Genomic DNA, 57,460 nt, shown 5'->3' with positions numbered 1-57,460 from the left:
TTTCTTGGTAACTGGTCCTGTTCGGATGCGGATCGGGGATCGGGGATCGGGGATCGGGGATCGGGGATCGGGGATCGGGGATCGGGGATCGGGGATCGATCGATCATCAGCGGGAAAGATCCGTGCCCCCGGTCGACTGTGACCGGATCGCGTCGTGCGCTCGGCGGCTTCCGTCAGTTTTCGGCCAACCCTCGGCCATCCGCGGGAGAGCAGACAACCCGATACACCCTCGGCGGCCTCTCACAGGGAGGACACAGCTTCGCCACAGAACACAGTAGGGCGGGTGCTGCTCGTCCACCGTTCCATCACGCACTCGGAAGCCGGAAGTACGAGGAATGATGACCAGTTCTCAGCAGAGCAGCACGAAACGCCTCACCCGTCCCGCCATCGCAGTCTCCGCCGCCATCGCCGTGACCGCGGGCATCGTGGCCGCCGCGCCCGACGCCGCCAAGGCCGCGCCGGGGCCGAAGCTCAGTCTGATCGCCGCCTCCGCCTCGGTGACCCTCGACTCGTGGAAGGAGGAGCCGGGCGTCTACCTGGACCTCGGCACCTACCTCACCTCCGAGAGCGGAGCCTTCGAGCTCAAGGTGACCCGGAAGTCCTACAAGGACCCCGTCGTCGTCTCCCAGGTCGTCCGGGACGGGAAGAAGACCACGACCAAGGCGCTTCCCGCCAACCTGGTGAAGGACTTCTCCGGGCTGCCGGGCTTCGCGCAGATCAAGGTCACCGACAGCGCGGGCAAGACCGTGCTGACGCGGGCGGAGGCGTTCTGCCCGAACAACGCCTCCGGGCGCGTCCGACCGGACGCCCCGGCCAACTCGAAGTATCCGCAGAGCTGCCCGATCAACCCGTTCACCCTCGGCTCCGTATGGGGCGTCGAGAACGGTTGGGCGTCCAACACCTACGCCGGGTACTACTCCAAGCCCGTCCAGCTGGCAGCCGGAAGCTACACCGCCACGATCGGCGTGGCGAAGAAGTACCGCGACCTGTTCGGCATCGCCGACAAGCCGCAGAAGGTCAAGCTGACCGTGCGCGAGCGCAGTTACGAGGAGGGCGGCAACGGCGCGGTCGAGTCCCGCAGCGCCGCCCCAGCCCCTGCCCCCGCCCCCGGTAGCCGGGCCAAGAGCGCGCACGCCGAGCACCGGATGGCCGGCGGTTCCGGGCACCAGATGCCTGCCGGTTCCGGGCACGCCGGGCACACCATGAGCGGAGCCTCCGGGCAGGACGCCCCAGCGTCTTCCGGTCCTGCCGGAACTACCGGGCCTTCCGCGCACGCCGGGCACGGCGTCGCCCGCCAGCTCGCGCCCGCCGCCGCCACGAGCGGTGCGACGCCCACGTTCAACGTCGGCCACGGCCCCTACGCCCCCGCGCCGCCCGCCCTTCCGTGGGCCCTGAAGAAGGACTCCCTCAAGCGTCAGGCCTTCGGCGCCGCCCAGATGGGCGACAAGGCCGGCCAGACCGACGGGTCACGACAGGCGACCGCCGCCCGGCCCAACGCGAAGCGGCCCTCCGGCAAGGCCGTCGTGCCCGATGTGCCCAAGCCCGACCTGCGCTCGCTGCCCGCGTACGGCATCACCGTCAGCGACGGCTACGAGGACGTGCCCGGCAAGGACTACCTCGCCTTCAGCGCCAACGTGTGGAACGCGGGCCCGGCCAAGCTCGTCGTGGACGGCTTCCGCTCCCCGGGCAAGGAGCTGATGGACGCCTACCAGTACTTCTACGACGCCCAGGGCAAGCAGATCGGCTACACCCCGACCGGCACCATGGAGTGGGACCCGCGGCCGGGCCACGAGCACTGGCACTTCACGGACTTCGCCAGCTACCGGCTGCTGAAGGCCGACAAGAAGGAGACCGTGCGCAGCGGCAAGGAGGCCTTCTGCCTGGCCAACACCGACGCCGTCGACTACACCGTCAAGAACGCCAACTGGCACCCGCAGAACACCGACCTGTCCACCGCGTGCGGCCAGGAGAACTCGATCTCCGTCCGCGAGGTCCTCGACGTCGGCTCCGGTGACACCTACACCCAGGATCTGCCCGGCCAGTCCTTCGACATCACCGGCCTGCCCAACGGCACCTACTACATCCAGGTCCTGGCCAACCCGGAGAACCGGCTCAAGGAGACCAACCTCAAGAACAACAGCGCGCTCCGCAAGGTCGTCCTGGGCGGCAAGAAGGGCGCCCGCACCGTGCAGGTCCCGGCGCACGAGCTGGTGAACGCGAACTGACTCCCCGCGTGAGCCCCGCCTCCGCGCCGTAGAAGTACGGAGTGCCGAGTGCGGAGTACGGAGGATGGGGAGGACAGGCGAGGAAGACAGGAAATCCGCCGGCCCCGGGGGCGCTCCCGGGGCCGGTCTTTCCTCGGGGCAAGTCTTCGCCGAGGCCGGTCTTCCCCGGGGCCGGCGGTTCTCGCCCCGCCCGCAGAGCCCGCAGACCCGCAGCGCACGCAGACCCGCAGCGCACGCAGACCTCGCCGAGCCCGCAGCGCACGCGGAGCCCGCAGGGCCCGCAGCGCCCTATCCGATCGGGTCGCGGCCCGTGACCCGGGCCGTCGCGTCCGCCTCCAGATGCGCCGTTCCCTCCTTGCCCGTCACCGAGACCTTGATCTTCGGCGCCCCGTTCCCGGCCGGCGTCACCTCGATGCGCCAGCTCCGGGGGTTGCGGACCCCCAGGCCCGTCTGCGCCTCGCGAATCAGCCCCGGGAACAGCTCGTACGGCAGCATCTGCACATGAAACGTCTCCGCGGGAGAGCGGCCCGTGTCTCCCCGGATCGCCATGCGGTGCGCCTCGATGGTGAGTTCGGAGACGTTGGAGGCTTCCGCCCGCTCGGCCAGCTTGGCCGCCGTCTCCCGCATCCGGCCGAGGACGAGCATCGACGTCGAAGGGCCGGAGACCGTGGTCGACGTCGAGAACGTCCGGGTGGTCGAGGAGGACGAGGACGTCGAGCCCTGCTGCGGCGGAGTGCCGTCGTCCGTCTCCGCGAACAGCGGGCCGCGGAACAGGAACACCACCGCCGCCGCTCCCGCCAGCAGGAAGACCAGGCTCACCACGCAGAATCCGCCGAGGCGCTCCGGGTCGCTGACCCGGCTGCTGTCGGGAGCGGAGTCGATCTTCCCCATGGCCGCCCGGCGCCTCCACTCCTCGCTCGGCCGGACGACGACCGCCACCTCCCACGGCTCGTCGGGGCGGTACCGCACCACCACGATTCCCTGCGGCCGGTAGTCCGGCAGGTCGACGAGGTTGATCTGCTGGCTCGTCCTCACCCGGTACGCCGGGCGGTCGTCCGGTGCGACCGTCAGGTCGAACGAGACGGGCACGTCCGCCAACTCGCCGTTCGTCGCACGCAGATCCTCGATCCGCGCCAGAGCGGTACGCGTGACCGGCGGGGTCCGGCGGGACGACCGCAGCCGGTCCTCCGCGATGATCGCCAGGATGACGAAGAGGACGACCGCGCCCGTCGTCCCGAGGATGTAGAAGTCCTCCAGGATCACCGCGACCACGAAGCCGGCGATCACCGCGCCGGTCAGCCCGCCCAACACCATGCCGCGGAGGGCCGCGGCCGTCCGGCTCACCCTGCGCCGCGCTGTCCCCTGCCCCGCGTCCATCGTCGCCATGAGCATGATTGTGCCGGGCGGAGGGGTGCCGGGGCAGGGTGTTCACGGCGTCGAATCGGCGACGGTCGGGCCGCCGGGGTCAGTCCTCGCCCTCCAGGTCGCCTTCCGTCTCCAGGTAGACCTGGCGCAGCGCGTCCAGCACCGCCGGGTCCGGCTTGGCCCACATGCCCCGCGACTCGGCCTCCAGCAGCCGTTCCGCGATGCCGTGCAGCGCCCAGGGGTTGGCCTCCTGGAGGAAGCGGCGGTTCTCCGGGTCCAGTACGTACGTCTCGGTGAGCTTGTCGTACATCCAGTCCGCGACGACGCCCGTCGTCGCGTCGTAGCCGAAGAGGTAGTCCACCGTGGCCGCCAGCTCGAACGCGCCCTTGTAACCGTGGCGGCGCATCGCCTCGATCCACTTCGGGTTGACGACGCGGGCGCGGAAGACGCGGGACGTCTCCTCGACGAGCGTACGGGTGCGGACCGTCTCGGGGCGGGTGGAGTCCCCGATGTACGCCTCCGGGGCCGTGCCCTTCAGCGCGCGCACCGCGGCCACCATGCCGCCGTGGTACTGGAAGTAGTCGTCGGAGTCCGCGATGTCGTGCTCGCGGGTGTCGGTGTTCTTCGCGGCGACCTCGATGCGCCGGTACGCGGTCTCCATCTCCTCGCGGGCCGGGCGGCCGTCCAGCTCGCGGCCGTAGGCGTAACCGCCCCACACCGTGTACACCTCGGCGAGGTCGGCGTCGGTGCGCCAGTCGCGGGAGTCGATGAGCTGGAGGAGGCCCGCGCCGTAGGTGCCGGGGCGGGAACCGAAGATGCGGGTGGTGGCGCGGCGCTCGTCGCCGTGCTCGGCCAGATCGGCCTGGGTGTGCGCCCGTACGTGGTTCTGCTCGGCGGGCTCGTCGAGCGAGGCGGCCAGCCGTACGGCGTCGTCCAGCAGCCCGACCGTGTGCGGGAACGCGTCGCGGAAGAAGCCCGAGATGCGGAGCGTCACGTCGATCCTGGGCCGGCCCAGCTCGGCGTACGGGATCGGCTCCAGGCCCGTCACGCGGCGCGAGGCGTCGTCCCAGACGGGGCGGATGCCGAGCAGCGCGAACGCCTCCGCGATGTCGTCGCCCGCCGTGCGCATCGCGCTGGTGCCCCACAGGGAGAGGCCGACGGAGGTGGGCCAGTCGCCGTTGTCGGCGCGGTAGCGGGTCAGGAGCGAGTCGGCCAGCGCCTGGCCGGTCTCCCAGGCGAGCTTGGAGGGCACGGCCTTCGGGTCGACGGAGTAGAAGTTGCGGCCGGTCGGCAGCACGTTGACCAGGCCGCGCAGCGGCGATCCGGAGGGGCCCGCCGGGACGAACCCGCCGTTCAACGCGTGCACGGCGTGCGTGAGTTCGTCGGTCGTGGCGGCCATGCGCGGGACGACCTCGGTGGCCGCGAAGGTCAGGATGTCGGCCACCGCCTCCGGGTGCCCGGCGGCCACGGACGCGACGGCCGACGGGTCCCAGCCGGCGTCGTCCATCGCCTGGACCAGGGCGCGGGCCTGCTCCTCGATCTCGTCGGCGGCGGTGCGGGTGGCGGCGGACTCGTCCAGGCCCAGCGCCTCGCGCAGGCCCGGCAGCGACGCCGTACCGCCCCAGATCTGCCGGGCGCGCAGCACCGCCAGCACCAGGTTGACCCGGTCGTTCCCGGCCGGCGGGTTGCCGAGGACGTGCAGTCCGTCGCGGATCTGGACGTCCTTGATCTCGCAGAGCCAGCCGTCGAGATGCATGATGAAGTCGTCGAAGCCCTCGTCCTCCGGGCGGTCCGCCACCCCGAGGTCGTGGTCGAGCTTGGCGGCCTGGATCAGCGTCCAGATCTGCGCCCGGATCGCGGGCAGCTTCGCCGGGTCCATCGCGGCGATCTGCGCGTGTTCGTCGAGGAGTTGCTCCAGGCGCGCGATGTCGCCGTAGCTGTCCGCGCGGGCCATCGGCGGCACCAGGTGGTCGATCAGCGTGGCGTGGACGCGGCGCTTGGCCTGCGTCCCCTCGCCCGGGTCGTTCACCAGGAACGGGTAGACCAGCGGGAGATCGCCGAGGGCCGCGTCGGGGCCGCAGGCGGCGGACAGGCCCGCGTTCTTGCCGGGCAGCCACTCCAGGTTGCCGTGCTTGCCCAGGTGGATCATCGCGTCCGCGCCGAAGCCGCGGTCCTCGGCGGAGGCGGCGATCCAGCGGTAGGCGGCCAGGTAGTGGTGCGAGGGCGGCAGATCGGGGTCGTGGTAGATCGCGATCGGGTTCTCGCCGAAACCGCGCGGCGGCTGGATGAGGATGAGGAGGTTGCCGCGCCGCAGGGCCGCGAGGACGATGTCGCCCTCCGGGTTGGCCGAGCGGTCGACGAACATCTCGCCGGGGGCCGGGCCCCAGTGCCGCTCCACCGCGTCGCGCAGCTCCTCGGGGAGCGTGGCGAACCAGCGGCGGTAGTCGGCGGCCGGGATGCGCACCGGGTTGCGGGCCAGCTGCTCCTCGGTCAGCCACTCCCGGTCGTGGCCGCCCGCTTCGATCAGCGCGCGGATCAGCTCGTCGCCGTCGCCGGAGACCAGGCCCGGGATGTCCTCCTCGGGCCCGAAGTCGTACCCCTCGGAGCGCAGTCGGCGCAGCAGGGCGACGGCGCTGGCCGGGGTGTCCAGGCCCACCGCGTTGCCGATCCGGGAGTGCTTGGTCGGGTAGGCGGAGAGCACCAGGGCTATCCGCTTCTCCGCGTTCGGGATCGTGCGCAGCCGCGCGTGGCGTACGGCGATCCCGGCGACCCGGGCGGCGCGCTCGGCGTCGGCGACGTACGCGGGCAGGCCGTCCTCGTCGATCTCCTTGAACGAGAACGGGACCGTGATCAGCCGGCCGTCGAACTCGGGCACCGCGATCTGGGTGGCCGCGTCCAGCGGGGAGACGCCCTCGTCGTTCTCCTCCCACGCCGTACGCGGGCTGGTCAGGCACAGCGCCTGGAGGATCGGCACGTCGAGGGCGGTCAGCGCGCCCGCGTCCCACGACTCGTCGTCGCCGCCGGCCGACGCCTCGGCGGGCCGGGTGCCGCCGGCCGCGAGGACCGTGGTCACGATGGCGTCGGCGGCGCGGAGTCCGTCGATCAGCTCCGGCTCGGGCGTGCGCAGCGACGCCACGTAGAGCGGGAGCGGGCGGGCTCCGGCGTCCTCCACGGCGGTGCACAGCGCGTCGACGAACGCCGTGTTCCCGCTCATGTGGTGGGCGCGGTAGTAGAGGACGGCGACGGTCGGCGCGCCCTCGGGCACGGGACCGGCGGCGCGCTCCAGCGGGCCCCACGCCGGGGCCGGGGCGGGCGGCTCGAAGCCGTGGCCGGTCAGCAGCACGGTGTCGGACAGGAACCGGGCCAACTGCTCCAGGTTGGCGGGCCCGCCGTGCGCGAGGTAGGCGTGCGCCTCGGCGGCGATGCCGATCGGCACGGTGGAGGCGGCCATCAACTGGGCGTCGGGGGCCTGCTCACCGGTCAGGACGACGACCGGCCGGCCGGTGGCCAGCACCTGGTCGAGCCCTTCCTGCCACGCCCGTACGCCGCCGAGGAGGCGTACGACGACGAGCTCGGCTCCGTCCAGCAGCTCGGGAAGGCCGTCGAGGGCGACGCGGGAGGGGTTGGCGTACCGGTAGGTGACCGGTCCCTCGGAGGCACGGGCGCTCAGCAGGTCGGTGTCGGACGTCGACAGGAGCAGAATCATGCTGCGTCAGGCCTTCCTCGGGGTGTCCACGCCCCGGGCGGTGTCGGAGGTCTCCCCTGCTCGATCGGGCGGAGCCGAGCGCTCGGGGAAGGGAGTTCCTGACTCACCCGGCCGGTGGTGGCGGCCGGGCTCACAGTGGCGGGACCGCGCCGGAATCGCACCGGGCTTCCTCCCCTGTCGCCGTCTGGCGACGGCGGCCTGAACGGACCGCCGTAGGCATCCTAAGCGGCGGGGGCGGGGCCCGGACATGGGGCGTGGGTGCGGTGGCGATCACTCCGCCGCGGGGCGTCACGGGCGGGCGGCAACCACTCCGCCGCAGGACGACGCGGGCGGGCGGCGACCACTCCGCCGCAGGACGACGCGGGCGGTGGCGCCCACTCCGCCGAGAGGCCGCGCGGCCCGCCTCGGCCCGTCGCGGTCCGCTGTCCCGCAGGTCACAGCGGCGAGCCCGGCGGACGGATCGGAGCTGATCGGATCAGAGCGGTCGGTATGCTCGCCGCCATGCCCGAATCCGCCCCCTCGCCCCGTTCCACGGGCGGCGCACCGACCCGCAGCGGCGGCGACGCCTGCCCCGGGACGCTGCGGCTGCACCGGGCCGACGACGGTGCGCTGGCGCGCGTACGGGTGCCCGGCGGAGTGCTGAGGGCGGATCAGGCGGACGCCCTGCTGGCGGTGGCCGAGCGGTTCGGGGACGGTGAGCTGCATCTCACCTCGCGGGGCAACGTCCAGGTGCGCGGCCTCGGCGCGGACTGCGGCAGCGGGCCGGCCGAGCTGCTCACGGCAGCCGGGCTGCTGCCCTCCGCCGCCCACGAACGGGCCCGCAACATCGTGGCCTCGCCGCTGGCCGGGCTCGACGGACGGCCCGCGCTGGGGACCTGGCTGACCGCGCTGGACCGGCTGGTGTGCGGGTCGGCCACCGCCGCCGGGCTCTCCGGCCGCTTCCTCTTCGCCCTCGACGACGGCCGGGGAGACGTGGACGCCCTCGGCGCGGACGTGACCCTGATCGCGGAGGGCGACGGGGGGCTCCTCCGGGTCGGCGCGGGCGACGCGGTGTTCCCGGTCTCCGCCGCCGAGGGGCCGCGGGCCGCGCTCCTGGCCGCCGAGGCGTTCCTCCGCGCCGCCCGCGACAGCGGGGCCTGGCGCGTGAAGGACCTGCCCGACGCCGCACGCGCCGCACTGGTCGCGGAGGTCGCGGAAGTCACTCGGGTCGTCGGGGCGGTGACCCGTCCGGGTACCGTCCTCCGCCCCCGCCCGCACACGGCGACGGCCCCACGGCCCGGTCCCGTGTCGGGCCCGCACGCCACCGCGATCAGCGTCGGCGTACCCCTGGGGCGGCTCGCCCCCCGGCAGTGGCGGCTGCTCACCGGGACGGCCCGGCGGTACGGGGGCGAACTGCGGCTCACCCCCTGGCGCGGGGTCGTCGTCCCCGGGCCCTTCGGGCAGAACGGCGAGGCCGCCGCGGCGGAGGTTCTGCGCGCGACGGCGGCGGCCGGGCTGATCACCGGACCCGACTCCCCGTGGACCGGCGTGGGAGCCTGCGTCGGCCGTCCGGGCTGCGCGAAGTCGCTGGCCGACGTACGGGCCGAAGCCGGGGCCGCCGTCGGGCCGGTCGGGCGGCTGCCTGTCTACTGGTCCGGGTGCGAACGCCGCTGCGGCCACCCGCACGGGGAGTGGATCGACGTGGTCGCCACCCCCGACGGGCACCGGATCTCGCACGTACGGGGAGAACGGCCCGAGCCCCGGGCGACGGTCCGCGACGACCCGTCCGCGCTCGCGGCGGCGGTGGCCGAGGCCCGCGCCTGAGCAACCCCGGACCTTTCGGCATTGCGACACATCAGCACATCACTACATCGGCAGAAGAAGCAGAGAAAGCGACAGCACTGTGCACCAGTACGAGAAGGACGGACCGGCGATCTACCGCCAGTCCTTCGCCACCATCCGCGCGGAGGCGGATCTGGCCGGGCTGCCCGCCGACGTGAGCCAGGTCGCCGTCCGGATGATCCACGCCTGCGGCATGGTCGACCTCGTACGCGATCTCGCCTTCTCTCCGCGCGTGGTGGCCGACGCCCGCGCCGCGCTGCGCTCCGGCGCTCCGATCCTCTGCGACGTGGCGATGGTCGCGAGCGGCGTCACCCGCAAGCGGCTGCCCGCCGGCAACGACGTGGTGTGCACGCTGTCCGACCCGTCCGTGCCGGAGCTGGCCGCGCGGATGGGCACCACGCGCAGCGCGGCGGCCCTGGAGCTGTGGCGGGACCGGCTGGAGGGGGCCGTCGTCGCGGTCGGCAACGCGCCGACCGCGCTGTTCCGGCTGCTGGAGATGATCGAGGAGGGCGCGCCGCGCCCGGCCGCCGTCATCGGCGTCCCGGTCGGCTTCATCGGCGCGGCCGAGTCCAAGGACGCCCTGGCCGAGCACCCGTCGGGCCTGGAGCACCTGATCGTGCGGGGCCGTCGCGGCGGCAGCGCGATAGCCGCCGCCGCGCTCAACGCCCTGGCCAGTGAGGACGAGCTGTGACCGCGAACAAGGCCGCCGGGACGGGCAGGCTCTACGGCGTCGGGCTCGGCCCCGGCGACCCGGACCTGATGACCGTACGGGCCGTCCAGGTCATCGGCGAGGCCGACGTCATCGCGTACCACAGCGCCCGGCACGGCCGCTCGATCGCCCGCTCCATAGCCGCCGCGCACCTGCGCCCCGACCACGTCGAGGAGGCGCTGGTCTACCCCGTCACGACGGAGACGACCGACCACCCGGGCGGTTACCGGGGCGCGCTGGAAGAGTTCTACGAGAAGGCCGCCGCCCGGCTCGCGGCACACCTGGACGCCGGTCGGACCGTCGCGGTCCTCGCCGAGGGCGACCCGATGTTCTACGGCTCGTACATGCACATGCACAAGCGCCTGGCCGACCGGTACGCCACCGAGGTCATCCCGGGCGTCACCTCGGTCAGCGCGGCGGCGGCCCGGCTCGGCACCCCGCTCGTGGAGGGCGAGGAGATCCTGACGATCCTGCCCGGCACGCTGCCCGAGGAGGAGCTGACGGCCCGTCTCGCCGCGACGGACACGGCGGTGGTGATGAAGCTGGGGCGGACGTTCCCGGCGGTGCGCGGCGCGTTCGAGGCGTCGGGCCGGCTGGCCGAGGCCCGGTACGTGGAGCGGGCGACGATGGCCCAGGAGCGTACGGGCGACCTGGGCGACGTCGACCCCGCGTCCGTCCCGTACTTCGCGGTCGCGGTCCTGCCGAGCCGCGTCGACGCGCCGGGCAGGAGCGACCGGCCGAGCCTCGTAGAGACGTCGGGCCGTGTCGACGCGCCGGACCGTGTCGACGCGCCGCGCCCTTCCGGACAGGTCGGCCCGGGTGAGGTCGTGGTCGTCGGCACCGGCCCGGCCGGTCCGCTGTGGCTGACGCCGGAGTCGCGCGGGGCGCTGGCGGCGGCCGACGACCTGGTCGGCTACACCACCTACCTGGACCGGGTGCCGGTCCGCCCCGGCCAGGCGCGGCACGGCTCCGACAACAAGGTGGAGTCCGAACGCGCCGCGTTCGCCCTGGACCTGGCCCGGCGCGGACGCCGCGTCGCGGTGGTCTCGGGCGGCGACCCCGGGGTCTTCGCGATGGCGACGGCGGTGCTGGAGGCGGCATCGGAGGACGCGTACGCGGACGTCCCCGTACGGGTCCTGCCCGGCGTCACCGCCGCCAACGCGGCGGCGGCCCGCGCCGGAGCGCCGCTCGGCCACGACTACGCCACGATCTCCCTCTCCGACCGGCTCAAGCCGTGGGACGTCATCGCGGGACGCCTGCGCGCGGCGGCCTCGGCGGACCTGGTGCTGGCGCTGTACAACCCGGGCTCCAGGAGCCGTACGTGGCAGGTCGGCAAGGCCCGTGACCTGCTGCTGGAGCACCGCTCCGCGGACACCCCGGTGGTCGTGGGACGCGATGTGGGCGGGCCGGCGGAGAGCGTGCGCACGGTGCGGCTGGCGGACCTCGACCCGGCCGAGGTCGACATGCGGACGATCCTCATCGTCGGCTCCTCGCAGACGCGCTGGGTGCGCCGGGGCGAGGACGGCCGGGGCATCGTCTGGACGCCGCGCCGCTATCCGGAGGCGGCGGAGCCGTCCGCGTAGAGCGCGCGCAGCCACCGCACGGCCTCGTCGGGCGTACCGGCCACCGGCACCCCGTCCGGGACCGGTGGCCGCCGCACGACGACGACCGGGATCCCGGCCTCGCGGGCGGCGGCCAGCTTCGGGGCGGTCGCCGCCCCGCCGCTGTCCTTCGTGACCAGGACGTCGAGGCGGTGGCGGCGGATCAGCTCCCGCTCCCCCTCCAGCGTGAACGGCCCCCGGTCCAGCAGGACCTCCATGCGGGCCGGGCAGGGCGGCTCGGGGGCGTCGACGGACCGCACCAGGAACCACAGCCCGTCCAGGTCCGCGAAGGCCGCGAGCCCCATCCGCCCGGTGGTGAGGAAGACCCGCTCGCCCTGTGCGGGCAGCAACTCGGCGGCCTCCGCCAGCGATTCGGCAAAGTGCCAGCGGTCGCCGTCCTGGGCGGCCCAGCCGGGGCGGCGGAGAGCGAGCAGGGGAACATGGACCCGCGCGGCGGCCTCGGCCGCGTTCCGGCTCATGGTCGCGGCGAAGGGGTGGGTGGCGTCTACGAGCGCGTCCACGCGGTGCTCGCGGATCCAGGCGGCGAGCCCGTCCGGCCCGCCGAAGCCGCCGATCCGGACGTCGCCCGGGGGCAGCCGGGGGGCGGCGACACGGCCGGCGAGCGAGGTGGTCACGCTGACCCGCCGGTCGTCGGCGGCCAGGCGCTCGGCGAGGAGCCGCGCCTCGGTCGTCCCCCCGAGGACAAGGACACGCGGCACAGGACCATGCATAGGAACGGACTCTCTCCATGAGCGGTGAGGCGCGGGGCGCGGACGCCGACGCCCGGGACGGTGGCGGTGGCGGTGACGCCCGGGACGGTGGCGCCGAGGCCCGGGACCGTGGCGGTGACGATGAGGCGCGGGCGCGGGGCGGTCGCCGTGCCCAACTCAAGCACACCGGTCTGCGGCCCGGCTGGACGACCGGGGCCTGCGCGACGGCGGCGACGACGGCCGCGTACACGGCGCTGCTGACCGGCGACTTCCCCGACCCGGTGAGCATCACCCTGCCGAGGGGCCAGACGCCCGCGTTCGCGCTGGCGGTGGAGGAGCTGGCGGCGGGGCGCGGCACGGCGACGGCCGGGGTGGTCAAGGACGCGGGCGACGACCCGGACGTGACGCACGGGGCGCTGGTACGGGCGACGGTGCGCGGGCTGCCGCCGGGCTCGGGCGTCGTGTTCCGGGCCGGCCCCGGCGTCGGTACGGTGACGCTGCCCGGCCTGCCGCTGGAGGTCGGGGAGCCCGCGGTGAACCCGGTGCCCCGGCAGCTGATGCGCGAGCACGTGGCACGGGTGGCGGCGGAGCACGGCGGGACGGGGGACGTCGAGGTCACGGTCTCCGTGGACCACGGCGAGGAGATCGCCCGCTCCACGTGGAACGGCCGGCTCGGCATCCTGGGCGGGCTGTCGATCCTCGGCACGACGGGGGTGGTGGTGCCGTACTCCTGCTCGGCCTGGATCGACTCCATCCGCCGGGGCGTGGACGTGGCGCGGGCGGCCGGGCTGAGGCATGTGGCGGCCTGCACGGGCTCGACGTCGGAGAGGACGGTGGTCGCGGAGTACGGGCTGCCGGACATCGCGCTGCTGGACATGGGGGACTTCGCGGGGGCGGTGCTGAAGTACGTACGCCGGCACCCGGTGGACCGCCTGACGGTCTGCGGCGGCTTCGCGAAGCTCTCCAAACTCGCGGCGGGCCACCTGGACCTGCACTCGGCGCGCTCGCAGGTCGACAAGGGCTTCCTCGCGGACCTGGCCCGCCGGGGCGGCGCGGACCGGGCGTCCGCTTCCCGGATCGCCGCCGCCAACACGGGCCTGGAGGCGCTCCGCCTGTGCGAGGCGGCGGGCGTCCCGCTGGGCGACCTGGTGGCGTCGCGCGCCCGCGACGAGGCGCTGGCGGTGCTGCGGGGGGCGCCGGTCGCGGTGGACGTGATCTGCGTCGACCGGGCGGGAGTGGTGGTGGGCCGGGGGTAACTCACCGCCCCACCACCCCTCGCCCCGCCCCACTGCCTCTCCGCCTCGCCCGCGCGAGCGGCGGCGCACGAGCCGGGAGACCGAGCCAACGAGCCGGGACGTCAGAGGTTCCCGCAGTCCGGTGGCCGGCTCTCCCGAACGTCAGCAGGCGTGCCCGGCCCGTCCGTCAGCAGGCGTGCCGGTCCCGCTCCGGCGAGTACAGGTGGCTGTCCCGGAACTGCTCCGCGCCCAGGGTCCGCCCCACCATGATCACCGCCGTCCGGATCACCCCCGCCGCCTTCACCTGCTCCGCGATCGAGTCCAGTGAGCCGCGCAGGATGATCTCGTCCGGCCGGGACGCCATCGCCACCACCGCCGCCGGGCAGTCCGCCCCGTAGTGCGGCAGCAGTTCCTCCACCACCCGGTCCACGTACCGCGCCGCCAGGTGCAGCACGATCAGCGCACCGCTGCGGCCCAGCGTCGCCAGGTCCTCGCCCTCCGGCATCGCCGTCGCCCGCTGCGCGATCCGGGTGAGGATCACGGTCTGACCGACCGTCGGCACGGTCAGCTCCCGCTTCAGCGCCGCTGCCGCCGCCGCGAACGCCGGGACGCCGGGCACCACCTCGTACGGCACGCCCGCCTCGTCCAGCCGCTTCATCTGCTCGTTCACCGCGCTGAAGACCGACGGGTCGCCGGAGTGCAGCCGCGCCACGTCGTGGCCGCCCGCGTGGGCCCGTACGAGTTCCGCCGTGATCCGGTCGATGTCCAGGTCCGCCGTGTCGACCAGCCGCGCCCCCTCCGGGCATTCGGCCAGCAGCTCTACCGGGACCAGGCTGCCCGCGTACAGGCAGACCGGGCTGGCGGCGAGCAGCCGGGCGCCGCGCACCGTGATCAGGTCGGCCGCGCCGGGACCGGCGCCGATGAAGTACACGGTCATGAAAGGTCTCCAGAGCCTGAGAGGGGTGAGGGTTTGCGTACGGACCACTGCGTCACGGGCATGGCCTGACGCCAGCCGGTGAAGCCGCCGACCGGGACCGCGTGGGCGACCGCCAGCCGCACCAGCTCGCCGCCGTGCGCCCGGTGCCGCTCACCCAGCAGCGCCTCCGACTCCAGCGTCACCGTGTTCGCGACCAGTCGGCCGCCGGGCCGCAGCGCGTCCCAGCACGCGTCGAGCAGACCCGGCGCGGTCGACCCGCCGCCGATGAAGACCGCGTCCGGAGTCGGAAGCCCGGCCAGCGCCTCCGGGGCCGGGCCGGTGACGACCTCCAGGCCCGGGACGCCGAGGCGTTCCGCGTTCCGGGCGATGCGCTCGGCCCGTACCGGGTCGCGCTCCACGCTCACCGCCCGGCAGGACGGGTGGGCCCGCATCCACTCGACGGCGATGGAACCGGACCCTCCGCCCACGTCCCAGAGCAGTTCCCCGGGCGCGGGCGCCAGCGCCCCGAGCGTCGCGGCCCGTACGTGGCGCTTGGTGAGCTGGCCGTCGTGCTCGTACGCCTCGTCCGGCAGACCCGGTACGGTCCCGAGCCGCAGGCCGTCCGCCGCCGCCCGACACTCCACCGCGATGACGTTCAGCCGGTCCCCCGGCGGGTGCTCCCAGCTCTCCGCGATGCCTTCGACCTGTCCCTCGCGCTCGCCGCCCAACTGTTCCAGGACCCGCATCCGGCTGGGACCGAAACCGTGGGAGGCGAGGAGGGCGGCGACCGTGGCGGGGGTGCCCGCGTCCGCGCTCAGGACCAGCAGGCGGCGGCCGTCGTGCAGCGCGGCGGCGAGCCGTGCCGCCGGCCGGCCCACGAGCGTGACGACCTCGGTGTCCTCCAGCGGCCAGCCGAGCCGGGCGCAGGCGTACGACACGGAGGACGGGTGGGGCACCACGCGCAGGCGCTCGGTCCCCGGCCCCTCGGTCCCCGGCTGCTCCATCCCCGGCCTCTCGGTCCCCGGCTCCTCGGTGCCCAGCTCCTCGGCGAGCGCCCGCCCGATCCCGTAGAACATCGGGTCGCCGCTGGCCAGCACCGCGATCCGCCGCTGCCGGTGCTCGGCGAGCAGCCGGGGCACGGCGGGCCGCAGCGGCGACGGCCAGCTCACCCGCGTACCGGCGCACTCGGCCGGCAGCAGGTCCAGCTGGCGCGCCCCGCCGATCAGCACCTCGGCGTCCCGCAGCACGGCCCGCGCCGCATCGGACAGTCCGGCCCACCCGTCGGCGCCGATCCCCACGACGGAGACGGGGCGGACGGGCGGAGCGGGCGTCGGCGCGGGAGACACGGTCGGGACCTCGGTGTTCGAAGGGAAGGGGCGGTCGGGAAGGGGCGGTCGGGAGGAGCGGGACGGCAGGTGAAAGCGGTGGAGCCGGACGCACCGGAACTCTACTGAACGCCCCCTCCCGGACCCGGACCGCTCCCACGCCCGCTCCAGGATCCGGTCCTGCGCACGGTCCGGATTCACCCGCGAGCGAGTGAATCCGGAAAAACTCCGCGCGTGGTGTCGAGAACGCCGCCCCCGCTCCGACGTCCCCTGTGTCAGGAACACCGAAGCCGACGGAGGCGAACGTCATGAAGTACCTGGTGATGGTCCAGGCCACACAGATCGACTACGACGCGATGGGCGGCAAGGGAAACCCCGACAGCCCGGCCTGGAACGAGAAGGAGATGCAGGCCATGTACGCCTACATGGGCGAGGTCAACAACGACCTGGCCGAGTCCGGTGAGCTGGTGGACGGCGCGGGGCTGGTGGAGCCCCGGCAGACGCGCTTCGTGAGCGTCGACGCCGAGGGCCGCCCGGTGATCACGGACGGCCCGTACAGCGAGACCAAGGAACTGCTCGCCGGGTACTGGGTGCTCGACTGCGACAGTCTGGAGAGGGTGACCGAGATCGCCGCCCGCGTGGCGCGGTGCCCGCAGCCGGCCGGGGCTCCCGATCACCCGGTGGCCATCCGCCCCATCGAGGGCTCGATCAACGACTGACCGGGCGAACGGAGGACGGAGGGCGGACGGTGGCCCCTCACGACGAGGGCGCCCCTCACAGCGAGAGTGCCCCTCCTCGCGACGAGAGTGCTCCTCGCGAGGAGGGTGACGGAATCGAGGACCTGCTGCGCCTGCACGCGCCGCAGGTCCTCGGCGCGCTCGTCCGCCGCTACGGGCACTTCGACCAGGCCGAGGACGCCGCGCAGGAGGCCCTGATCGCCGCAGCCGAACAGTGGCCGGCGCGCGGTGTGCCGGACAACCCGCGCGGCTGGCTCATCAAGGTCGCCTCCCGCCGCCTGTCCGACCGGCTGCGCAGCGATACGGCGCGCAGGAGACGGGAGGAGGCGGCGGCGGCCCTCACGCCGACGGACGCGTTCACCGCGCCGCCGCCCGGGGAGGGCGGGGCCGGGGGCCGGGCCCCTTCCGAGGACGACACGCTCACGCTGCTGTTCCTGTGCTGCCACCCCGCGCTGTCGCCCGCCGCGCAGATCGCGCTGACCCTGCGCGCGGTCGGCGGCCTGACCACGGCCGAGATCGCCCGCGCCCATCTGGTACCCGAGGCGACGATGGCCCAGCGGATCAGCCGGGCCAAGCGGACCGTGCGCGGTACGCGCTTCCGCCCCCCGGAGCCGCAGGACCGCGACGGGCGGCTGGCGGCCGTGCTCCAAGTCCTCTACCTGATCTTCAACGAGGGCTACACCGCCACGTCCGGCCCCACCCTGCACCGTACGGACCTGGCGCGCGAGGCGATCCGGCTGACCCGCTCGGTGCGCCGGCTGCTGCCCCGGGAGGGCCGGGTGACCGGGCTGCTGGCCCTGATACTGCTCACCGAGGCCCGCGCCCCCTCCCGTACGGGCGCGCACGGCGAGCTGATCCCGCTGGACGAACAGGACCGCACGCGCTGGGAGCGAGCGGCGATCGAGGAGGGCACCGCACTCGCGGCGAAGGCCCTCACGCAGGGGCCGGCCGGTGACTACCAGCTCCAGGCGGCCATCGCGGCACTGCACGACGAGGCGGCCCGCGCCGAGGACACCGACTGGCCGCAGATCCTCGCCCTGTACGACCTTCTCGTGCGCCGCACGCCCGAGCCGGCCGCCGCACTGGGCCGGGCCGTCGCGGTCGCCATGGTGCGCGGCCCGGAAGCCGGACTGGCGGAGGTGGACGCGCTGCGGGAGAGGTTGGCGGGCCACTTCCGCCTCGACGCCGTCCGGGCCCACCTCCTGGAGCGCGCCGGGCGGCGGGAGGCCGCGTGCGCCGCCTACCGCGCGGCTGCCGCGCACACGCTCAGCACGCCGGAGGCCCGGTATCTGCGGATGCGAGCAGCGCGGCTGAGCGGCTGAGCGGCTGAGCGGCTGAGCGGCTGACCCGATGCGGGTGATCGGATGCGGATGATCGGATGACCGGCGGGGCGGCCTGCCCGCCTGCCCGCCTGCCCGCCTGCCGGCCGGCCGGGCTCCGGCCCCCGAGGACCTGCTGCTCCTGGACGAACCCGCCAAGCACCTGGCTCCCGCCCGTCCGCCTCCCGCGTACGTCCTTCGGCCGCAGCGGGAGGGCCATCGGAACGCCTGGAGTCGCCGACGGCCGCCGCCCTCGGGATGATCGGCAGTATGAGCAAGAGCGACGGCGGTAAGGACATCACCCTGCGGATCGCCCAGCAGCCGGAGGCGGACGAACTCCTCGGCAGGAGTCCGCTCGCCGCCCTGGTCGGCATGCTGCTCGACCAGCAGGTGCCGATGGAGTGGGCGTTCACGGGGCCGTACACCCTGGCGCAGCGCATGGGCTCGGACGATCTGGACGCCGGGCGGATCGCCGCGTACGACCCGGACGCCTTCAACGAACTCTTCACCACGAAACCGGCTCTGCACCGCTACCCCGGTTCGATGGCCCAGCGGGTGCAGCAGCTGTGTCAGTACCTGGTGGCGGAGTACGACGGCGACGCGAGCGCGGTGTGGCGGGACGCCGGCAGCGGCCGGGAGCTGCTGGAACGCCTGAACGCGCTGCCGGGCTTCGGCACCCAGAAGGCCAGTATCTTCCTCGCGCTGCTCGGCAAGCAGCTCGGCGTACGGCCCACGGGGTGGCGGGAGGCGGCGGGGCCGTACGGGGAGGACGGGGCGCGCCGTTCGGTCGCCGACATCACCGGGCCCACGTCGCTCTCCGAGGTCCGAGCGTACAAACAGGAGGCCAAGGCGGCGGCCAAGGCGGCGAAGACGAAGAAGACGGCGAGGACGGCGAGGACGGCGGAATCCACGGCGGCGACGACCTCCCGGACCACGCGGACCACGCCGACCGCCAGGACCACTCCGAGTGCCCGGAGCACCCGAAGCACCCGCGATCCCCAGCCGCCCGGCTGACACCCCGACCGCCGACCGACTGCCGCCGCCGTTCATTGGACCGGAAGGACTCCCGTGCACGCAACACGTCGCAGGGCCGTGGCCGTCGTGGCGGCCACCGCACTGGCCGCTCCGCTCCTGCTGGCCGCGTCGCCGCACCGGGACCGGCCGTCGGGGGCCGACCCCGGGCGGGAGGCGGCCTCGCTCTCCCGCCACCTGGTGGAGGCCGCGTCCGCGCTGGGCGCCCACCGCCACCTCCAGCGGTTCCAGGCGATCGCCGATTCCGCCGAGGGCCACCGGGCCGCAGGGTCGGCGGGTCACGAGACGTCGGCGGAGTACGTTCACGGGTTGCTCCGGAAGGCCGGGTACGCCGTCTCGTACCAGAGCTTCCCCTTCCTCTACACGCAGACGCTGGCCGAGAAGCTCGCCGTGGTCGCGCCGAACCCCCGCGAGGTGGCGGTGAAGGCGATGACGTACACCCCGTCGACCGGGGACGGCGGATTGACGGCTCGACTCGTCGAGATCCCCGCCGACGGGACGACCGGCTGCGAAGCCGGCGACTACGCCTCCGTGAACGTCACCGACAGGATCGCCCTGATCAAGCGAGGTGGCTGCTCCTTCGCGGAGAAGCAGTCGGCGGCGGCCACGGCCGGCGCGGCCGGAGCGGTCATCTACAACAACACCCCCGGCGCCCTGTCCGGCACGCTCGGCGACGCGGCCTCGGGCAGGATCCCGACCGGCGGCCTCTCCCAGGCCGACGGCGAGAAGCTTCTCGGCGACCTGGCCGAACGCACAACAGAGGCCAAGGCCAAAGGAAAGGGCAAAGGAAAGGACAAGGGCAGGACCAAGGGCAGGGCCAAGGCCGAGAGCGAGGCCGAGGTGACGGTCTCCCTCGACATCCGTCAGCTCCGGGAGGAGCGCACCACCCGCAACGTCGTCGCGGAGACGCCCGACGGCGACCCGGCCCGCACCGTGATGCTCGGCGCCCACCTCGACTCCGTCACGGACGGCGCGGGCATCAACGACAACGGCTCCGGCTCCGCCGGACTGCTCGAAGTGGCACTCAGTCTGGCCGAGTCGAAAACCAGGCCCGCCAACAAGGTGCGGTTCGCGTGGTGGTCGGCCGAGGAGAACGGCCTGTTCGGCTCCAAGGCGTACGTCGCCGGGCTCTCCGCGAGCGACAGGGAGCAGCTCGCGCTCTACCTCAACTTCGACATGATCGCCTCACCGAAGGGCGCCCAGTTCGTCCTGGACGGCGACGACTCCGACCGTACCGGCGCGGGACCCGGCCCCGAGGGCTCCGACCGGCTGGAGAGCGACATCGCCGCCTTCCTCGACCGCGCGGGCGTACCGCACGAGGGCGCGGACTTCACCGGACGCTCCGACTACGGCCCGTTCGTGGAGGCCGGCGTCCCGGCTGGCGGCACGGACACGGGCGCCGAGGGCGTCAAGTCGGCCGCCCAGGCGGAGCGGTACGGCGGGGAGGCGGGGATCGCCTACGACCCGTGCTACCACGCGGCCTGCGACGACCTGGACAACATCGACACGCGGCGCTTCGAGACGAACATCGACGTGATCGCCCACGCCGTCGGCACGTACGCCCAGGACCTCGGCTCCCTGCCCCGCCCAGCCGCCTCCGCGTCGGGCGCGACCGCCCCCTCGGGCACCACAGCCCCCTCCCCGGCGGCGCCCACGTCCACGTCCGCCTCCCCCTCCGCCGCCGAACCCGGGGCCTCCGCGCAGCCCGGCGGCGGGAGCCCTCGCGCCGGGCACGGCCACCGGTTCGCGGAGTGACGGCGTCCGCCTCCCGGCGGGGCGTCCACGAGTCCGCCCCCGCGCGTCCTCGTTTCGCGCCTGCGTTCGCCCGCCCACTCCTACCGGCGACCCCTGTCCCGGTATCCAGCACTATCCGGGCGGCTACACCCTTTGTGCGGCGGCGCGGTCGGCTTCCCCGGCTGCGATCGGCGGCCCTTGCCCGGTAGGCTTTCCGTGTGATCTTCAAGCGCATCGGAAATGGGCGGCCATATCCCGACCACGGCCGGGAAAGCACCCGACAGTGGGCGGATGTCGCGCCACGTCCGGTTCGCCTGGACCAGCTCGTGACCACCAAGGGGCAGTTGGACCTGGAGACTCTGCTCGCGGAGGACTCCACGTTCTACGGCGACCTCTTCGCCCACGTCGTGAAGTGGCAGGGCGACCTCTACCTGGAGGACGGGCTGCACCGGGCCGTACGGGCGGCGCTCCAGCAGCGCCAGGTGCTCCACGCACGCGTCCTCGAAATGGGCTGACCCTTCCCGGAAGAGTGGTCCCCGGAAGAGCGGTCCCCGGAAGAGCGGTTTTCGGGCCTTTCGGGTGCTTTCGTGCTCATCCGGGTGCCATGCGTTGATCATTTAGTACGCATCATCACCGGGTCCCACTACGCTGCGTCCATGAGCATGCTCACTCCCCCCGGCATGGGCGGAAAGTACCGCATCACGGGCGACAGATATCCCCGCATGCGCCGCCCCCGGAACCGCCGCAGAATCGTCCTCGCGGGCGTCTCGGGCGTGGTCGCCCTCGGCCTGGCCGGCTGGGGAACGCTGCAGCTCATCGACGTCTTCACCGGCGGCGACACGAGCGCCAACGCGGCCGACCACAAGCGGGACTGCCCCACCCCGAAACCGTCCGCGCCCGCGAAGGCCGCGAAGGTCCTTCCGAAACCGGCCGGCATCAAGGTCAACGTCTACAACGCGACGACCCGCAGCGGCCTCGCCAAGGCCGCCGCCGCCGAACTCAAGAAGCGCGGCTTCCTCGTCGGCGACGTGGGCAACGCCCCGGAGGCGTACGACAAGAAGGTCCCCGGTCCGGCCCTGCTGCTCGGTGCGCCCACCGCGACGAACGGCAGCTTCACCGTGCTCGGGACGCAGCTGCCGGGCACGGTGCAGAAGACCGACGCGCGCACGACGGCCGAGATCGACCTGATCCTCGGCGCGAAGTTCCGGGCGTTCAGCACGCCCCGGGCAGCCGCGGCGGCCATGGCGGCGCTCACGAAGCCGGCCCCGGTCCCGTCCTCCTCCTGCTGACAGCTCTCTCCGCGCGGGCTGCCCGGGGCTCCCGGGGGCAAGGGCCTCCACCGAGGAGGCGGCCGGCCCGCACGCACGCACCGGTGCCCCTCCCGCGCCGTACGCGGAAGGGGCACCGGCTCTGTATTTCACGGCCCGTCGGTTCACGGCCCGTCGGTTCACGGCCCGTCGGTTCACGGCCCGTCGGGCGGGCGGACGGTGGACGGGCTGACGGTGGACGGACCGGCTACTCCGCCGTGCCGTACATCCGGTCTCCGGCGTCGCCGAGGCCCGGCACGATGTAGCCGTTCTCGTTGAGCCGCTCGTCGACGGAGGCGGTGACCACGGTGACCGGGGTGCCGGCCAGCTCGCGCTCCATCACCTCGACGCCCTCGGGCGCCGCGAGCAGCACCACGGCGGTGACGTCGTCCGCGCCGCGCTTGATCAGCTCGCGGATGGCCGCGACGAGGGTGCCGCCGGTCGCCAGCATCGGGTCGAGGACGTAGACCTGACGGCCGGAGAGGTCTTCCGGCATCCGCGTCGCGTACGTCTCCGCCTGAAGCGTCTCCTCGTTGCGGATCATGCCGAGGAAGCCGACCTCGGCGGTGGGCAGCAGCCGCACCATGCCGTCCAGCATGCCGAGACCGGCGCGCAGGATCGGAACGACGAGGGGCCGGGGGTGCGACAGCTTCACTCCCGTCGTCGGTGTGACCGGGGTCTCGATGTCGACCTGCTCGGTGCGCACATCCCTGGTGGCCTCGTAGGCGAGAAGGGTGACCAGCTCGTCGGCGAGCCGCCGGAAGGTCGGGGAGTCGGTGCGCTTGTCGCGCAGCGTGGTGAGTTTGTGCGCCACCAGCGGGTGGTCGACGACGTGGATCCGCATGAGTCAACAGTAACCGTGCCTTACGACACTGTGCGCTGGCATCAACCACCTGTTCGGGGGGAAGGTGGGGGCATACGGACCCAGCGTTGGGGTGGTGTGTCGATGCCGGACGGGGAACAGCAGCGGGACCTTGGCTCCCGCGGGACGCGCGACGCGCGCGACCCGCAGGACGCCGCGGGTGACGTCGTGGACGCGCAGGAGAGTGACACGGCCAGGCGCAGGCGACGCGCGCAGTTCCTCCGCGAGCTCCACGAGGCCAAGCAGTTGCGCGATCGGGTGCAGCCGCGCCGCGCCCGTGCCGCCCGTATGCGCCAACAGATGCGGATGCGCACGTTCCGCTGGTGACGGACCGTTCGGGCATCCGTACGGCTCTCGCCGGAGCACCCCGTCCGGGCCACCGCCGACCAGGCACTCCTGGAACTGATGGCCGACGCAACCGTTGAAGAGGTCTCGCTCGGCGCTTGTTTCTGCCACGATGCCGATTGGGCGGGGTTCAGAGCAGACGGATCACCGTCTGCCCTCCCGTCGGACCGATTCACCTATGACCAGTGGGAGAGTCACGGTGTACTTCGCCGCACTGCTCGCGCGCACCGAAGACGGGTGGGAAGCGAGCGACACAGAGCTCGACGATGTGGAGACCCTGTCCGACCTGACGGATCTGGCCCGGGATGCCTCGGTGGACGAGGACACGGTCCTGGTCTACATCGAGCAGGAGGACGCCTGGTTCGGCGTCGTCCGCGTGGACGGTGAGGAGGACCCCCGGATCTACGTCTCGGACGCCTCCGCCGCCGCCCGTTCCTCGTACGGGGAGATCCTGCTCACCGACGAACTCCTCGGCCGCGAACCGACGACCGAGGACGAGATCGCCGCACTGGAGGAGCTCGTCGACCTCGACGGTACGGAGGACGGCGAGCCGGAGCCGGCCGGCGGGGAGGAGCCCTCCGGCGCCGCCGCCGGGGCCGAACCGGACGACGACCCCGACGCCGTACCGGCCGGGCCGATCGGCGAGGTCGGCATCCTGGCCGACCTCGGGGTCTCCGAACAGGACCTGCTGACGCTGCGGACCGATGCGCTGACGGAGATCGCCGACGCACTGGGAGCAGCCGAGGTCATGGAGGCGGTCCGCTGACCGGACCCGTCCCCGCCGACCGGCTCCGTCCTCCGTCCCGTCCGCCGAGGACCGCGGGTCCCGTGCCCGCCCGGTCCGCTAGGGTCCGCGGGTGACCGCTCGCCCACCGAACCCCTCACCCGAGCCCGCCTCCGGTCCCGTGCCCGACCCGGTCCGCGACTCCTGGCAGGCTCCGATGCGCCGCGCCCTGGCCGAGGCCGCGCGGGCGGCGTCGGCCGGCGACGTGCCGGTCGGCGCCGTCGTCCTCGGCCAGGACGGCGAACAGCTCGCCTCCGGTCACAACGAGCGCGAGGCGACGGGCGACCCGACCGCGCACGCCGAGATCGTCGCGCTCCGGAGGGCCGCCGAGGCCCACGGCGCGTGGCGGCTCACCGGCTGCACGCTGGTCGTCACCCTCGAACCGTGCACGATGTGCGCGGGCGCTCTGGTCCAGTCCCGCGTGGACCGGGTCGTCTACGGGGCCCGCGACGAGAAGGCGGGCGCGGCCGGCTCGCTCTGGGACGTCGTCCGCGACCGCCGGCTGAACCACCGTCCGGAGGTCGTCCCCGGCGTCCTGGCCGAGGAGTGCGCGGACCTGCTCACGGCGTTCTTCCGCACGCGCTGACCGCACCCCGAGAACCGATTTCTGTCCACGCCCCACCATGGTCTAAGCTCTCTCTCGGTAGCGTGTCCGAGCGGCCGAAGGAGCTCGCCTCGAAAGCGAGTGTGGGGAAACTCACCGAGGGTTCAAATCCCTCCGCTACCGCTCTCACACCCTCCTGACCTGCGGAAACGCAATCAGGAGGGTGTTTTGCGTGCGGCACGTACTCCGCAGCGGCCCTCGTCCGAGCACGGCCGCCCTCCGTCCGAACACGGCCGCACTCCGTCCGAACGCGTTCGCGCCCGGTCGCCGTACGGGACACGTACGGCGACCGGGCGCGGCGCTCAGGTCGGGGGAAGCGGCATCGGGGGGACAAGCCGCTTCCCCCGATGAGAAACAGGCCTTCCGGTCCGCCGCCGCGGTCGGGGGGAGTCTCGCGGCGGGGACCCCACAGTGAGGTCCTGTTCCGGCCCTCCGGTTCCTGCCAGGTCCGGGGAGCCTCGTCGTCCATCCTGCCGCTCCGCGGAAGCCGTGAGAGCGGGCGAAGGGCCTCGATGGGCGGGTCGTAGGTCCTTAAAGGGCGCGTCAGTGATCGCGATCGGCCCCTGGATTCAGCCCTGTGCGCGGAAACGTGTGCGGATACAATCGCCCGATCGCACGCGGGGTCGACGGGGAGGCAAGTGCAGTGGCACAGGCGAGGAAGATCGTGCTCTACATAGTGGTGATCTTCGTGCTGTACACGATCATCACGGCTCCCGAACGGGCGGCCGACCTCGTCCAGGTAGGGTTCGAAGGCGTTTCCAGCGCCGCTCAGGGCGTCGGCGACTTCATGTCCGAACTGGTGAAGTAGGAGTACCGATGATCCGCCACCTGGTCCTGTTCAAGTTGAACGAGGGCGTCGAGCGGGACGATCCGCGGGTCGTCGCCGGGGACCGGGCGTTCCGCGAGCTGGAGGGACGGATCGAGGAGCTGGAGTTCTGGGAGTGCGCCTGGAACATCACCGACCGCCCCATCGCGTACGACTACGCTATCAACTCCGCGGTGGCCGACGAGGACGCCCTCAAGCGGTACATCGAGCACCCCGACCATCAGGCCGCGGCCGGTCAGTGGCGGGAATTCGCCACTTGGGTGATCGCGGACTACCCCTTCTGACTCCTCTCCCGGCACCGGCCGACCCGGTTCCGTCGAGCCCCTCGCCCTACCGGTGAGGGGTTTTTCGTCGTTCTTAAACCTCTCTGGCCTCAACACGGCACTTTGCGGTGCTTGCACACAGTGGACATGTCTTGTGATGCTATGACCGCTTTTGACGGATGAGTTGACCGTAGTTGACCGCAGAGGGGTGGCGTCACCGTGCCGGCCAGTGCAGCGCCTCAAGTGCCTCCCCAGAACGTCCAGACCGAGGACATCCAGACGGAGACCCCGGACCCCACCGCCCCGCCCGCCCGCACGCGCGGGGCGGACACCAGGGCCCTCACCCAGGTGCTCTTCGGCCGGCTCAAGGGCCTGGAACCGGGCACCTCGGAGCACGGCCGGGTCCGGGCCGCCCTCATCGAGGCGAACCTCCCGCTCGTCCGGTACGCCGCGGCCAGGTTCCGCAGCCGCAACGAGCCGATGGAGGACGTCGTCCAGGTCGGCACGATCGGCCTGATCAACGCCATCGACCGGTTCGACCCCGAGCGCGGCGTGCAGTTCCCCACCTTCGCGATGCCCACCGTCGTCGGCGAGATCAAGCGCTACTTCCGGGACAACGTACGCACCGTCCACGTTCCGCGCAGGCTGCACGAACTCTGGGTCCAGGTCACCGGAGCCACCGAGGACCTGACGACCGCTCACGGCCGCTCCCCGACCACCGGAGAGATCGCCGAGCGGCTGAAGATCTCCGAGGACGAGGTGCTCGCCTGCATCGAGGCGGGCCGCTCGTACCACGCGACCTCCCTGGAGGCGGCACAGGAGGGCGACGGCCTGCCCGGCCTCCTCGACCGGCTCGGTTACGAGGACCCCGCGCTCGCCGGCGTCGAGCACCGCGACCTCGTCCGGCACCTGCTCGTCCAGCTCCCCGAGCGCGAGCAGCGCATCCTCCTCCTGCGCTACTACAGCAACTTGACCCAGTCCCAGATCAGCGCGGAACTGGGCGTCTCGCAGATGCACGTGTCAAGGCTGCTGGCCCGAAGTTTCGCCCGACTGAGATCCGCAAACAGGATCGAGGCGTAACCGGAACGGGTAGACCATGCAGAGAGGAGATCTGACGGCATAAAAGCCCTACACCCCTTGTTTCCAGGGCGGATTCGGCGCTGACTTGTCGACATGTCACTACAGCGTGTTGCCGACATGTGACATTCTGCTCGAAGCGCGTTTGCCGCGGCCCCGCCTCCGGTATTCAGGTGGAGGCTGCGTTCCTCCGATGGTCGCGGTCACCGCGACCGTCCGCGACCTCAAGGGGGTGGCATGTCCGCAGAACAGGGCAGCTCGAAGGTGCTCACGCTCACGAAGAGCGTGCCGGCACCCGCCGTGCTCACCAGCTCGCCGGAAGCCATCGACACCCGTACGCTGTCCCGCTCCCTGTTCCTGCGGCTCGCCGCGCTCGGCCCCGCATCGGGCCCCGGGGGAACGGACAGTCCGGAGCGGACCTACGTGCGGGACACGCTCATCGAGCTCAACCTCCCGCTGGTCCGGTACGCCGCGGCGCGGTTCCGCAGCCGCAACGAGCCGATGGAGGACATCGTCCAGGTCGGCACGATCGGCCTGATCAAGGCGATCGACCGGTTCGACTGCGAACGCGGCGTCGAGTTCCCGACGTTCGCGATGCCCACGGTCGTCGGGGAGATCAAACGCTTCTTCCGCGACACCTCCTGGTCCGTACGGGTGCCCCGGCGCCTCCAGGAGCTGCGGCTCGCGCTGACCAAGACAAGCGACGAGCTCGCCCAGAAGCTCGACCGCTCCCCGACCGTGCCGGAGCTCGCCAGGGCCCTCGGGGTATCCGAGGAGGACGTCGTCGACGGCCTCGCCGTCGGCAACGCCTACACCGCCTCCTCCCTCGACTCCCCCTCACCCGAGGACGACGGCGGCGAGGGCTCGCTCGCCGACCGCCTCGGCTACGAGGACGCCGCGCTGGAGGGCGTGGAGTACCGCGAGTCGCTGAAGCCGCTGCTGGCCAAGCTCGCCCCGCGCGAGCGGCAGATCATCATGCTCCGGTTCTTCGCGAACATGACCCAGTCGCAGATCGGCGAGGAGGTCGGCATCTCCCAGATGCACGTCTCGCGGCTGCTGACCCGCACGCTCGCCCAGCTCAGGGAAGGGCTCATCTCGGACTGACCCGCCGCCGGGGCGGAGGCCCCGCGCACGAGGGTTCATATTTGACGGACCGTCAGCCACACTGGCCCGATGCGACGTCAGACATGCGGTCCGACCTCAGGCACGACCGGCCGCCGGGGCACGCTGATCGCCGCCTCGGCGGCCGTGCTGTGTCTGGGCGGCTCCCTGTCCCTGACCGCCTGCGCGGGCGGACCGGGCACGGACGACGGCTATACGGCGGTGGGCGCGGCCGGCGCGGGTTCCGAACGGTCGCCGGGCGAGCCCCGGCCGCCCTCGGGGAAGGTGCGGCTGGTTCCGCTGGACAGCGGTGGAGCCGACGGCAGCGGTCCGGGCGACGCCGGGCGGAGCCCCGGTGCGGCCCCGTCCACCCGGGAGAGCGGCCCGGCGCGCGCGGACAGCGGAGCGGACGGCGGTACGGGGAAGGCCGGCCCAGGACGTACGGCGGGGCCCGGACGCGGCGAGAGCGGCAAGGGCGGCGACGGCAGCGCCGGCACGGGCGGCGACAGCGGCAGCGGGGACTCTGCGGGGCCCGGCGCGTCCCGTCCGCCGGACACGGCTCCCTCGCCGCCCGGCGGCACACCGTCGCCGAAACCGCCCTCACCGCCGCCCGGCCCCGGGCCCGGCGGCGGCACCCCGAAGCCGCCCGGAACGCCCTCACCGCCCCTGCTGGAACTGAGCGCTCCGCAGCGCGCGGAGGGCGAGTACCGGTGGTGCGAGCAGGTGACGGTGGAGTTCCGCAACACCGGCGGCTCCCCGGCTCGCTCCGGCACGGTCACGTTCGGCACGCACATCATCGGCGCGCTGGGCATCGACTGGGCGACCGTCACCTCGTCACAGCCACTGCCCGCGCCCATCGACGCGGGTGCGGCTGTGACGACCACGTACACGGTCTGCGTGGACGCCTGGCGCGTGCCGCTGGGCATGCACATCGAGACGAGGGACGTCTCGGCCGTGTGGGAGTGAGACCGCCCGGGGGGGGGAAGCGCCCGCACCGCAGGACCCGGCCCTGAGCGGCCGGGCCTCCTCACGGGTACGCCGTACGGTCGGCGGGCGGGTACGCCGTACGGTCGCGGGCGGGTTCGTCAGGCGGTCAGCTGAGCGCGAGCCAGGCGACCGCGCCGAGGACCACGACGACCGCCACGACCGCCGCGATCACCCCGGCCTTCGGCCCGGACGAGGTCGCCGCGGGCTGCTGCCGGCGCTGCGGCTCGCCCTCGTCGACGAAGGCGCGGAACATCTGCGTGCTGCCCGCCGGGTCGTGGGTGCCCTCGGGGCCCGGCTGAGGGGCGTGGGGGTTGTGTGCCATGGGGCAGGACCCTAGCGAACTCGGGCCAACGGCCCAACCCCAGGGGCCGTCGGACGCCTCCGCCCGCCGCCTCCGCCCGCCGCCTGCGGGCCCCGCGCGCGCACTCCGGGCTGTCCCGGGCGTGCCCCCGCGCGCGTCCCGGGCGTGCTCCCGGCGCGCCCCGGGGCCTTGACCGGGACCCTACGGAGGCTTTTGCGTTCCTTTACTTCTGCAAGGCCCTTTTCGTTTGCCTGCGGCAACCAACGGCTTCTATGGTTGCCCTAAGCAACAACATGTGGTGAGTACGTCAGGGGGTTTCCGGTGGCCGCACGGAGTCAGTACGAGGAACTGGCCCGGCAGCTCACCGCCGTCGGAGCCGTCAAACGCGGACTCGCCCGCGCCCTGCCCCCCGAGTGTCCCGGCGGCTCGGCCGCCGTGCTGACGCTCCTGGCCCGCCACGGCGAGATGCGGATGAGCCGGCTCTCCGAGCTGATGGCCGTGGACATGTCGGTGACCAGCCGCCATGTGGCCCATGTGGCGGAGCGCGGCTGGATCGAACGGTCCCCGGACCCGGCGGACCGACGGTCCCGCATCCTGCGGCTGACCCCCGACGGGCACGCCCAGCTCGACGAGCTGACCCGGCGGACCACCGAGATGTTCGCGCGCAATCTTCGGGACTGGTCCGACGAGGACGTCGGACGGCTCAGCTCGCTGCTGTCCCGGCTGCGCGACAGCTTCTCCTGTCGCGGGGCCGGCGGCTGCGCCCCCGGACGCCATACCGGCGAGTGCCGGAACCGGCTGGGCGACGACGCGTACACCCGTACACCCGTGTAACAGAAGCAAAGACAAGGAACTCAATGGCTACGACCACACCCACCGGTGTGCGGGGCGGCCACGCCAAGCACGGAGGCTCCGACGCCTCCGACGGCACGCCGATGACACACCGGCAGATCATGGAAGCGCTGACCGGGCTGCTGCTCGGCATGTTCGTCGCGATCCTGTCGTCCACCGTCGTCTCCAACGCCCTGCCGGAGATCATTTCCGACCTCGGCGGCGGGCAGAGCGCCTACACCTGGGTCGTCACGGCCTCGCTGCTGGCCATGACCGCCACCACGCCCCTGTGGGGCAAGCTCTCGGACCTCTTCAGCAAGAAGCTGCTGGTCCAGATAGCCCTGGTCATCTACGTCCTGGGATCGGTCGTCGCCGGTCTGTCGACCAGCAGCGGGATGCTCATCGCCTGCCGCGTCGTCCAGGGCGTCGGCGTCGGCGGTCTCACCGCCCTCGCCCAGATCGTGATGGCCGCGATGATCTCCCCGCGTGAGCGCGGACGCTACAGCGGCTACCTCGGCGCGGTCTTCGCCGTCGCCACCGTCGGCGGTCCGCTGCTCGGCGGCGTCATCACCGACACCAGCTGGATGGGCTGGCGCTGGTGCTTCTACGTGGGTGTGCCGTTCGCGGTGATCGCCCTGGTCGTGCTCCAGAAGACCCTGAAGCTCCCGGTCGTCAAGCGCGAGGCCAAGGTCGACTGGACGGGCGCCTTCTTCATCAGCGCCGCCGTCTCCCTGCTGCTCCTCTGGGTGACCTTCGCGGGCGACAAGTACGACTGGATGTCCTGGCAGACCGGTGCGATGCTCGCCGGCTCCGTGGTCCTCACCCTGCTCTTCGTGCTCACCGAGTCGCGGGCCTCCGAACCGATCATCCCGCTGCGCCTCTTCCGCAACCGCACGATCACCCTGGCCTCGATCGCGTCGCTCTTCGTCGGCGTCGCGATGTTCGCCGGGACCGTCTTCTTCAGCCAGTACTTCCAGCTCGCGCGCGGCCAGTCGCCCACCATGTCGGGCGTCATGACCATCCCGATGATCGCGGGCCTCTTCCTCTCCTCGACCGTCTCCGGCCAGGTCATCACCCGGACCGGCCGCTGGAAGGGCTGGCTGGTCGGCGGCGGCTTCCTGGTGACGGCCGGGCTGGGCATGCTCGGCACGATCCGGTACGACACCGCGTACTGGCACATCGCGGTCTTCATGTTCGTCATGGGCCTCGGCATCGGCATGATGATGCAGAACCTGGTCCTCGCCACGCAGAACCAGGTCGCTCCCGCAGACCTCGGTTCCGCCAGCTCCGTCGTCACGTTCTTCCGCTCGCTCGGCGGCGCCATCGGCGTCTCGGCGCTCGGAGCGGTCCTCGGCAACCGCGTCACGCACTACGTCAAGGAGGGCCTCGCCGACCTCGGACCCCAGGGCGCGGCCTACGGCCACGGCGGTACCGGCGGCGGAGGCATCCCCGACCTGGACAAGCTGCCCGCCCCCTTCCGTACGGTCATGGAGGCCGCGTACGGCCACGGCGTCGCCGACGTCTTCCTGTACGCCGCCCCGGCCGCGCTCGTCGCCTTCATCGTGACGATCTTCATCAAGGAGGTCGCCCTGAAGACCAACGCGGCGAACGACACCCAGGAATCACCCGCCACCGAACCGGCCACGGCTTCGGCCCCGTCATCGGCACCGGCACCGACGGCCGCGGTTCCCGCCCAGGCCGAGGCCCCGGTGCCCGCCGCGGTCGGCGTCGCCGGGCTCGTCTCCGAGGGCGCGGCCGGGCTCACCTCCGCCGCCGCCGGCGTGGCCGCGGACGCGTCCGCCTCGCCGTCCTCCTTCCGGGGCACGCCGGTACGCGGTGTGGTGCGCGGCGCCGAGGGCGCTCCGGTCGCCCGCGCGGCCGTCACCTTGATCTCGCTCGGCGGCCGGCAGCTGGGGCGCTCCGTCGCCCAGGCCGACGGCGGTTACGCGCTGGACGCTCCGGCCTCCGGCAGTTACGTGCTGATCGCGTCCGCCGACGGCTTCCAGCCGCAGGCGTCCACGGTGGTCGTCGGCGAGGAGCCGCTGGCCTTCGACATCCTGCTGTCGGGTACGAGCGGACTGGCCGGATCCGTACGCTCTGTGGAGTCGGGCTCCCCGGTCGAGGGCGCCATGGTCATCGTGACCGACGTACGCGGCGATGTGCTGGCCACCGGCCTGTCCACCGCGACCGGTGAGTTCGCCTTCGGCGAGCTCGTCCCGGGCTCCGTGACCGTCGCGGTCAACGCGGCCGGCTTCCGTCCGCTGGCGCTGCCGGTGGAGGTCGGCGGCCAGGGCGTCACGCGGGTCGAGGCAGCCCTGCGGTCCGGCGCACTGGTGCGCGGAGTCGTACGGGCCGGTGCGATGCCGGTGCCCCTGGGCGATGCCCGGGTCACCCTGATCGACGCGGCCGGCAACGTCGTCGCCACCGCCACGACCGGCGAGGACGGCGCGTACGCCTTCACCGATCTGGACGCGGGCGAGTACTCGGTCATCGCGACCGGCTACCCGCCGGTGGCCGGCGCGCTGAGCGTGAGCGGCCGGGGAGTCGACGGACACGACATCGCACTCGCCCACCCGGGCGACTGACCACACCCGCCCGCCTCGGGCGAACGACCGAACCCGCCCACGCGGGCGACCGACCGGCGGCTGACCACCGCCCGCCCCTTCGCGCGATCCGCCTCCTTGAGCGGTGAACACGTGAAGGGGTAGCAAAGACCCCCGGCAGGACGGTACTTCCAGCGGAGAGACTGTCCCGGCCGGTGGGAAAGGGCCCCGGAGGCGGGTACGGCAGGCAGGGGACGGCCTGCCGTACCCGCCCCGGGGCCCGACTCGTCGGCGCCGGGCCCTTCGGGCGCACCGGATCATCGAGGTGCCCCCGGGCATCGAGCAAGGAGAGAGACACGGATGGGACTTCGCGCACAGGTACGGACGCGGGACGGCTGGGCGGTCCAGCACGCCGTCGTGACGGTCACGGACATGACCGGCACCCAGGTACTGCGGGCCGCCGCCGACGAGGACGGGTCCGTCCGCACGGACGGCTCGCTGCCGGCGGGCGCGTACACGGTGATCGTCACGGCGGTCGGGTACGCTCCCGCCGCCTCCAGCGCCCTCGTCACGGCGAGCGGCCGGATCGAGGGCGGCCAGATCGTGCTGGCCCGCCAGGGCGGGGTGGCCCTCCCGCCGCCGGGCGCGTGGGCCCTGGACCCGGCGCACTCCTCCGTGGGCGCGGTCGCCCAGCATCTGGGCATCTCCAGCGTGCGCGGGCGGTTCACCGAGTTCAGCGGACGGATCGAGATCGCCGACGAGGTCACACGCTCCCGGGTCGACGCGGTGATCGCCGCGGCGAGCATCGACACGGGCAACGGCATGCGGGACAAGCACCTGCGCTCGCCCGACTTCCTGGACGTGGACCGCTACCCGGAGATCGCCTACCGGTCCATCGGCCTCACCCCGGCGGGCCCCGACCGCTGGACCGTGCACGGCGAGCTGACCATGCACGGCGTCTCCCGCCCCGTCGACCTGGACCTCAGTTACCTCGGCACCGGCCCCGACCCGTGGGGCGGCGTGCGCGCGGCCTTCCAGGCCACCGCCGAGCTGCGGCGTGAGGACTTCGCGATGAACTACAACCAGGTCGTGCAGGCGGGCATCTCGGCGATCGGGACGACGCTGCGGGTGGAGCTGGACATCCAGACCGTCCAGGGCGAGGCGCTGCCCGGATAGCCGGCGGGCCCGGTCGTAGGGTGGTCGGCATGGCATCCAACATCGCGACCAACACCGCCGTGAAGCTCGACGAGTTGCTGGCGTTCGTACGGCCCCGGCACCGGGCGATCCTGCTCACCGCCCGGGCCGACGGACGCCCGCAGGGCTCTCCTCTGACCTGCGGCGTGGACGACACGGGCCGGATCGTCATGTCCACCTACCCGGAGCGCGCCAAGACCCGCAACGCCCGCCGCGACGAGCGGGTCACCGTCATCGTCCTGTCGGACGACTGGAACGGGCCGTGGGTGCAGATCGACGGTTCGGCGGAGGTCATCGACGCCCCGGAGTCGGTCGAGCCGCTCGTCGAGTACTTCCGGAACATCTCCGGGGAGCACCCGGACTGGGACGAGTACCGGGCGGCGATGGTGCGCCAGGGGAAGTCGATCATCCGGGTCACACCGGAACGCTGGGGGCCCGTCGCCACGGGCGGCTTCCCGGCCCACCTGGCCCCGGACAGCTGACCGCCGCCATGCCGCCGACCGCCCGCCCCGAGCCGCCTCGGGGTGCCTTGCCCGGTCCGGGGCCGCTGCCCGGCTCGGGGCCGCTGCCCGGTCCGGGGCCGATGTCGCGGGCCCGGCTGCTCGTCGCGCCCGCCCTGGGCGGGGGCCTGGTGCGGGAGCTGGAGCGGATCGGCGGACGCCCGGCGGAACGGGCCGCGGCCGACGCGGAGCCCGGCGGCGGCCCGTACCTGTACGTCGGAGCCGCGCTGCCCGACCGACTGCGCAGGCCGGACCTGCTCTGGTTCCACAGCGTCAACGCCGGGACGGACCCGCTGCTCGCCGCCGGTCCCTGGCCGGCCGGGGCGCTGCTCACCCGGACCGTCGGCAGGATGGGCGAGCGGATCGCCCAGTACGTGCTGGCCTGGATACTCGCCGAGTGCCAGCGGGTGCCCGAGTTCACCGCCCAGCACTCCCGGTCCCAGTGGCGGCGCCTGCCCTCCGAACTCGCCGCCGGCCAGACCGCGCTGGTCTACGGCGTCGGACGCGTCGGCGGGACCGTCGCCGCCCTGCTGCGCGGCTGCGGCATCCGGACCGTGGGCGTGGCCCGCACAGCGCGGACCGGGCCGCCCCCGCCGGGCTTCGACCGGGTGATCGGCGCGGACGAGGACGGCGAGGCGCTGCGCGACGCGCGGTGGGTGGTCACCGCGCTGCCGCTGACCGGGGCGACGGCGGGCTTCTTCGGGGCCGAGCGGTTCGCTGCGCTGCGGGGCGCGTCGTTCGTCAACGTGGGCCGGGGCGCGACGGTGGACCTGGCGGCGCTGGAGGCCGCGCTGCGGGGCGGGTCGGTGCGGCGGGCGGTGCTGGACGTGCTGCCCGCAGAGCCGGCCTCGCCGGGCGACCCGGTCTGGGCGCTGCCCCGTACGGTCGTGACGTCGCACTCCGCGGGCATCACCGCCGACGAGGACGTGGTCGCGGACTTCGCCGCGTGCTGGGAGGCGGTGGCGGCGGGCCGCCGCCCGGAGCTGGCCGTGGACGTGGAACGCGGCTACTGAGGAACGTTCGAACGTTCCTCAGGGGCGGTCGCGCATCGCCTCGATGCCCGCGATCAACAGGTCGAGGGCGAAGCCGAAGTCCCTCTCGCGCATCTCCTCCACGGTGTTCCCGCCCCGGGCCGCCATCAGTTCGTCGGTGGACTCGACGATCTGCCGGAGGTGCGGCAGCGACCGGATCGTGCTCATCGCCTGCTGGTGGAAGTCGTCCTGGGTGAGCCCGTTCGCCTCGCACCGGGCCTTGAAGTTGCCCTCGACGGTGCCGAATCCGTACACGAACTGGAACACCGCCGCCAGCGCGCCCGTCTGCCGGTCCAGCGGCAGGCCCGTGGACCGGATGACGTCCTGGACCGCGTACGAGAACAGCATCGAGTTCGGGCCGATGTTGAGGAAGGTCCCGGCCAGCGGCGAGATCCAGATGTGACGGACGATCAGTTCGCGGTAGTCGCGGGCGAGCGCGCGCAGTTGCACACGCCATTCGGCGGGTTCGCGGGGCGGGTCCAGCTCGGTGTAGACCGAGTCGAGCGCCAGCTCCAGGAGGTCGTCCTTGGTGTCGACGTACCAGTAGAGGGACATCGCGGTGACGTCGAGCTCGGCGGCGAGCCGGCGCATGGAGAACCCGGCGAGGCCCTCGGCGTCCAGCAGCCGCACGGACGCCCGGGTGATCTTGTCGCGGTCCAGGCCGACCGGCGACTCGGACCTGCGCGGGCGCGACGGAGTCCGCTGTTCGAGCCAGACGCTGGTCCGGGCGGGGCTCCGCACACGGTCGGACGCGGGCACCATGGCGCACTCTCCTCGTCTCGCGCGGACGCGTCCTGCCAGGACGGTCCTGCCGGAAGGGACGACGTACCGGATGATCACACTCCGGTCGTGTCCCGTCCGATGCTATGCCTCCGGACCTGCCTCGGGTCCTGTCTTCGGACCTGCCTCCGGTCCCGTCGAGTCTGCCCGGAATTCGGCCGCCTGATCGCCTGATCAGCCTCGCAGCGGGTCGGAGGGGCGGGCGGCGTCCGGGCCGTCGGCCGCCGCAGTCGGTGCCGTCGGTGCCGCCGGGGCCGCCGGTGCCGCCTCCGCCGTCGGGACCGCCGGTGCCGCCTCCGCCGCCGGGACCGCCGGGGCCGCCTCCGGAGTCGGTGCCTCCGGGGCCGCCGGGGCCTCCGGGGCCTCCGGGGCCGCCGCCCGTTCCGCCCGGCGCAGCAGCAGCGCGGCGAGCAGTCCGCCCGCCAGCACCGCGACGGCCCCGACCAGTTGGCTGGCCTCCAGGCCGGAGGCGAAGGCGTCCCTGACGCGCTCGCGCTCGCCCGGAGCGTCGGCGGCGGCCAGCGCGGCCGGCAGCGAGGCCGCGCCGACGGCGGCCGGGACGAGTGCGGCGAAGCGGGAGTTCAGTACGGCTCCGAGTACCGCGACGCCCAGACCGTTGCCGAACTCCGCGAGCGTGCCGTTGACCCCGGCGCCCACGCCCGCCTTCTCCGGCGGGATGGCGCTCATGATGGCGTTGGCCATCGCGGGCATGGCGACCGCGATGCCCGCGCCCATCACGACCAGGCCGAGCAGCATGCCGCCGTACCCCGCGCGCCCCAGCACCGCGATGGCGACGAGACCGGCCGCCAGGCAGCTCATCCCCGCCGCGATGGTGGCGGGCGTCCCCATGCGCGGCACCAGGCGGGCTCCGAGACCGGTGAGGTTGAGGGCGACCACGGTGAGCGCGAGCGGCGCCGTGCGCAGCCCCGCCTCCAGCGGCCCGTAACCGAGCACGAACTGGAGGTGCTGCGTCAGCAGGAACAGCGAACCGCCCATGCCGAACGCGACCAGGATCGCCCCCGCGACCGCGCCGATGAACTTCTGGTTCCGGAAGAAGTGCATGTCGAGCATCGGATACGGGATGCGCAGCTCCCACAGCACGAACCCGGCGAGCACCGCCGCCCCGGTGAACGCGGTGAGCAGCACCCGGCCGGACGTCCAGCCGTGCTCGGGGCCGGAGATGATCGCGAAGACGACGGCGGTCATGCCCACCGTGGACAGCAGCGCGCCGAGCAGGTCCGGCCGGTCGCCGCGCGGGTTCTTGGACTCCGGCACGAGCCGGACGACGGCGACCAGGCCGATGAGCGCGACCGGGATGTTGATGAGGAAGATCGCGCCCCACCAGAAGTGGTCGAGCATCACTCCGCCGACGAGCGGACCCACCGCGAATCCGAGGGAGTTGACGGTCGACCAGAGGCCGATCGCCCGCACGCGCTCGGTGTCGTCGAAGATCTGGACCACCACGGCGAGCGTGGTCGTGATCAGCAGCGCGCCTCCGACGCCCATGCCGGCGCGGGCCGCGATGAGCTGACCGGAGGACTGCGCGAGCCCGGCGGCGAGCGATCCGACGCCGAACAGGGCGAGTCCGGCCACCAGGAGCCTCTTCCGCCCGTAGCGGTCGGCGGAGCTGCCCGCCGTGAGAAGCAGACCGGACTGGACGAGCGAGTAGGCGTTGATCATCCACTGCACGTCGGCGGTGGAGGCGTTCAGCTCCGTGGTGAGGGAGGGGATCGCGACGTTGAGGACGGTGTTGTCGAGCAGCACGGTGAGCTGGGCCAGGCAGATGACGCCGAGGATCAGCCATCGCTGCGGATGCCTCTGCGAGGCCGGGTCGTTCTGCTCTGCGGCGGTCGCCGTCATACGAGGCTCCTTGATCTCCAGGGCCGCTGTACGACGTACAGGGCTATACGCCGTACAGGACAGGAACGACCGGGACCGTAACCCTTCCCCTATACGGCGTACAACCTGTTTTCGGTGGAGCGGAGACACGCCTGAGCACGCGGAGGCCGGGACGGTGTTCCGGGTGGCGGCCGGGCGGTACGGTTCTCGACGCCGACCTGACGGAGCGCGCCCTTTACCGACCGCTGGAGAGCCATGTCACTGCGTCGCCGTACCGTGCAACTCCTGCTCACCGCAGCCCTGTCGGGTTCGCTCCTCGCCTCGACGGCCGTCGCGACGGCCCGCGCGGCGAACCCCGTGGCCCGTTCGCTGTCGTTCCCGGCGGCGCTCCCGGCGTCGTCACCGGCGTCACTCCCGGCGGCGACCGCGCGGAACGAGGAGGGCGTGCCGCTGCGGGTCGCCACCTGGAACATCCACGCCGGTACGGGGACGGACCACGCCTTCGATCCGGAACGGCAGGCCGCACATCTGCGGTCGCTGAACGCCGATGTGATCGGGCTTCAGGAGGTCGACCGGCACTGGAGCGACCGCAGCGCATGGCGGGACCTGGCCGGGGAGCTGGCACAACGGCTGGGCATGCACCTGTTCTTCGCACCGGTCTACAGCCTCGACCCGCCCCGGCCCGGCGCCCCGCGCGCGGAGTTCGGGGTGGCGGTGCTGTCGCGGTACCGGATCACGAGCGTCGTGAACCACGAGATCACCCGCCTGTCGACCCAGGTCCCGAACCCGGTCCCGGCCCCCGCACCGGGGTTCGGCGAGGCTGTCGTACGGGTGCGGGGGCTGCCCGTCCACATCTACGTGACCCACCTCGACTACCGCCCCGACCCGGCTGTCCGCGTCGCCCAGGTCTCCGACACCCGGCGGATCATGGCGCGGGACCGGGGTCCGAAGATCCTGCTCGGCGACTTCAACGCGGAGCCGGGCGCACCGGAGCTGGCCCCGCTGTGGAGGGAGCTGACGGACGCGGCCCCGGGCGCGCCGACCTTCCCCGCCGAGGCTCCCGTCAAGCGGATCGACTTCGTGGCGGTGTCGAAGGGCGGCCCGCGCGGCGCGGTGGCGGTGCGGAGGGCCTGGGTGCCCGCGAGTACCGCATCGGACCACCGCCCGGTCGTGGCGGACCTGCTGCTGCGCGTGCGCGGTCGGGCCGACCACCGATGACGCGCGGGACGGGACGGGAGCGAGAAGGCGCCGTCGCGGCCGGGCCGCACCGATAAGGCCGGCTCAGGTGACGGCCCGTCGATCGTGGTGACCGGACCCGATCACGGCGGCGACGACGGCGATGAGGGAGACCACCGACACGACGGGCCGGGTCCGCAGCGTCGTCCACGGCCACCGCGGTGGCCCGGTGCGGCGACGCCTAATCACCGGGCTTGATCAGATACCCCGCGCCGCGCCGGGTGTGGATCATGGGCGTCCGCCCGGCGTCGATCTTCTTGCGGAGGTAGGAGATGTAGAGCTCGACGACGTTGGCCTGGCCGCCGAAGTCGTAGTTCCACACCCGGTCCAGGATCTGCGCCTTGCTGAGCACCCGGCGCGGATTGCGCATCAGAAAGCGCAGCAGCTCGAACTCGGTGGCCGTGAGGTGGATCGCCTGCCCGCCCCGGCTCACCTCGTGGCTGTCCTCGTCCAGCACCAGGTCCCCGACGGCGAGCGTCGAACCGCTCCGCTCCGCCGCGACCGCCGAGCCGGAGCGGCGGATCAGCCCGCGCAGCCGGGCCACGACCTCCTCCAGGCTGAACGGCTTCGTCACGTAGTCGTCGCCGCCCGCCGTGAGCCCCGCGATGCGGTCCTCCACGGCGTCCCGGGCGGTCAGGAAGAGCACCGGCACGTCGGAGTACTCCCGGCGCAGCCGTCCCAGCACCGCCAGACCGTCCATGTCCGGGAGCATCACGTCCAGGACCACCGCGTCCGGCCGGAACTCCCGCGCGACCCGCACCGCCCCGGCCCCGTCCCCGGCGCTGCGCACCTCCCACCCCTCGTAACGCAGGGCCATCGACAGCAACTCGGCGAGCGGCGCTTCGTCGTCCACGACCAGGACCCGTACGGGCGTGCGGTCCGGCCTGAGCAGTTCGGTACGCCCCTGGGGCGCGGTCGTCGTCGTCATGGCCCCACCCTCGGAGCCGCCCGTGAGAGAACCCTGACCCGTTCCTGTGAATTTCCTGAGAAAGCGGCTGAGCGCGGAGCGGAACAGCGTAATGACGCGGACACGACGGCAAGGCGGCAAGGCGGCAACAGCGCAGGGCAGCGCAGGGCAGCGCAACGCAACGCAACGCAACGGGAAACGAGCGGTCCGCAGGCCCGGCCGTATGTCCCTAGGGCGGTCAGGGACCGGTCTCGAACAGCGCGGCGGCGTTCCCGTGGCAGACCGCCCGCAGCCAGTCGTCGCCCAGCCCCATCCGCTCCAGCGCCTCCAGCTGGTGGACGTACGGATACGGGATGTTCGGGAAGTCCGTCCCGAGCAGGATCCGGTCCCCCAGATCGGCGAGCCGGCCCCGCTCCGCCGCCGGAAAGGGCATGAAGCCCTCGCAGAAGTCGGTGAACGCCATCGTGGTGTCGAGCCGCACCTGCGGATACGCCTCGGCCAGCGCCAGGAACTCCGCGTACTCGGGCATCCCCATGCGCGCGACGACGAGCCGCAGCCGCGGATGGCGGGCCAGCAGCCGTCCCACGGGCTCGGGCCCCGTGTACTTCCCCGGTGCCGGTCCCGAACCGCAGTGCATCACCACGGGCACGCGGGCCTCCGCGAGCAGCCCCCACACCGGCTCCAGCAGCGGATCGTTGGCGTCGTACGCGCCGACCTGGAGGTGCGACTTGAAGACCCGGGCCCCGCTCTCGACGGCCTCCCGCACGTACCGCTCCACGCCCTCCTCGGGAAACAGGGTCGCGGTGTGCAGGCAGTCGGGAGCCCGCCGGGCGAAGTCGGCGCCCCAGCCGTTGAGCCAGCGGGCCATGCCGGGCTTGTGCGGATAGAGCATCGCGGTGAAGCGCAGCACGCCGAACGAGCGGAGCAGGGCGAGCCGTTCGTCCTCCTCGTAGCGGTAGGTGATCGGCCACTCCATGCCGGTCAGCGGACCCGCCGCGTCGAAGTACGCCCACACCTTGCGCAGGACCCGCTCGGGCATGAAGTGGGTGTGCACGTCGATGATCCCGGGCAGCCCGAGCCGCCGCCAGAACCGCACGACGTCGTCGTCCCGCACCACGTCGTCATGCCGCACGTCGTCATGTTCCCCGGTGCCCCTGCCCCGCACACCGTCGTCCGCGTCGTCCCGCTCCACGCGCGCTCTCCCTCGGGCAGCCGTCAGAACAACCCACCCTGCACGCCACCGGCCCCGATGTCGACGAGGGGAACGTCCATCCCGCCGTCGGCCGCCGCCAGCTCCCACCCGGTGATCAGCCGCGTGTCGAGGACGACCACGCCCCCGCCGTCCACCGCGAGGTGCAGATCGGGCCCGGCCGCGGCCACGAGCCGCCCCGCCACCGCAGCGCCGCCGACCAGTTCGACGACCGACCGGGCGGGAGCGGGCGAGCGGTCCAGACCGAAGAGCGCCACCTGGTCGACGGCGTCGAAGGGCAGCCGCTCCAACGACTCGGGCCACCCGCGGCCCTCCAGCCCGACGGCCCGCCCGTACAGCTCCGCCACCTCGGCCCGCCGCTCCGGCTCCGGCGGCAGAGCGCCGCGCACGGCCCGCTTCCGCGCGTACGGGATGCGATCGGGCACGCCGAGAGCGGCGCGCAGGACCTCCTCGGTGCGCCGGGCCGCCATCAGAGGCCCGCGCCCGAGCCAGCTGAACACCACCGCGCCCTGCTCACGCAGCCGCGCGGCGCCCCGCTCCTCGGCGGTGATCCCGACCTTCACCATGCCGGGCCCGAACCAGGCGAGATACACGCGGTACGTGCGCGGGTCGTCCAGCAGCGTGTCGGCGGCCACCGAATGCGCCCGGTCCAACCGGGCACACTCCGGGCACCGCCCGCCGGTACCGCGCACGGAGACCGCGGCCCCCAACGGGCACACGTTGCCCCGGGCCCCCACGCAGTGCCGCTCGCCCACCGCCCGGAACCCGAGCCCGCCGCCGTACGCGAGGGCGCTCACCCGCCGGTCGACGCCCTTGCGCCAGCCGAGTTCGGGCCCCTCGCCCGGCCACCGCAGCCCGGTGCACCACCACCCACCGGTCACCGCGCACCCACTCACCTCGACACCCGGACCCGCCGCACGAAGCGGAGGAGACCCCACCGCGCGCTCCCAGCCGATGCTAAGGGCTGAGGCTGCGACACCCCGGCGAGGGCGACGACGGCAGGCGGAGGGGCCCGCTATGGAGGGCACCGCTATCAGGCACCGTGCGCGAGACCGCCCGGCCCGCCGACGCCACCCACGCCGCCGACGCCCTCGATGCGCTGCCGCATACCGGCCATGCGCCGCACGAAGCGGCGGTTGAACCAGACCATCCAGGCCATGAACGCCAGCCCGAAGCCGAGCCCCCACAGCCCGGCCGTCACGTTCCCGGCGGCGAACCACAGCAGCGGCATACCGAAGAACAGCAGCCCCAGCAGCGGAAAGGCCCACCACTGGTTGCGCCGCAGCTTCTCCTCGCGCCGCCGGATCAACCGGACCATGACCACACGCTCGGCCGGGTCCTCGGGCAGCTCACCGTTCTTGGCGATCCGCCGCTCCAACTCCGGCACCCGAGCGGCCACAGTGCCCACCGCCCGCGCGTCCCGGCGCCTGCGCCGCATCAGGAACCACGACATGAACCCGGCGTAACCGACCCCGCCGGCAACGATCCCCGGCCACCCCGACCACCCGTCGAAGACCAGGCGGATCCCGACCCACACCACGAGCACCAACAGCCCGATCGCCCACCACCGGTCCTGCCACCGCTCCGCCTGCCCGTGCTCCGTCGACCCCATCGGTAACCTCCGAGCCGGACGCGTCCACCACGCCCCGTACCTCTCCGGCTACCCCGCCCCTCCACAACCGAACTCGGCATACGCGAGAGGCCCCCAGGATTTCTCCTGGGGGTCTCTGGCCTGCTGTGCACTCGGCAGGATTCGAACCTGCAACCTTCTGATCCGTAGTCAGATGCTCTATCCGTTAAGCTACGAGTGCTTGGCGTTCCGGGCTTTTCTGCCTGGTCGGCGTTGCGAGAACAACATTACATGACCTGCGCCGTGACGCGAAATCCCTCAGCCATACCGAGCCTGACCTGCGGAAACGTCTCCTCGGAGTGGTTCTGGGAGCTGTTCCCCCGGGCGGGTGCCATCGCCGGGAACGGCCGAAGCCCCGTGCCTAGGGCACGGGGCTTCGGGGTGGAGCGGAGGCGGAGGGATTTGAACCCTCGATGGGCTTTAAGACCCAAACCGCATTAGCAGTGCGGCGCCATAGACCGGACTAGGCGACGCCTCCAGCACACCTCGCGCGGACGCGAGTGGTGCGTGCAGATGATGACACAGTCCAGCGTCGTGTCACCAATCGCCGCTCACGTTACTAGCCATACGGGGGCCACGGCAAAGGAGATCGGCGTGGCGGCGCAACGTCCCGGCGTCGGAGGCGTTAGAGAGATGCGGGGGCGTCGGTCTCCGCCGGTCGCGGTGGGGTCGGGGAGATCAGTTCCGCCGCCGTTCGCCGCCCGTCGCTTCAGCGGTCGTCCCGCGACCGCCCGTGATCCAGAGATCCAGGAGCCCCGCATGCTGCGCCGTCTCGCCCTCACCGCCGTCGTGTCGCTCGCCGCCCTGTCCGCCGCCGTGCCGGCCGCCACCGCCACCGCCTCCGGCGCCACGCCCTCGGCGCGGCCGACCTCCGGGCCGATGTCCGCCGCCGTACCCGCCCTCGGGCCGCTGCCCGTCCCGATCCCGCCGCTCCCCGGCTTCCTGGACGGTGTCGGCGGCGGGCCGGCCCAGGACGCGCGGACCCGGCTCTCCGTGATCGTGACCGACTCCGGAGTCGCCGGAGGCGACGGAACGTTCGAGCTGACGTGCGGCCCCACCGGGGGCAGCCACCCGAAGCGGCAGGCAGCCTGCGACCGGCTCGCGGAGGCGGGCGCGGCGCGCGCGGGACAGGAGCTGTTCCGGCCCACGCCCGCGGGCACGATGTGCACCCAGATCTACGGCGGTGACGCCTCCGCCCGCATCAAGGGGACCTGGGAGGGGCGGCCCGTGGACACCACCGTGACGCGCAGCGACGGCTGCGAGATCGCTCGTTGGAACAACCTGGTGCCCCTCCTCCCCGACCTTCGCTGACCCCGGGCCCGGTGGTCGGCGATGGCCGGCCACCGGGTGCCGGAGCCACTGCGGGCCGAGAGCCACTGCCGGCTCTCGGCCCGTTCTCGCTCCCCGTACCGTCCGGTGCGGCCCCCGTACGGCCCGATGAGGGAACCGCGACCGGCCCGGCAGCCTCGCTCCGGCTCCTGCCGCGTCCCGCCACGCGCCGCCTGGCCCCCCTCTCGCACCCGTCCTTCCACAGGACGCGGGGCGTCCGTACGCCGCCCTCCCGCCGCCCGTCCGCGCACGTCATAGGGGGCGCAGGGGCGCGCGTCATAGGCCGACGGCGTACACCGCGTGCACAGAACCTTGGTGAGAGCTCCCCTCATCCGCCGCCCCTCGGCCCTCCCCTGCCCTTAGACTCCTTCCGTGACGGTCTGCGGCCCGAGGGGCAAGACGGGGCCCGCTGTCGGCAAGGTGCGGTAATCAGGGAGGAAGCGTCGTCGTGAGCAGCAGGCCATCCCGAGGCACTGCTCGCCTCGCAGCCATACTCGATGCCCTCCCCGACGGGCTCCTGCTCGTCAACTGCAACGGCACGGTCGTCAACGCCAACGCCATCGCCCTGGAGATGTTCGAGACCCCGGGCACCGCGCTCGTCGGTCGCGGGCTGCTCGATCTGCTCCCGGAGTTCGACTCCAAGCTGATCCCGGGCTCGATGCGCCGGCCCGAGGCCGCGGACGAGCAGGGCAGGACCAAGCCGACGCGGATGACCGCCCGGCGCACGGACGGCAACGCGTACCCGGTCGAGGTCACCAGCGCGAGCCTGGACAGCGGTCAGGCCGCGTACAACGACATCCACTCCAGCTACACCGGCGACGAACTCCTCATGATCGTCGTACGGGACCTGTCCGGCACCGTCGACACCGAGGCCGAGCTGGCCCGTTCGCAGCGCCAGACGGAGATGATCCTCCGCGCCGCCTCCGAGGGCGTCGTGGGCACCGACACGGACGGCCGGGTCGTCCTGGTCAACCCCGCCGCCGCCCAGATCCTCGGCTTCCGGGCCAGCGACCTCGGCGGCCAGAAGCTGCACCCGCTGATCCTGCACTCGCGGGCGGAGGGCGAGCCGTTCCCGTACGAGGAGTCGCCGCTCGCCGACACCCTCAAGTCCGGCCGCAAGCACCGCGTACGCGGGCAGGTGCTGTGGTCCAAGAGCGGCGCGCAGGTGCCGGTGGACCTGACGACCGCACCGGTACGCGACGGCGACCAGCTCGTCGGCGCGGTGATGACGTTCACCGACCGCAGGCCGTACGAGGAGCTCACCGCCCAGCACACGGCGGCCGTCGACGAACTGACCACGAGCCACGCCGCCGAGGTCACCGCGCTCAAGAAGGCGCATGCCGCCGAGATCGACGCCCTCACGGAGGCGCACACCGCCGAACTCGCGGACCGCGCCGAGCGGTACGCCGCCGAGATCGAGGAGCAGGCCGAACGGCTCGCCGCTCTCGACGCGCAGCACTCCCAGCTCACCGCGGTCCTCGGCGGTTCGCTGCGCGGGCCGTTGGAGGAGCTGCGCGGCGAGCTGTCGACCCTCGCCGCCGACCCGGCCGGGCAGTTGTGGCCGGAGGCCAACCAGATCCTGCACCACCTCGCCGCCGGGTACGCCCGGATGACGACGCTCGTGGACAGCGTGCTGGGCTACCAGCGCCTGGACGCCGGGCTGGAGGGGCTGGTCAAGGCTCCGGTCCTGCTCGACGCGGTCGTGACGGGCGGCATCGACGGGGCGGTCGAGCTGATCGGCCCGGGGCGCGCCCAGTTCGCCGTGCACGCGCCGCCCATCGAGGCCGAGGTCGACGCCCGGCAGCTCGCGTCGGCTCTCGCCCATCTCGTCGCGGACGTCGCGGGGGTGGACTCGACCGGCAAGACCAGGCCGGTGCCCGGAGGCGGTTACGTCGACTCCACGGTCGTCGTCGCCGCCGCGCAGCGCGGTGACGTGGTACGGATCGAGGTGCGCGGACCGTTCGCCGGCGGCGACCCCGTGCACGAGCCGATCGTGCGCGGCATCGTCCGGGCGCACGGCGGTGTGCTCCAGACCCACGAGATGCCCGGGATGAGCGGCAGCGCGTACGTGCTCGACATTCCGATCGGGGCCGGGGCGGGAACCATCGCGCCCGTGGCCCCGCCGGAGCCTGCACCCGTGCCGGAGGCCGTTTCGTCGCCGCCTACGCCCCCGTCGCCGTCGCCGTCCTCGGACGGTCTCGGCGCGCCGGGTGTGACCAGTGGCGGCCGGCGTCGGGCCCGCCGTTCCTCGACGGACTCGTTCCTGGAGAGCCCCGTCGGCGAGCCGGAGACCGTACACGGGGCGGACACGGGTGCCGGAACGGCGACGGAGGCGGGGCCCGGCGAAGGCGTGGCGGTGGCCGAGCCGACCGGACGGCGCAGGGCGCGCCGCGGACCGGCGGCGCAGGAGGAGCAGGGACCCGAGCTGATCCCGGCCCAGCAGGGCGAGGGTTCGGGGCGCAGGCGCGGACGGCCCAGCCCCGCCGAGACCGGGGCCGTCGCCACGGGGACGGACGGGATCGGCGCGGCCGGAGCCCCGGGCACCGGCCTGCCCGGCAGCGCCCCGGCACCATGGGGTCAAGGACCAGCGCAGAGCCCGGTTCCGTCGCAGGGCCCGGTTCCGGCCCACGGTCTGGCCCTCCCTCATGCGCAGGCACAAGCGCAGGAGCACCAGCAGGCCCAGGAGCCCGTACGGGAGCAGCCGCATCGGCATGCCCTGGCGCTGACCTCCGGCGCGCCCTCCGAGGGGTCCGTCGTCACGAAGGCCGAGGGGGCGCAGGGTGTCGGGGGCCGTCCGCAGCGGGGGCTGACCGTGCCGCCGCAGGGCGTGCCGGTCGACCCGCAGCAGCCGGTGCCGCCGACCGGCCGCCGGGCGAGGCAGGACGGCGAGAACCGTCCCGCGCTTCCGGCCCTCGCCGCCGGCAGCGGACACGCGGGCACCCCGGGTACATCAGGCGCCCCGGGCAACGGCGGCAACATCGCTCCTGGCACCGGGCAGCGGAATCAGCAGGACCTCGGGCAGTCCCAGCAGCCCGAAGGGCGCCGGGCCCGGCGGGCGCTGGCCGCCGCCCAGGAGCGCACCGCCGCCGACGCGGGTCCGCGTACCGCCTTCGCGCTGCCTCCCGCCGACGCCGACCGGACGCCCGTCGCCCCGGAGGCCGCCGCCGAGGCGGGCGCCGCGCACCACCGGCGCTCCGCACCCGAGACCGGTCACACCCCGCCGCCGGCGCACCCCGTGGCCCCGCCGCAGGCCGACTGGTCCCGGAACGGGGCGAACGGAGCCCCGGGACAGGTGCCCGCCCCGCCCGCCCCGCCCGTCGGGCAGGACGACGCGGGCGCGGCCCGTCGGCCGTCGGCCGAGGAGGGCCCCTGGGGCGGCGGCACCGGGCAGACCGCGCACGCCACCGGCAGCGTGACCGTGCCCCCCGCGCCGGCGCACCCGGCGGACAGCGGATCGGGCGCTCCGGACCCGAATGGGCGCAGGCAGCCGCTGCCGGCCGAGGAGCCGATGCCCGGAGGCAACAACCCGGACTCGACGCAGGGGCGCGCCTTCAGCGTGCGGACCCTGGGCCAGGGAGTGCCGTTCGCGCAGCACCCCGCGCACCAGCAGAACCAGCAGAACCAGCCCAACCCGCAGAACCCGCAGGGTCTCGGCGGTGCCGGCCGTCGCCGCAAGCTCGCCGCCCCGCCGGAGGCCGAGCGCCCCGCAGCCCAGCCCGCGGCCGGCGCGGAGCCCGTCGCCCCGCCGGTCCGCCCGGACCTGCCGCCTCCTCCGCAGGCTCCCGGACATGCGGGGTCACCGGGCCAGCCGGTTCCCGGCGCCCAGCCCACCGTCACGGGGCCGGGCTCCGGGCAGTTGCTGGCCTCGCCCGTCGCCGAGGGGCGTGCCTACGCCATAGGAGCGCCCGACGAGGGCGCCGAGGGGCCCGAACCGCTGGACGGACCGGGTGGCGCGGTCGAGGTCGACAACCGTCCGCAGCCCCGTCCGCTCGACGACGAACTGCCTCCCGAGCCCCTGGACAACCCGCGTCGGCTGCTCGTCTGGCCCGCGCCGGACGTGCCGACGCAGCAGGCGCTCAGCGACCGGGGGTACCGCCCGGTGATCGTGAACTCCCGCGAGGAGGTCGACGCCCAGATCGCCGCGTTTCCCGCCGCGCTCTTCGTCGACCCGCTGACCGGGCCCATCACGCGTACCGCGTTGCAGTCACTGCGCCAGGCTGCCGTCGCCGCCGAGGTTCCGGTGCTGGTCACGGCCGGTCTGGGGCAGGCCACCCGGGAGGCTGCGTACGGGGCCGATCCGGCCGTCCTGCTCAAGGCGCTGGCTCCCCGTGACAGCGAGCAGCATCCGTCCCGCGTACTCCTGATCGAGGAGCACGAGGAGATCGCGGTGGCGCTCACGGAGACCCTGGAGCGGCGCGGAATGCAGGTCGCACGGGCGTCGACGGACAGCGAGGCCGTCGATCTGGCGGGGCGTATGCGGCCGAACCTCGTGGTCATGGATCTGATGCAGGTGCGCCGCCGAAGGGCCGGGATCATCGACTGGCTGCGGGCGAACGGGCAGTTGAACCGGACCCCACTGGTCGTCTACACCTCGGCGGGGATGGACCGGGCGGACCTGCCGAGCCTGGGGTCGGGCGAGACCGTGCTCTTCCTCGCGGAGCGGTCCACCAGCGATGAGGTCCAGTCCCGGATCGTCGACCTGCTGGCCAAGATCGGCACCAACTGAGGGCTGCCCTCGGTCAGGCGAGGAGAAGCCCATGGCGGGGGCGGTACGGGTTTCCGTACCGCCCCCGCCATGTTTCACGTGAAACCGACGCCAGATCCTCAGAGCTGCGTGATGTCCAACTCCCCATCCGCGTACTGCTTCCGGATCACCTTCTTGTCGAACTTGCCGACGCTCGTCTTCGGCACCGCCGGAATCACCGTCCACCGCTCCGGCAACTGCCACTTGGCGATTCCGGAGTCCGCGAGGAAGACCTTCAGTGCCTCGTAGCCGACCTCCGCGCCCTCCTTGAGGACGACGGTGGCCAGCGGACGCTCGCCCCACTTCTCGTCCGGTACGGCCACGACGGCCGCCTCCGCGACGTCCGGGTGGGCCATCAGCGCGTTCTCCAGCTCGACGCTGGAGATCCACTCGCCGCCGGACTTGATGACGTCCTTGGCCCGGTCGGTGAGGGTGAGGAAGCCGTCGGCACTGATCACGCCCACGTCGCCGGTCTTCAGCCAGCCGTCCGCGCTGAACTTGTCCTCGGGACGCAGGTGCTCGCCGTCGGCCCCGCCGTAGTAGGCACCGGCGATCCAGGCGCCGCGGACCTCCAGCTCACCGGCCGACCGGCCGTCCCACGGCAGGTGGTCCCCGGCCGGCCCCACCAGGCGCGCCTCGACGCCGGCCGGGAAGCGGCCCTGGGTGACGCGGTAGGGCCACTCCTCCTCGGCGCTCAGACCGGCGGGCGGGTTGGCCATGGTGCCGAGCGGCGAGGTCTCGGTCATGCCCCAGGCGTGGCAGAGCCGGACGCCGAGCTTGTCGTACGCCTCCATCAGCGAGGGCGGACAGGCGGCGCCGCCGATCGTGACGCTGGCCATGGAGGTGAGGTCGCGCGGGTGGGCGGTGACTTCGGCGAGCAGGCCCTGCCAGATCGTGGGGACGGCGGCGGCGTGCGTGGGGCGCTCGCGCTCGATCATGTCGGCGAGCGGCGCGGGCTGGAGGAAGCGGTCCGGCATGAGCATGTTGACGCCGGCCATGAAGGTGGCGTGCGGCAGGCCCCAGGCGTTCACGTGGAACTGCGGGACGACGACGAGGGTGGTGTCCTTGTCGGTCAGCCCCATCGACTCCGTCATGTTGACCTGCATGGAGTGCAGGTAGACGGAGCGGTGGGAGTAGACGACGCCCTTCGGGTCGCCGGTGGTGCCGGAGGTGTAGCACATGGCCGCGGCCTGGCGTTCGTCCAGCTCGGGCCAGTCGTAGGTGGTGGGGCGGTCCGCGATCAGTTCCTCGTACTCGTGCACGCGGGGCGCGACCCCGGCGAGGGCCGAGCGGTCGCCGGGCCCGGAGACGACGACGTGCTCGACGGTGGGCAGGTGGGGCAGCAGCGGCACGAGGAGCGGCAGCAGCGAACCGTTGACGATCACCACCTTGTCGTCCGCGTGGTTGACGATCCAGATCAGCTGTTCCGCCGGCAGCCGGAGGTTGAGGGTGTGGAGCACAGCCCCCATGGAGGGAACGGCGAGGTACGCCTCGACGTGTTCGGCGTTGTTCCACATGAGGGTGGCGACGCGCTGGTCGCCGTCGATGCCCAGTTCGTCGCGCAGGGCGTGGGCCAGCCGGGTGGCGCGCGCGCCGATCTCGGCGAAGGTGCGGCGGTGCGGCTCGGGTTCGCCGGTCCAGGTCGTGACCTGCGACTTCCCGTGAATCGTCATCCCGTGCTGCAGGATGCGGGTGACAGTCAGCGGTACGTCCTGCATGGTGCTCAGCACGGCGTCCTCCCGGTGGGCGCTACGCGGCAGTAGGGGCTCGCTGATTCTGCGCACATACCGCGCGGTATGTCACTACTCACGGGAGATATTCCTGTCGGGTCACCGGTCCCGCCACCTTTACGGCCGCCCTCCACGGCAGCCCTCTACGGCCCGCCCTCTACGGCCCGCCCTCCACGGCCGTCCGTTCTGCCACCGGTCCGGCAACGCCACGGCCGGGGCCGAGGCGCGCTCAGCGCATCGGGGTCAGCTCCGGGTCCTCCCGGAGCTTGCGCAGGGCGCGTGAGACGGCGCTCTTGACCGTGCCGACCGACACGCCGAGCACCTCGGCGGTCTGGGCCTCGCTGAGATCCTCGTAGTACCGCAGGACGACCATCGCGCGCTGCCGGTCCGGCAGCCTGAGCACGGCGTGCCACATCGCGTCGTGCAGCACCTGCCGCTCGGCCGGGTCGGCGGCCGGGGCGGCCTCCTGCTCGGGCAGTTCGTCGCAGGCGATCTCGTCGATCCTGCGCTTGCGCCACTGCGACGTGCGGGTGTTCAGCAGGGCCCGGCGGACGTAACCGTCCAGCGCCCGGTGATCCTCGATGCGCTCCCACGCGACGTACGTCTTGACGAGCGCGGTCTGCAGCAGATCTTCGGCGTCGCACGGGTTCGCGGTGAGCGAGCGCGCGGTGCGCAGCAGGACCGGCCCCCGGGCACGGACGTACGAGGAGAACGACGTGTAGGGCCGGTGATGGGAGGCGGCGGCGGTGGCAGGGGCCGCCCTGGAGGCGCCCGTGCAGACTGGCGTGGTCATGAACTCCACGCTAGGAGCGGGCGCCCCCGGACGGATCGGCCCCAGGTCGCGAAGCGCGGTCCGTCTCAGGTTGGACGGGCGGTGCGCCCGCCACCTCCTGAAGGGGGACGGCCCGGCGCGCCGCGGTCAGCCTTCGGCGGGCGGCGGTCGGGGGCCGGGGGCGGGCGGCCGTCAGGGGCCGAGGGCTTGCGCCAGGGGCCGGGGGCGGGCGGCCGGTCAGGCACCGGGGCGGGCGTCAGGGACCGAGGGCGGGCGGCCGTCAGGGGCCGAGGGCGGCCCGGCGCGCCGGCTCAGCCGTCCGCGCCGGATCAGCCGTCCGCGCCGAGGATCAGTCCGGACGTCGGGACGCCGGTACCGGCCGTGACCAGGGTCCGCGCGGCACCCCGCGCCTGGTTCACCGACGTGCCCCGGATCTGCCGCACGGCCTCCGCGATGCCGTTCATCCCGTGGAGATACGCCTCCCCGAGCTGGCCTCCGTGGGTGTTCAGGGGCAGCTCCCGCGCCGCGACGAACGCCCCGCCCTCGCCCGGCCCGCAGAAACCGAACTCCTCCAGCTGCATCAGGACGAACGGCGTGAAGTGGTCGTACAGGATGGCCACGTCGATGTCGGCCGGGCCCAGTCCTGAACTCCGCCACAGCTGCCGGGCCACCACACTCGTCTCCGGCAGCCCGGTCAGCCCGTCCCGGTAGAAGCTCGTCATCTGCTCCTGCGCCCGGCCCGCGCCCTGCGCCGCCGCGACCACGACGGCGGGCGGCCGGCGCAGGTCGCGGGCACGCTCGGCGCTGGTCACGACGAGGGCCTGACCGCCGTCCGTCTCCTGGCAGCAGTCCAGCAGCCGTAGCGGTTCGACGATCGGGCGGGAGGCGGCGTGGTCGGCGAGTGTGATCGGCTTCCCGTAGAAGTGAGCCGCCGGATTCCGCGCGGCGTGGAGCCGGTCGACCACCGCGACGTGACCGAAGACCTCCGGTTCCAGGCCGTACGCGTGCAGGTAGCGCCGGGCCGCCATGGCCACCCAGGAGGCCGGGGTGAGCAGCCCGAACGGCAGGTTCCAGCCGAGCGCCGCGCCTTCGGGGGTCGGTTCGCGCCGTTGGACGCCGGAGCCGAAGCGGCGGCCGGAGCGCTCGTTGAAAGCCCGGTAGCAGACGACCACGTCGGCGATCCCGCTCGCCACCGCGAGCGCGGCCTGCTGCACCGTGGCGCAGGCCGCGCCACCGCCGTAGTGGACGCGCGAGAAGAACGACAGCTCGCCGATGCCCGCCGCCTGGGCGACCGTGATCTCGGGGCTGGTGTCCATGGTGAACGTGACGAGCCCGTCGACGTCGGCGGGTGTGAGTCCCGCGTCGTCCAGGGCGGCCCGGACGGCTTCGACCGCCAGGGTCAGTTCGCTGCGGCCGGAGTCCTTGGAGAACTCCGTGGCCCCGATGCCGACGATGGCCGCCCTTCCGCCGAGCGTGTCGGGCCTGCGCACGCTCATGCGCCCGCCCCCGGGCCGGAGCGCTCGCCCCGGGGGCGGCGGGGTGCGTTCTCCTGGTTCAGGGGTTCTTTCCCGCGAACCGGGCCTCGATCCGGGACTCGATCCGACGGTTCCCGGTCCGAGGGTTCCCGGTCCGAGGGTTCCCGGTCCGAGGGTTCCGGCGGGCCGGGCGTGGGAACGGCGACGGTCACCGTACCGGTGACGTGTCGGCCCAGTCCGTTGGTCCCGACGACCGCGACCTCGGCGACACGATGGCTCTCACCGTCCGAAGGGGAGCCGGTCACGGACGTGACGCGTCCCGTCAGCGTCATGACGTCGCCCGGGTAGTTCGGCACGCCGAGCCGGATGGCGACGGCGCGCAGGACGGCGGCCGGGCCGAAGTGATCGGTGACGAAACGGCCGACCAGGCCGTTGGTGGTCAGGATGTTCATGAAGATGTCCGGCGAGCCCTTCTCCCGTGCCCGTTCGGCGTCGTGGTGCACGTCCTGGTAGTCGCGCGAGGCGATCGCGCCCGCGACGATCAGAGTCCGCGTCACCGGGATCACCAGCGGCGCCAGGGCGTCGCCCGTACACGGAACAGCCACTCGCCCGCGCCCGTCCGTCATGTCGCCGCACCCTCCTCCTCGTCCGCCAGCAACAGGCCGAGCTCCTGGAGGACTTCTCCTCCCGATCCGAGGTACGCGTCGATCTGCCGGCCCCACAGGAAGTGCCGGTGCACCGGGTGGCCGAGGTCGGCTCCCGTTCCGCCGTGCAGATGCTGACCGGCGTGCACGACCCGCCTGCCCGCCTCCGAGGCCCACCAGGACGCCGTCAGCGCCTCGGCGGCGTACGCCAGGCCGGCGTCCCTGCGCCAGGCGGCCTCGTACGCCGTGACCCGGATCGCCTCGGTGTCCATGTGGGCGTCGGCGGCGCGGAGCAGCACACCCTGGTTCGTGGAGAGCGGTCGCCCGAACTGCTCCCGCACGGAGGTGTGGTGAACCGCCCGTGCGAGCGAGCCGGAGCAGACTCCGGCCTGAAGCCCGGCGAACGCGATGCGGCCTGCGGCGAGCACCGGGGCGTACGCGCCGGAGCGCCCCAGGCGCTCCACGCGAGCGCCGTCCAGGACGAGACGCGCGGCCGACCACGGCGCCGTCGTCTCCACGGGGGCCGCCGATACTCCCGGCGCGTCCGTACGAACGATCCACAACCGGCGATCCGTGTCCGCGACCAGTACCTGGGTGGCGTCGCGCAGCCACGGCACCCAGGGCACGGCCCCGTACAACCGGGTGGCCGAACCGCCCCCCGCGCCTGCGCTCCCCTCGTCCACGGTCGCGGCGCGCACACCGCCGCCCTCCGGGGAGACGCGCTCCAAAAACGCGCCCGTCGCCACCGCCGTACCGTCGCGCAGGGCGGGAAGCAGACGTTCGCGCTGCTCGGCCGTGCCGTGTTCGGCGACGGCGAGGACGCCGTACACACAGGTCGCCGCGAACGGGACCTGTGCGGTGGTCCGGCCCTGCTCCTCCAGCAGCAGGACCAGGCCGAGCAGCCCGATGTCCTCGATCGCGCCGGGCAGTCCGGCCGCGCACAGTTCCTTCCAGAGCCCGGCGTCCGTCCCGGTCCCGGCGGCCGTCAGCCGCTCGTGCGTCGACAGATCGCCGAAGATCCGCGCGGCCAGGTCGCGCGCCGCGCCCTGCTCCTCGCTCGGAGTGAAGTCCATGTCAGTCCTCGCTCCCCCGGAAGACCGGAAGTTCCAGGTCGGGGTCCGTACGCAGGAACTCCAGCCGTACCGGCATGCCGACGCGGACCCTGTCGTACGGCACACCGATCACGTTGCTCACGATGCGTACGCCCTCGGCCAGTTCGATCAGTGCGACGGCGTACGGTCCGCCGTCGCCGGACGGGCTGAAGGCGGGGAACGGCGGGTGGTGCATGACGACGTGGCTGAAGACGGTGCCCGCGCCGCACGCCTCGACGGTGTCCCAGTCGGGGCAGGAACAGGCGTTGCAACCGGGCAGCCAGGGAAAGCGGAGAACGGCGCAGCGCGCGCAGCGCTGGATGAGGAGGCGGTGTTCGGCGACTCCGGCCCAGAATCCGGCGTTGTCGCGGTTGATCACGGGCCGGGGGCGCGGCGCGGGGGCACCCGTCCGAACCTTGGCGGCAACCGTCGCCGCTTCGACCCCGACCGTCACCGCCTCGGGAGCGACCGTGCCCGCGCCGGGAGTCACCGTGCCCGCGTCGGAAGCGACCGTGCCCGCGCCGGGAGCGACCGTGCCCGCGCCGGGAGCGACCGTGCCCGCGCCGGGGGCAGGGGTCCCCGCTTCGGACTCGGGCACCGGGGTGGGCTCGGCCTCGGACGCGGGGGCTGACTCGGGCTCGGGACGCGGTTTCCGGAGCGCCGGCGCGTACTTGAGGATGCGGAAGCGGTGCGTTCCCGCCGGCTCGCCGTCGGCGTGCACGTCCATCCGGGTGGTGACGAAGTAGCCGGTGCCGAGCCGGGTCGTCTTGCGCCGGGAGACGGCCTCGATGACCGCGTCGAAGGTGATCCGCTCACCGGGCCGCAGCGGACGCAGGTACCGCTGTTCGCTGTCGGTCGCGACCACGGAGGCGTATCCGGCGCGGTCGAGCAGCGCGAGCAGGGCGTCGTACGCGTCGGAGCGCCCGGCGTGCCCGGAGAGGCCGCCCATCGTCCACACCTGGAGCATGGTCGCCGGAGCAACCGCTTCCGGTCCCCGGTACGCGGCTCCGGTGTCGCCCATCGCCTCGCACCAGTGCCGGATCATCGGCTCGTTGACCAGGTCCTTGCCGACGCCGTCGGTGGCCGCGGGACGCCCCTCGTACGCCGTGAGCCGCCGGTACAGCTCGTCGTCCACCGCTCCGGCCGCCCGCCCCTCCGCCGCCTGTTCCCCCGCCCCCCGTCCCTGCACCTCCTGCACCTCCTGTTCCTCCTCGGCCCGTTCCTCCGCCTCCCGCCGGGTCATCGCCGGCCCCGGGTCATGCCGAGCCGCATCGTCGCGACGATCTCGCGCTGTACCTCGCCCACCCCACCGCCGAAGGTGTTGATCTGCGCCGCGCGGTTCATCCGCTCCAACTCGCCGACCGGACCGGAGCAGCCGTCGGATCCGGCCCGCAGAAACGCCGTCCCGCCGACGACCTCCTGACACATCCGGTAGACCTCCACGGCGCTCTCGGTCCCCGCGAACTTCACGCCGCTCGCCTCGCCGGGGGCCAGCCCGCCCGCCCCGACGTCCGCGACCAGGCGCCAGTTCAGCAGTCGGGTCGCCGCGAGCCGGGCGTACGCCTCCGCGAGCCGGGCGCGCACCCAGGGTTCGTCGATCCGGCGGCGCCCCGTGGACGGGTCGGGCGTACGGGCGTGGGCGCGGGCCTCCTCGTAGAAGTCCTCGGCCTGCATGCCGATCGCGGCCAGGGCCACGCGTTCGTGGTTGAGCTGCTTGGTGATGAGGCTCCAGCCCTCGTTCTCGGTGCCGACGAGATGGGCGGCGGGGACCCGTACGCCGTCGTAGTAGGTGGCGGTGGTCGTCAGGCCGCCGACGGTCTCGATGGGCGTCCAGGAGAAGCCGGGATCGCTCGTGGGCACGAGGATGATCGAGATGCCCCGGTGCTTGGGCGCGGCCGGGTCCGTGCGGCAGGCGAGCCAGATCCAGTCCGCCTGCTGGGCGTTGCTGGTGAAGATCTTCTGGCCGTCGATCACCCACGCGTCGCCGTCCCGTACGGCACGGGTCCTGAGGGCGGCCAGGTCCGTACCGGCGTCCGGCTCGCTGTAACCGATGGCGAAGACGATCTCGCCGCTGAGGATGCGGGGCAGGAAGTACGCCTTCTGCTCCGCGGTCCCGTACGCCATGAGGGTCGGGCCGACGGTGTTGAGGGTGACCATCGAGACGGGGGCGCCGACCCGGTACGCCTCGTCGAAGAAGACGAACTGCTCGTCCGCGCCGCGACCTTGGCCGCCGTAGGCGACGGGCCAGCCGAGACCGAGCATGCCGTCCTCGCCGATCCTCCGCAGCAGCCGCCGCTCCTCGGCCGCGTCCAGCGCCGGCCGCTCGCCCCGGCGGCCGGGCAGCACGGCGCGGAAGTAGGCGCGGAGTTCGGTACGCAGCTGCCGCTGGCGCTCCGTCGGGGCGAGGTGCACGGCGGGACCTCCGGGGGACGACGGACCGAGGACGGGGAGCGGCGAGCAGGGGGCGGGGTCGTAACGAGCACTCGGTCCGACCCCGGCCCTTCCATTTCTGACTGTCCGTCAGATTCATGGTCTCTGTCAAGACGACGGCAGCCCGCACGGAGCACCGAAGTGCCGCCGCACGGGCTGCTGTCGAGCCGGACGGGATCTACCCCCAGAAGATCCCGACGGCCGCGCTACGGAAAGAAGGGGGTGAAGTTCACCGCGACGCTGTGGTCGGACTGGTCGATGGGCGTGAAGGCCGAACCGCTCACCTGGGCCGAGGTGTTCTGGTTCGAAGCGCCGGGCCCGACCGCCTGCTGCTGGGTGGTCGACGAGTTGCCGAGGTTGCCGCCGCCGACACCGGTGCCGCCGATCGTCGCCACAGCGGCGTTCGACCCGTCGTTCGCAATGGAGCCGTTGTCCGCCGCGGCGATGCCACCACAGAGCGCCACGGTCAGAGGCAGCGCGGCGACTGCGGCGAGGGCACGAGCGGTACGGATGCTTGCCATGTCAATTCCTCCAGGAACCGAAAGAACGGCTTCATATGCGGCTGTTTCCGGGACAGTTGGCCGACCTCCCGGTGTCGGTCACGACGTCGCGAGACCAGAGTTGCCCACGGCGCCCACGGCGAACCCCTAGC

At 73.2% G+C, this 57,460-nt stretch carries 48 protein-coding genes, 3 tRNA genes and 1 riboswitch; of the genes, 28 read left to right on the top strand and 23 right to left on the bottom strand.

The window, feature by feature from the left end; all coding sequences use genetic code 11:
• Nucleotides 1-335: 335 nt before the first annotated feature.
• Entirely contained in the window at nt 336-2,225 is a 1,890-nt protein-coding gene (locus EES43_RS15050) for a lysyl oxidase family protein (RefSeq protein ID WP_206430057.1), read from the top strand.
• A gap of 288 nt (nt 2,226-2,513) precedes the next feature.
• Here EES43_RS15050 and EES43_RS15045 read toward each other — a convergent pair whose 3' ends face one another.
• Together EES43_RS15045 and cobN are read right to left on the bottom strand one after the other, a co-directional pair.
• A complete protein-coding gene (locus EES43_RS15045; RefSeq protein WP_241192430.1) occupies nt 2,514-3,611 on the bottom strand; it encodes a hypothetical protein in 1,098 nt (365 codons plus the stop codon).
• Between the two features lie 79 nt (nt 3,612-3,690).
• Nucleotides 3,691-7,296 (bottom strand): cobaltochelatase subunit CobN, encoded by a 3,606-nt coding sequence (cobN, locus tag EES43_RS15040; protein WP_124269205.1) that lies wholly within the window; start codon nt 7,294-7,296, stop codon nt 3,691-3,693.
• A gap of 92 nt (nt 7,297-7,388) precedes the next feature.
• Nucleotides 7,389-7,468, bottom strand: a riboswitch (cobalamin riboswitch).
• Between the two features lie 317 nt (nt 7,469-7,785).
• On the opposite strand from cobN, the gene EES43_RS15035 reads away from it, so the two are divergent.
• The 3 genes from EES43_RS15035 to EES43_RS15025 all read left to right on the top strand — a co-directional run bounded on the left by EES43_RS15035 (nt 7,786) and on the right by EES43_RS15025 (nt 11,409).
• Nucleotides 7,786-9,099, top strand: coding sequence for a cobalamin biosynthesis protein CobG (locus EES43_RS15035; RefSeq protein WP_124269204.1), 1,314 nt, complete (start codon nt 7,786-7,788; stop codon nt 9,097-9,099).
• Nucleotides 9,100-9,178: 79 nt separating this feature from the next.
• Nucleotides 9,179-9,808 (top strand): precorrin-8X methylmutase, encoded by a 630-nt coding sequence (locus tag EES43_RS15030; protein ID WP_124269203.1) that lies wholly within the window; start codon nt 9,179-9,181, stop codon nt 9,806-9,808.
• Nucleotides 9,805-11,409, top strand: coding sequence for a precorrin-2 C(20)-methyltransferase (locus tag EES43_RS15025; RefSeq protein ID WP_124269202.1), 1,605 nt, complete (start codon nt 9,805-9,807; stop codon nt 11,407-11,409). Before EES43_RS15030 ends, EES43_RS15025 begins: the two co-directional genes overlap by 4 nt.
• Here the strand turns inward: EES43_RS15025 and EES43_RS15020 are convergent.
• Nucleotides 11,379-12,158 carry a cobalt-precorrin-6A reductase gene (locus tag EES43_RS15020; protein ID WP_124269201.1) on the bottom strand — a complete coding sequence of 260 codons (780 nt, stop codon included), beginning with the start codon at nt 12,156-12,158 and terminating at the stop codon, nt 11,379-11,381. The two genes, EES43_RS15025 and EES43_RS15020, sit on opposite strands and share 31 nt — an antisense overlap.
• A 17-nt stretch (nt 12,159-12,175) precedes the next feature.
• Here EES43_RS15020 and EES43_RS15015 point away from each other — a divergent pair, with 17 nt between their 5' ends.
• Nucleotides 12,176-13,393, top strand: coding sequence for a cobalt-precorrin-5B (C(1))-methyltransferase (locus EES43_RS15015; RefSeq protein ID WP_241192429.1), 1,218 nt, complete (start codon nt 12,176-12,178; stop codon nt 13,391-13,393).
• A 166-nt stretch (nt 13,394-13,559) separates the two neighbouring features.
• On the opposite strand, the gene cobM is transcribed toward EES43_RS15015, so the two are convergent.
• The gene (cobM, locus tag EES43_RS15010; RefSeq protein WP_124269200.1) at nt 13,560-14,309 is read right to left on the bottom strand and encodes a precorrin-4 C(11)-methyltransferase; all 750 of its coding nucleotides are present in this window, start codon (nt 14,307-14,309) and stop codon (nt 13,560-13,562) included.
• On the bottom strand, nt 14,306-15,634 hold the full coding sequence (cbiE, locus tag EES43_RS15005) for a precorrin-6y C5,15-methyltransferase (decarboxylating) subunit CbiE (RefSeq protein ID WP_124269199.1): 1,329 nt from the start codon (nt 15,632-15,634) through the stop codon (nt 14,306-14,308). The genes cobM and cbiE overlap by 4 nt, the downstream gene beginning before the upstream one ends.
• A gap of 287 nt (nt 15,635-15,921) precedes the next feature.
• Between cbiE and EES43_RS15000 the strand changes: the two genes are divergently transcribed.
• The 6 genes from EES43_RS15000 (at nt 15,922) to EES43_RS14975 (ending at nt 21,724) form a co-directional block, all read left to right on the top strand.
• Nucleotides 15,922-16,332 carry a YciI family protein gene (locus EES43_RS15000; protein ID WP_124269198.1) on the top strand — a complete coding sequence of 137 codons (411 nt, stop codon included), beginning with the start codon at nt 15,922-15,924 and terminating at the stop codon, nt 16,330-16,332.
• 113 nt (nt 16,333-16,445) lie between these two features.
• Nucleotides 16,446-17,672 (top strand): RNA polymerase sigma factor, encoded by a 1,227-nt coding sequence (locus EES43_RS14995; RefSeq protein WP_124271985.1) that lies wholly within the window; start codon nt 16,446-16,448, stop codon nt 17,670-17,672.
• A gap of 255 nt (nt 17,673-17,927) precedes the next feature.
• Nucleotides 17,928-18,683: an HhH-GPD-type base excision DNA repair protein gene (locus tag EES43_RS14990; RefSeq protein WP_277426066.1), complete on the top strand. Its 756-nt coding sequence runs from the start codon at nt 17,928-17,930 to the stop codon at nt 18,681-18,683.
• A gap of 54 nt (nt 18,684-18,737) precedes the next feature.
• Nucleotides 18,738-20,456, top strand: coding sequence for a M20/M25/M40 family metallo-hydrolase (locus tag EES43_RS14985; RefSeq protein WP_124269196.1), 1,719 nt, complete (start codon nt 18,738-18,740; stop codon nt 20,454-20,456).
• A 197-nt stretch (nt 20,457-20,653) separates the two neighbouring features.
• Nucleotides 20,654-20,950 (top strand): type II toxin-antitoxin system VapB family antitoxin, encoded by a 297-nt coding sequence (locus tag EES43_RS14980; RefSeq protein ID WP_014155093.1) that lies wholly within the window; start codon nt 20,654-20,656, stop codon nt 20,948-20,950.
• A gap of 165 nt (nt 20,951-21,115) precedes the next feature.
• Complete coding sequence (locus tag EES43_RS14975; protein WP_124271984.1) at nt 21,116-21,724, top strand: LytR C-terminal domain-containing protein; 609 nt, start codon at nt 21,116-21,118, stop codon at nt 21,722-21,724.
• Between the two features lie 226 nt (nt 21,725-21,950).
• Here EES43_RS14975 and upp read toward each other — a convergent pair whose 3' ends face one another.
• Complete coding sequence (gene upp / locus EES43_RS14970) at nt 21,951-22,586, bottom strand: uracil phosphoribosyltransferase (protein WP_030075862.1); 636 nt, start codon at nt 22,584-22,586, stop codon at nt 21,951-21,953.
• Nucleotides 22,587-22,688: 102 nt separating this feature from the next.
• On the opposite strand from upp, the gene EES43_RS14965 reads away from it, so the two are divergent.
• The 9 genes from EES43_RS14965 (at nt 22,689) to EES43_RS14930 (ending at nt 28,570) form a co-directional block, all read left to right on the top strand.
• Complete coding sequence (locus EES43_RS14965) at nt 22,689-22,931, top strand: hypothetical protein (RefSeq protein ID WP_206430056.1); 243 nt, start codon at nt 22,689-22,691, stop codon at nt 22,929-22,931.
• 217 nt (nt 22,932-23,148) lie between these two features.
• On the top strand, nt 23,149-23,715 hold the full coding sequence (locus EES43_RS14960; RefSeq protein WP_124271983.1) for a tRNA adenosine deaminase-associated protein: 567 nt from the start codon (nt 23,149-23,151) through the stop codon (nt 23,713-23,715).
• 91 nt (nt 23,716-23,806) lie between these two features.
• On the top strand, nt 23,807-24,319 hold the full coding sequence (tadA, locus tag EES43_RS14955; protein WP_277426065.1) for a tRNA adenosine(34) deaminase TadA: 513 nt from the start codon (nt 23,807-23,809) through the stop codon (nt 24,317-24,319).
• A 56-nt stretch (nt 24,320-24,375) separates the two neighbouring features.
• Nucleotides 24,376-24,460: transfer RNA gene (locus EES43_RS14950), tRNA-Ser, on the top strand.
• A 520-nt stretch (nt 24,461-24,980) separates the two neighbouring features.
• Complete coding sequence (locus EES43_RS30645) at nt 24,981-25,145, top strand: hypothetical protein (protein WP_164493177.1); 165 nt, start codon at nt 24,981-24,983, stop codon at nt 25,143-25,145.
• Between the two features lie 8 nt (nt 25,146-25,153).
• Entirely contained in the window at nt 25,154-25,447 is a 294-nt protein-coding gene (locus EES43_RS14945) for a Dabb family protein (protein ID WP_124269194.1), read from the top strand.
• Nucleotides 25,448-25,645: 198 nt separating this feature from the next.
• Nucleotides 25,646-26,506: an RNA polymerase sigma factor SigF gene (locus tag EES43_RS14940; RefSeq protein WP_124269193.1), complete on the top strand. Its 861-nt coding sequence runs from the start codon at nt 25,646-25,648 to the stop codon at nt 26,504-26,506.
• Between the two features lie 234 nt (nt 26,507-26,740).
• Nucleotides 26,741-27,607, top strand: a complete 867-nt coding sequence (locus EES43_RS14935) for an RNA polymerase sigma factor SigF (protein ID WP_124269192.1) — start codon at nt 26,741-26,743, stop codon at nt 27,605-27,607.
• 69 nt (nt 27,608-27,676) lie between these two features.
• Entirely contained in the window at nt 27,677-28,570 is an 894-nt protein-coding gene (locus tag EES43_RS14930; RefSeq protein WP_124269191.1) for a hypothetical protein, read from the top strand.
• A 127-nt stretch (nt 28,571-28,697) separates the two neighbouring features.
• On the opposite strand, the gene EES43_RS14925 is transcribed toward EES43_RS14930, so the two are convergent.
• A complete protein-coding gene (locus tag EES43_RS14925; protein WP_124269190.1) occupies nt 28,698-28,913 on the bottom strand; it encodes a hypothetical protein in 216 nt (71 codons plus the stop codon).
• A gap of 300 nt (nt 28,914-29,213) precedes the next feature.
• On the opposite strand from EES43_RS14925, the gene EES43_RS14920 reads away from it, so the two are divergent.
• From EES43_RS14920 to EES43_RS14900, 5 genes are all read left to right on the top strand, one after another.
• On the top strand, nt 29,214-29,726 hold the full coding sequence (locus EES43_RS14920; RefSeq protein ID WP_124269189.1) for a MarR family winged helix-turn-helix transcriptional regulator: 513 nt from the start codon (nt 29,214-29,216) through the stop codon (nt 29,724-29,726).
• Between the two features lie 23 nt (nt 29,727-29,749).
• Nucleotides 29,750-32,308 carry an MFS transporter gene (locus EES43_RS14915; RefSeq protein ID WP_124269188.1) on the top strand — a complete coding sequence of 853 codons (2,559 nt, stop codon included), beginning with the start codon at nt 29,750-29,752 and terminating at the stop codon, nt 32,306-32,308.
• A 318-nt stretch (nt 32,309-32,626) separates the two neighbouring features.
• Nucleotides 32,627-33,442 carry a YceI family protein gene (locus tag EES43_RS14910; RefSeq protein ID WP_124269187.1) on the top strand — a complete coding sequence of 272 codons (816 nt, stop codon included), beginning with the start codon at nt 32,627-32,629 and terminating at the stop codon, nt 33,440-33,442.
• Between the two features lie 29 nt (nt 33,443-33,471).
• Nucleotides 33,472-33,942, top strand: coding sequence for a PPOX class F420-dependent oxidoreductase (locus EES43_RS14905; protein WP_124269186.1), 471 nt, complete (start codon nt 33,472-33,474; stop codon nt 33,940-33,942).
• A gap of 101 nt (nt 33,943-34,043) precedes the next feature.
• Nucleotides 34,044-34,973 (top strand): NAD(P)-dependent oxidoreductase, encoded by a 930-nt coding sequence (locus EES43_RS14900; RefSeq protein WP_241192653.1) that lies wholly within the window; start codon nt 34,044-34,046, stop codon nt 34,971-34,973.
• A gap of 18 nt (nt 34,974-34,991) precedes the next feature.
• Here EES43_RS14900 and EES43_RS14895 read toward each other — a convergent pair whose 3' ends face one another.
• Both EES43_RS14895 and EES43_RS14885 read right to left on the bottom strand, forming a co-directional pair.
• Entirely contained in the window at nt 34,992-35,753 is a 762-nt protein-coding gene (locus tag EES43_RS14895; RefSeq protein ID WP_124269184.1) for a TetR/AcrR family transcriptional regulator, read from the bottom strand.
• Nucleotides 35,754-35,945: 192 nt separating this feature from the next.
• A complete protein-coding gene (locus EES43_RS14885) occupies nt 35,946-37,631 on the bottom strand; it encodes an MFS transporter (protein ID WP_241192428.1) in 1,686 nt (561 codons plus the stop codon).
• A 234-nt stretch (nt 37,632-37,865) separates the two neighbouring features.
• On the opposite strand from EES43_RS14885, the gene EES43_RS14880 reads away from it, so the two are divergent.
• The gene (locus tag EES43_RS14880; RefSeq protein WP_124269183.1) at nt 37,866-38,828 is read left to right on the top strand and encodes an endonuclease/exonuclease/phosphatase family protein; all 963 of its coding nucleotides are present in this window, start codon (nt 37,866-37,868) and stop codon (nt 38,826-38,828) included.
• 199 nt (nt 38,829-39,027) lie between these two features.
• Here EES43_RS14880 and EES43_RS14875 read toward each other — a convergent pair whose 3' ends face one another.
• The 6 genes from EES43_RS14875 to EES43_RS14850 all read right to left on the bottom strand — a co-directional run bounded on the left by EES43_RS14875 (nt 39,028) and on the right by EES43_RS14850 (nt 43,071).
• Nucleotides 39,028-39,774 (bottom strand): response regulator transcription factor, encoded by a 747-nt coding sequence (locus tag EES43_RS14875; RefSeq protein ID WP_124269182.1) that lies wholly within the window; start codon nt 39,772-39,774, stop codon nt 39,028-39,030.
• A gap of 217 nt (nt 39,775-39,991) precedes the next feature.
• Nucleotides 39,992-40,885 carry an amidohydrolase family protein gene (locus tag EES43_RS14870; RefSeq protein ID WP_241192427.1) on the bottom strand — a complete coding sequence of 298 codons (894 nt, stop codon included), beginning with the start codon at nt 40,883-40,885 and terminating at the stop codon, nt 39,992-39,994.
• An 83-nt stretch (nt 40,886-40,968) separates the two neighbouring features.
• Nucleotides 40,969-41,844: a DUF2797 domain-containing protein gene (locus EES43_RS14865; RefSeq protein ID WP_124269181.1), complete on the bottom strand. Its 876-nt coding sequence runs from the start codon at nt 41,842-41,844 to the stop codon at nt 40,969-40,971.
• A gap of 152 nt (nt 41,845-41,996) precedes the next feature.
• Nucleotides 41,997-42,575, bottom strand: a complete 579-nt coding sequence (locus EES43_RS14860) for a hypothetical protein (protein ID WP_124269180.1) — start codon at nt 42,573-42,575, stop codon at nt 41,997-41,999.
• A gap of 126 nt (nt 42,576-42,701) precedes the next feature.
• Nucleotides 42,702-42,774, bottom strand: a tRNA-Arg gene (locus EES43_RS14855).
• 206 nt (nt 42,775-42,980) lie between these two features.
• A tRNA-Ser gene (locus EES43_RS14850) sits at nt 42,981-43,071 on the bottom strand.
• A 281-nt stretch (nt 43,072-43,352) separates the two neighbouring features.
• Between EES43_RS14850 and EES43_RS14845 the strand changes: the two genes are divergently transcribed.
• Entirely contained in the window at nt 43,353-43,904 is a 552-nt protein-coding gene (locus EES43_RS14845) for an SSI family serine proteinase inhibitor (protein WP_124269179.1), read from the top strand.
• A 466-nt stretch (nt 43,905-44,370) separates the two neighbouring features.
• Nucleotides 44,371-48,648 (top strand): response regulator, encoded by a 4,278-nt coding sequence (locus tag EES43_RS14840; RefSeq protein WP_124269178.1) that lies wholly within the window; start codon nt 44,371-44,373, stop codon nt 48,646-48,648.
• 98 nt (nt 48,649-48,746) lie between these two features.
• Here the strand turns inward: EES43_RS14840 and EES43_RS14835 are convergent, their stop codons facing one another.
• From EES43_RS14835 to EES43_RS14795, 8 genes are all read right to left on the bottom strand, one after another.
• A complete protein-coding gene (locus EES43_RS14835) occupies nt 48,747-50,396 on the bottom strand; it encodes a long-chain fatty acid--CoA ligase (protein ID WP_124269177.1) in 1,650 nt (549 codons plus the stop codon).
• A gap of 229 nt (nt 50,397-50,625) precedes the next feature.
• Entirely contained in the window at nt 50,626-51,189 is a 564-nt protein-coding gene (locus EES43_RS14830) for a SigE family RNA polymerase sigma factor (RefSeq protein ID WP_124269176.1), read from the bottom strand.
• A 308-nt stretch (nt 51,190-51,497) separates the two neighbouring features.
• A complete protein-coding gene (locus EES43_RS14825; protein WP_124269175.1) occupies nt 51,498-52,664 on the bottom strand; it encodes a lipid-transfer protein in 1,167 nt (388 codons plus the stop codon).
• Nucleotides 52,661-53,269, bottom strand: coding sequence for a MaoC family dehydratase (locus tag EES43_RS31350; RefSeq protein ID WP_241192426.1), 609 nt, complete (start codon nt 53,267-53,269; stop codon nt 52,661-52,663). The genes EES43_RS14825 and EES43_RS31350 overlap by 4 nt, the downstream gene beginning before the upstream one ends.
• Nucleotides 53,266-54,360, bottom strand: coding sequence for an acyl-CoA dehydrogenase family protein (locus EES43_RS14815; protein WP_124269174.1), 1,095 nt, complete (start codon nt 54,358-54,360; stop codon nt 53,266-53,268). Before EES43_RS14815 ends, EES43_RS31350 begins: the two co-directional genes overlap by 4 nt.
• 1 nt (nt 54,361) lies before the next feature.
• Nucleotides 54,362-55,513, bottom strand: coding sequence for a bifunctional MaoC family dehydratase N-terminal/OB-fold nucleic acid binding domain-containing protein (locus tag EES43_RS31005; RefSeq protein WP_241192652.1), 1,152 nt, complete (start codon nt 55,511-55,513; stop codon nt 54,362-54,364).
• Nucleotides 55,514-55,617: 104 nt separating this feature from the next.
• The gene (locus EES43_RS14800; protein WP_124269173.1) at nt 55,618-56,790 is read right to left on the bottom strand and encodes an acyl-CoA dehydrogenase family protein; all 1,173 of its coding nucleotides are present in this window, start codon (nt 56,788-56,790) and stop codon (nt 55,618-55,620) included.
• Nucleotides 56,791-57,014: 224 nt separating this feature from the next.
• Nucleotides 57,015-57,329: a hypothetical protein gene (locus EES43_RS14795; RefSeq protein WP_124269172.1), complete on the bottom strand. Its 315-nt coding sequence runs from the start codon at nt 57,327-57,329 to the stop codon at nt 57,015-57,017.
• Between the last annotated feature and the right edge of the window lie 131 nt (nt 57,330-57,460).

The sequence above is a fragment of the Streptomyces sp. ADI96-02 genome (assembly GCF_003846185.1).
GTDB lineage: Bacteria > Actinomycetota > Actinomycetes > Streptomycetales > Streptomycetaceae > Streptomyces.
The sequence above is the reverse complement of the archived record's forward strand: the minus strand, read 5'-3'. Positions and strand labels throughout refer to the sequence as shown.

What these genes read in the sequence shown, in the direction of transcription:
- EES43_RS15050 (WP_206430057.1), top strand. Translation starts at nt 336, where the DNA reads ATGATGACCAGTTCTCAGCAGAGCAGCACGAAACGCCTCACCCGTCCC.
- EES43_RS15045 (WP_241192430.1), bottom strand. Translation starts at nt 3,611, where the DNA reads ATGGCGACGATGGACGCGGGGCAGGGGACAGCGCGGCGCAGGGTGAGC.
- cobN (WP_124269205.1), bottom strand. Translation starts at nt 7,296, where the DNA reads ATGATTCTGCTCCTGTCGACGTCCGACACCGACCTGCTGAGCGCCCGT.
- EES43_RS15035 (WP_124269204.1), top strand. Translation starts at nt 7,786, where the DNA reads ATGCTCGCCGCCATGCCCGAATCCGCCCCCTCGCCCCGTTCCACGGGC.
- EES43_RS15020 (WP_124269201.1), bottom strand. Translation starts at nt 12,158, where the DNA reads ATGCATGGTCCTGTGCCGCGTGTCCTTGTCCTCGGGGGGACGACCGAG.
- EES43_RS15015 (WP_241192429.1), top strand. Translation starts at nt 12,176, where the DNA reads ATGAGCGGTGAGGCGCGGGGCGCGGACGCCGACGCCCGGGACGGTGGC.
- cobM (WP_124269200.1), bottom strand. Translation starts at nt 14,309, where the DNA reads ATGACCGTGTACTTCATCGGCGCCGGTCCCGGCGCGGCCGACCTGATC.
- EES43_RS15000 (WP_124269198.1), top strand. Translation starts at nt 15,922, where the DNA reads ATGAAGTACCTGGTGATGGTCCAGGCCACACAGATCGACTACGACGCG.
- EES43_RS14990 (WP_277426066.1), top strand. Translation starts at nt 17,928, where the DNA reads ATGATCGGCAGTATGAGCAAGAGCGACGGCGGTAAGGACATCACCCTG.
- EES43_RS14975 (WP_124271984.1), top strand. Translation starts at nt 21,116, where the DNA reads ATGGGCGGAAAGTACCGCATCACGGGCGACAGATATCCCCGCATGCGC.
- upp (WP_030075862.1), bottom strand. Translation starts at nt 22,586, where the DNA reads ATGCGGATCCACGTCGTCGACCACCCGCTGGTGGCGCACAAACTCACC.
- EES43_RS14965 (WP_206430056.1), top strand. Translation starts at nt 22,689, where the DNA reads ATGCCGGACGGGGAACAGCAGCGGGACCTTGGCTCCCGCGGGACGCGC.
- EES43_RS14945 (WP_124269194.1), top strand. Translation starts at nt 25,154, where the DNA reads ATGATCCGCCACCTGGTCCTGTTCAAGTTGAACGAGGGCGTCGAGCGG.
- EES43_RS14935 (WP_124269192.1), top strand. Translation starts at nt 26,741, where the DNA reads ATGTCCGCAGAACAGGGCAGCTCGAAGGTGCTCACGCTCACGAAGAGC.
- EES43_RS14930 (WP_124269191.1), top strand. Translation starts at nt 27,677, where the DNA reads ATGCGACGTCAGACATGCGGTCCGACCTCAGGCACGACCGGCCGCCGG.
- EES43_RS14925 (WP_124269190.1), bottom strand. Translation starts at nt 28,913, where the DNA reads ATGGCACACAACCCCCACGCCCCTCAGCCGGGCCCCGAGGGCACCCAC.
- EES43_RS14915 (WP_124269188.1), top strand. Translation starts at nt 29,750, where the DNA reads ATGGCTACGACCACACCCACCGGTGTGCGGGGCGGCCACGCCAAGCAC.
- EES43_RS14910 (WP_124269187.1), top strand. Translation starts at nt 32,627, where the DNA reads ATGGGACTTCGCGCACAGGTACGGACGCGGGACGGCTGGGCGGTCCAG.
- EES43_RS14905 (WP_124269186.1), top strand. Translation starts at nt 33,472, where the DNA reads ATGGCATCCAACATCGCGACCAACACCGCCGTGAAGCTCGACGAGTTG.
- EES43_RS14900 (WP_241192653.1), top strand. Translation starts at nt 34,044, where the DNA reads ATGTCGCGGGCCCGGCTGCTCGTCGCGCCCGCCCTGGGCGGGGGCCTG.
- EES43_RS14895 (WP_124269184.1), bottom strand. Translation starts at nt 35,753, where the DNA reads ATGGTGCCCGCGTCCGACCGTGTGCGGAGCCCCGCCCGGACCAGCGTC.
- EES43_RS14885 (WP_241192428.1), bottom strand. Translation starts at nt 37,631, where the DNA reads ATGACGGCGACCGCCGCAGAGCAGAACGACCCGGCCTCGCAGAGGCAT.
- EES43_RS14880 (WP_124269183.1), top strand. Translation starts at nt 37,866, where the DNA reads ATGTCACTGCGTCGCCGTACCGTGCAACTCCTGCTCACCGCAGCCCTG.
- EES43_RS14875 (WP_124269182.1), bottom strand. Translation starts at nt 39,774, where the DNA reads ATGACGACGACGACCGCGCCCCAGGGGCGTACCGAACTGCTCAGGCCG.
- EES43_RS14860 (WP_124269180.1), bottom strand. Translation starts at nt 42,575, where the DNA reads ATGGGGTCGACGGAGCACGGGCAGGCGGAGCGGTGGCAGGACCGGTGG.
- EES43_RS14845 (WP_124269179.1), top strand. Translation starts at nt 43,353, where the DNA reads ATGCTGCGCCGTCTCGCCCTCACCGCCGTCGTGTCGCTCGCCGCCCTG.
- EES43_RS14830 (WP_124269176.1), bottom strand. Translation starts at nt 51,189, where the DNA reads ATGACCACGCCAGTCTGCACGGGCGCCTCCAGGGCGGCCCCTGCCACC.
- EES43_RS14825 (WP_124269175.1), bottom strand. Translation starts at nt 52,664, where the DNA reads ATGAGCGTGCGCAGGCCCGACACGCTCGGCGGAAGGGCGGCCATCGTC.
- EES43_RS31350 (WP_241192426.1), bottom strand. Translation starts at nt 53,269, where the DNA reads ATGACGGACGGGCGCGGGCGAGTGGCTGTTCCGTGTACGGGCGACGCC.
- EES43_RS14815 (WP_124269174.1), bottom strand. Translation starts at nt 54,360, where the DNA reads ATGGACTTCACTCCGAGCGAGGAGCAGGGCGCGGCGCGCGACCTGGCC.
- EES43_RS14795 (WP_124269172.1), bottom strand. Translation starts at nt 57,329, where the DNA reads ATGGCAAGCATCCGTACCGCTCGTGCCCTCGCCGCAGTCGCCGCGCTG.